At 61.0% G+C, this 57,671-nt stretch carries 51 protein-coding genes and 1 pseudogene (1 of these 52 running past the window's edge); 27 read left to right on the top strand and 25 right to left on the bottom strand.

Translation table 11 applies throughout. The features are described from left to right. The 3 genes in view from hslU to EOE18_RS15895 are tightly spaced (at most 58 nt apart) and all read right to left on the bottom strand, a layout consistent with a single transcriptional unit that may run on beyond the window. A protein-coding gene (hslU, locus tag EOE18_RS15905) for an ATP-dependent protease ATPase subunit HslU (protein WP_127711317.1) crosses the window boundary here: on the bottom strand, positions 1-832 show its 5' portion. It extends 467 nt beyond the left edge of the window; the window shows 832 of its 1,299 coding nt (coding positions 1-832); the start codon lies at positions 830-832; its stop codon lies off the left edge, out of view. Positions 833-838: 6 nt separating this feature from the next. Next, positions 839-1,399: an ATP-dependent protease subunit HslV gene (gene hslV / locus EOE18_RS15900; protein ID WP_127711315.1), complete on the bottom strand. Its 561-nt coding sequence runs from the start codon at positions 1,397-1,399 to the stop codon at positions 839-841. A 58-nt stretch (positions 1,400-1,457) separates the two neighbouring features. Beyond that, positions 1,458-2,009, bottom strand: coding sequence for an outer membrane protein assembly factor BamE (locus EOE18_RS15895; RefSeq protein ID WP_425464304.1), 552 nt, complete (start codon positions 2,007-2,009; stop codon positions 1,458-1,460). A 198-nt stretch (positions 2,010-2,207) separates the two neighbouring features. On the opposite strand from EOE18_RS15895, the gene EOE18_RS15890 reads away from it, so the two are divergent. The 7 genes from EOE18_RS15890 (at position 2,208) to EOE18_RS15860 (ending at position 8,930) form a co-directional block, all read left to right on the top strand. Beyond that, a complete protein-coding gene (locus tag EOE18_RS15890; RefSeq protein ID WP_127711313.1) occupies positions 2,208-2,753 on the top strand; it encodes a ubiquinol-cytochrome C chaperone family protein in 546 nt (181 codons plus the stop codon). Beyond that, entirely contained in the window at positions 2,750-3,274 is a 525-nt protein-coding gene (locus EOE18_RS15885) for a YceD family protein (protein ID WP_246027487.1), read from the top strand. Before EOE18_RS15890 ends, EOE18_RS15885 begins: the two co-directional genes overlap by 4 nt. Before the next feature lie 132 nt (positions 3,275-3,406). After that, a complete protein-coding gene (locus EOE18_RS15880) occupies positions 3,407-4,015 on the top strand; it encodes an energy transducer TonB (protein WP_127711311.1) in 609 nt (202 codons plus the stop codon). Between the two features lie 38 nt (positions 4,016-4,053). Next, positions 4,054-5,439: an MATE family efflux transporter gene (locus EOE18_RS15875; RefSeq protein WP_127711309.1), complete on the top strand. Its 1,386-nt coding sequence runs from the start codon at positions 4,054-4,056 to the stop codon at positions 5,437-5,439. 169 nt (positions 5,440-5,608) lie between these two features. Continuing rightward, positions 5,609-5,896, top strand: a complete 288-nt coding sequence (locus EOE18_RS15870; RefSeq protein ID WP_127711307.1) for a co-chaperone GroES — start codon at positions 5,609-5,611, stop codon at positions 5,894-5,896. Between the two features lie 51 nt (positions 5,897-5,947). Then, positions 5,948-7,585, top strand: a complete 1,638-nt coding sequence (gene groL, locus EOE18_RS15865) for a chaperonin GroEL (protein ID WP_127711305.1) — start codon at positions 5,948-5,950, stop codon at positions 7,583-7,585. Between the two features lie 217 nt (positions 7,586-7,802). Then, positions 7,803-8,930, top strand: a complete 1,128-nt coding sequence (locus EOE18_RS15860; RefSeq protein ID WP_246027486.1) for a serine hydrolase — start codon at positions 7,803-7,805, stop codon at positions 8,928-8,930. Positions 8,931-9,108: 178 nt separating this feature from the next. On the opposite strand, the gene EOE18_RS15855 is transcribed toward EOE18_RS15860, so the two are convergent. Next, positions 9,109-9,297 carry a hypothetical protein gene (locus EOE18_RS15855; protein WP_127711303.1) on the bottom strand — a complete coding sequence of 63 codons (189 nt, stop codon included), beginning with the start codon at positions 9,295-9,297 and terminating at the stop codon, positions 9,109-9,111. Positions 9,298-9,578: 281 nt separating this feature from the next. Here EOE18_RS15855 and polA point away from each other — a divergent pair, with 281 nt between their 5' ends. From polA to EOE18_RS15840, 3 genes are all read left to right on the top strand, one after another. Beyond that, positions 9,579-12,431, top strand: coding sequence for a DNA polymerase I (polA, locus tag EOE18_RS15850; protein ID WP_127711301.1), 2,853 nt, complete (start codon positions 9,579-9,581; stop codon positions 12,429-12,431). Beyond that, complete coding sequence (locus tag EOE18_RS15845; protein ID WP_127711299.1) at positions 12,428-13,534, top strand: mechanosensitive ion channel family protein; 1,107 nt, start codon at positions 12,428-12,430, stop codon at positions 13,532-13,534. Before polA ends, EOE18_RS15845 begins: the two co-directional genes overlap by 4 nt. A gap of 302 nt (positions 13,535-13,836) precedes the next feature. Continuing rightward, on the top strand, positions 13,837-14,106 hold the full coding sequence (locus tag EOE18_RS15840) for a hypothetical protein (RefSeq protein WP_127711297.1): 270 nt from the start codon (positions 13,837-13,839) through the stop codon (positions 14,104-14,106). On the opposite strand, the gene EOE18_RS15835 is transcribed toward EOE18_RS15840, so the two are convergent. The 7 genes from EOE18_RS15835 to hisS all read right to left on the bottom strand — a co-directional run bounded on the left by EOE18_RS15835 (position 14,089) and on the right by hisS (position 22,460). Continuing rightward, the gene (locus EOE18_RS15835; RefSeq protein WP_127711295.1) at positions 14,089-14,874 is read right to left on the bottom strand and encodes a universal stress protein; all 786 of its coding nucleotides are present in this window, start codon (positions 14,872-14,874) and stop codon (positions 14,089-14,091) included. The genes EOE18_RS15840 and EOE18_RS15835 overlap by 18 nt on opposite strands. Before the next feature lie 169 nt (positions 14,875-15,043). Then, positions 15,044-16,270 carry a methionine adenosyltransferase gene (gene metK / locus EOE18_RS15830; RefSeq protein ID WP_127711293.1) on the bottom strand — a complete coding sequence of 409 codons (1,227 nt, stop codon included), beginning with the start codon at positions 16,268-16,270 and terminating at the stop codon, positions 15,044-15,046. A 38-nt stretch (positions 16,271-16,308) separates the two neighbouring features. Beyond that, positions 16,309-17,937 carry an apolipoprotein N-acyltransferase gene (gene lnt / locus EOE18_RS15825; protein WP_127711291.1) on the bottom strand — a complete coding sequence of 543 codons (1,629 nt, stop codon included), beginning with the start codon at positions 17,935-17,937 and terminating at the stop codon, positions 16,309-16,311. Between the two features lie 45 nt (positions 17,938-17,982). Then, a complete protein-coding gene (locus tag EOE18_RS15820; RefSeq protein ID WP_127711289.1) occupies positions 17,983-19,023 on the bottom strand; it encodes a DUF4167 domain-containing protein in 1,041 nt (346 codons plus the stop codon). Positions 19,024-19,292: 269 nt separating this feature from the next. Further along, positions 19,293-20,141, bottom strand: a complete 849-nt coding sequence (gene prmC, locus EOE18_RS15815) for a peptide chain release factor N(5)-glutamine methyltransferase (RefSeq protein WP_127711287.1) — start codon at positions 20,139-20,141, stop codon at positions 19,293-19,295. Beyond that, on the bottom strand, positions 20,134-21,198 hold the full coding sequence (prfA, locus tag EOE18_RS15810; RefSeq protein WP_127711285.1) for a peptide chain release factor 1: 1,065 nt from the start codon (positions 21,196-21,198) through the stop codon (positions 20,134-20,136). The genes prmC and prfA overlap by 8 nt, the downstream gene beginning before the upstream one ends. Further along, a complete protein-coding gene (gene hisS, locus EOE18_RS15805; protein WP_127711284.1) occupies positions 21,195-22,460 on the bottom strand; it encodes a histidine--tRNA ligase in 1,266 nt (421 codons plus the stop codon). Before hisS ends, prfA begins: the two co-directional genes overlap by 4 nt. A gap of 138 nt (positions 22,461-22,598) precedes the next feature. Between hisS and EOE18_RS15800 the strand changes: the two genes are divergently transcribed. The 3 genes from EOE18_RS15800 (at position 22,599) to ppa (ending at position 25,931) form a co-directional block, all read left to right on the top strand. Continuing rightward, positions 22,599-24,584 carry a M61 family metallopeptidase gene (locus EOE18_RS15800; RefSeq protein WP_246027485.1) on the top strand — a complete coding sequence of 662 codons (1,986 nt, stop codon included), beginning with the start codon at positions 22,599-22,601 and terminating at the stop codon, positions 24,582-24,584. A 6-nt stretch (positions 24,585-24,590) separates the two neighbouring features. Beyond that, positions 24,591-25,259 carry a DUF1345 domain-containing protein gene (locus EOE18_RS15795; protein WP_246027484.1) on the top strand — a complete coding sequence of 223 codons (669 nt, stop codon included), beginning with the start codon at positions 24,591-24,593 and terminating at the stop codon, positions 25,257-25,259. A gap of 138 nt (positions 25,260-25,397) precedes the next feature. Beyond that, on the top strand, positions 25,398-25,931 hold the full coding sequence (gene ppa, locus EOE18_RS15790; protein WP_127711283.1) for an inorganic diphosphatase: 534 nt from the start codon (positions 25,398-25,400) through the stop codon (positions 25,929-25,931). Between the two features lie 801 nt (positions 25,932-26,732). Here ppa and EOE18_RS15785 read toward each other — a convergent pair. Beyond that, positions 26,733-28,079 (bottom strand): TldD/PmbA family protein, encoded by a 1,347-nt coding sequence (locus EOE18_RS15785; protein WP_127711282.1) that lies wholly within the window; start codon positions 28,077-28,079, stop codon positions 26,733-26,735. Positions 28,080-28,195: 116 nt separating this feature from the next. Continuing rightward, on the bottom strand, positions 28,196-28,648 hold the full coding sequence (locus EOE18_RS15780; RefSeq protein WP_246027483.1) for a hypothetical protein: 453 nt from the start codon (positions 28,646-28,648) through the stop codon (positions 28,196-28,198). Between the two features lie 208 nt (positions 28,649-28,856). On the opposite strand from EOE18_RS15780, the gene lptB reads away from it, so the two are divergent. Together lptB and rpoN are read left to right on the top strand one after the other, a co-directional pair. Next, complete coding sequence (lptB, locus tag EOE18_RS15775; protein WP_127711281.1) at positions 28,857-29,633, top strand: LPS export ABC transporter ATP-binding protein; 777 nt, start codon at positions 28,857-28,859, stop codon at positions 29,631-29,633. 29 nt (positions 29,634-29,662) lie between these two features. Continuing rightward, the gene (gene rpoN / locus EOE18_RS15770; protein ID WP_127711280.1) at positions 29,663-31,210 is read left to right on the top strand and encodes an RNA polymerase factor sigma-54; all 1,548 of its coding nucleotides are present in this window, start codon (positions 29,663-29,665) and stop codon (positions 31,208-31,210) included. 1 nt (position 31,211) lies between these two features. Here rpoN and EOE18_RS15765 read toward each other — a convergent pair whose 3' ends face one another. Both EOE18_RS15765 and EOE18_RS15760 read right to left on the bottom strand, forming a co-directional pair. Next, positions 31,212-31,865, bottom strand: a complete 654-nt coding sequence (locus EOE18_RS15765) for an MOSC domain-containing protein (RefSeq protein WP_127711279.1) — start codon at positions 31,863-31,865, stop codon at positions 31,212-31,214. Further along, complete coding sequence (locus EOE18_RS15760) at positions 31,862-32,488, bottom strand: HNH endonuclease (protein ID WP_127711278.1); 627 nt, start codon at positions 32,486-32,488, stop codon at positions 31,862-31,864. The genes EOE18_RS15765 and EOE18_RS15760 overlap by 4 nt, the downstream gene beginning before the upstream one ends. Positions 32,489-32,607: 119 nt before the next feature. Here EOE18_RS15760 and gluQRS point away from each other — a divergent pair, with 119 nt between their 5' ends. The 4 genes from gluQRS to EOE18_RS15740 are packed head-to-tail and all read left to right on the top strand — an operon-like array spanning position 32,608 to position 35,196. After that, entirely contained in the window at positions 32,608-33,444 is an 837-nt protein-coding gene (gluQRS, locus tag EOE18_RS15755; RefSeq protein WP_127711277.1) for a tRNA glutamyl-Q(34) synthetase GluQRS, read from the top strand. Between the two features lie 30 nt (positions 33,445-33,474). Further along, positions 33,475-33,708, top strand: a complete 234-nt coding sequence (locus EOE18_RS15750; RefSeq protein ID WP_127711275.1) for an HIG1 domain-containing protein — start codon at positions 33,475-33,477, stop codon at positions 33,706-33,708. Positions 33,709-33,717: 9 nt separating this feature from the next. Next, positions 33,718-34,302 (top strand): cob(I)yrinic acid a,c-diamide adenosyltransferase, encoded by a 585-nt coding sequence (locus EOE18_RS15745; protein WP_127711273.1) that lies wholly within the window; start codon positions 33,718-33,720, stop codon positions 34,300-34,302. A 24-nt stretch (positions 34,303-34,326) separates the two neighbouring features. Beyond that, positions 34,327-35,196 (top strand): 3-hydroxybutyryl-CoA dehydrogenase, encoded by an 870-nt coding sequence (locus EOE18_RS15740; RefSeq protein WP_127711271.1) that lies wholly within the window; start codon positions 34,327-34,329, stop codon positions 35,194-35,196. Here EOE18_RS15740 and EOE18_RS18540 read toward each other — a convergent pair whose 3' ends face one another. Together EOE18_RS18540 and mutS are read right to left on the bottom strand one after the other, a co-directional pair. Beyond that, entirely contained in the window at positions 35,197-35,370 is a 174-nt protein-coding gene (locus tag EOE18_RS18540; RefSeq protein ID WP_164852787.1) for a hypothetical protein, read from the bottom strand. Beyond that, positions 35,367-37,961, bottom strand: a complete 2,595-nt coding sequence (mutS, locus tag EOE18_RS15735) for a DNA mismatch repair protein MutS (protein ID WP_181953064.1) — start codon at positions 37,959-37,961, stop codon at positions 35,367-35,369. Before mutS ends, EOE18_RS18540 begins: the two co-directional genes overlap by 4 nt. A 187-nt stretch (positions 37,962-38,148) precedes the next feature. Between mutS and EOE18_RS15730 the strand changes: the two genes are divergently transcribed. Beyond that, a complete protein-coding gene (locus tag EOE18_RS15730) occupies positions 38,149-40,353 on the top strand; it encodes an NADP-dependent malic enzyme (RefSeq protein ID WP_246027490.1) in 2,205 nt (734 codons plus the stop codon). Positions 40,354-40,425: 72 nt separating this feature from the next. Here EOE18_RS15730 and EOE18_RS15725 read toward each other — a convergent pair whose 3' ends face one another. Beyond that, entirely contained in the window at positions 40,426-40,800 is a 375-nt protein-coding gene (locus EOE18_RS15725; RefSeq protein ID WP_246027482.1) for a PepSY domain-containing protein, read from the bottom strand. A 746-nt stretch (positions 40,801-41,546) separates the two neighbouring features. On the opposite strand from EOE18_RS15725, the gene EOE18_RS19015 reads away from it, so the two are divergent. Then, entirely contained in the window at positions 41,547-41,828 is a 282-nt protein-coding gene (locus EOE18_RS19015; RefSeq protein ID WP_425464303.1) for a transposase, read from the top strand. A gap of 107 nt (positions 41,829-41,935) precedes the next feature. Here the strand turns inward: EOE18_RS19015 and EOE18_RS15715 are convergent, their stop codons facing one another. After that, the gene (locus EOE18_RS15715; RefSeq protein ID WP_127711265.1) at positions 41,936-42,193 is read right to left on the bottom strand and encodes a hypothetical protein; all 258 of its coding nucleotides are present in this window, start codon (positions 42,191-42,193) and stop codon (positions 41,936-41,938) included. Between the two features lie 321 nt (positions 42,194-42,514). Here EOE18_RS15715 and EOE18_RS15710 point away from each other — a divergent pair, with 321 nt between their 5' ends. From EOE18_RS15710 to EOE18_RS15690, 5 genes are all read left to right on the top strand, one after another. Then, entirely contained in the window at positions 42,515-44,056 is a 1,542-nt protein-coding gene (locus EOE18_RS15710) for a type I restriction-modification system subunit M (RefSeq protein ID WP_127711263.1), read from the top strand. Continuing rightward, complete coding sequence (locus EOE18_RS15705) at positions 44,053-45,171, top strand: restriction endonuclease subunit S (protein WP_127711261.1); 1,119 nt, start codon at positions 44,053-44,055, stop codon at positions 45,169-45,171. The genes EOE18_RS15710 and EOE18_RS15705 overlap by 4 nt, the downstream gene beginning before the upstream one ends. 3 nt (positions 45,172-45,174) lie before the next feature. Next, on the top strand, positions 45,175-48,579 hold the full coding sequence (locus tag EOE18_RS15700; protein ID WP_127711259.1) for a DEAD/DEAH box helicase family protein: 3,405 nt from the start codon (positions 45,175-45,177) through the stop codon (positions 48,577-48,579). A 286-nt stretch (positions 48,580-48,865) separates the two neighbouring features. Then, positions 48,866-49,996 (top strand): hypothetical protein, encoded by a 1,131-nt coding sequence (locus tag EOE18_RS15695; RefSeq protein ID WP_220446027.1) that lies wholly within the window; start codon positions 48,866-48,868, stop codon positions 49,994-49,996. A gap of 233 nt (positions 49,997-50,229) precedes the next feature. Next, positions 50,230-52,527 (top strand): P-loop ATPase, Sll1717 family, encoded by a 2,298-nt coding sequence (locus EOE18_RS15690; protein WP_127711257.1) that lies wholly within the window; start codon positions 50,230-50,232, stop codon positions 52,525-52,527. 160 nt (positions 52,528-52,687) lie between these two features. On the opposite strand, the gene EOE18_RS15685 is transcribed toward EOE18_RS15690, so the two are convergent. Beyond that, positions 52,688-53,557 carry a DUF4231 domain-containing protein gene (locus EOE18_RS15685; RefSeq protein ID WP_220446026.1) on the bottom strand — a complete coding sequence of 290 codons (870 nt, stop codon included), beginning with the start codon at positions 53,555-53,557 and terminating at the stop codon, positions 52,688-52,690. Positions 53,558-53,560: 3 nt separating this feature from the next. Beyond that, a complete protein-coding gene (locus tag EOE18_RS15680; RefSeq protein WP_127711255.1) occupies positions 53,561-53,971 on the bottom strand; it encodes a TIR domain-containing protein in 411 nt (136 codons plus the stop codon). 319 nt (positions 53,972-54,290) lie between these two features. Here EOE18_RS15680 and EOE18_RS15675 point away from each other — a divergent pair. Next, positions 54,291-54,622: pseudogene (locus tag EOE18_RS15675) on the top strand (transposase); the annotation flags it as partial. Positions 54,623-54,650: 28 nt separating this feature from the next. On the opposite strand, the gene EOE18_RS15670 reads toward EOE18_RS15675, so the two are convergent. From EOE18_RS15670 to EOE18_RS15655, 4 genes are all read right to left on the bottom strand, one after another. After that, positions 54,651-55,244 carry a plasmid pRiA4b ORF-3 family protein gene (locus tag EOE18_RS15670; RefSeq protein WP_246027481.1) on the bottom strand — a complete coding sequence of 198 codons (594 nt, stop codon included), beginning with the start codon at positions 55,242-55,244 and terminating at the stop codon, positions 54,651-54,653. After that, the gene (gene tnpC / locus EOE18_RS15665) at positions 55,241-56,830 is read right to left on the bottom strand and encodes an IS66 family transposase (RefSeq protein WP_127711253.1); all 1,590 of its coding nucleotides are present in this window, start codon (positions 56,828-56,830) and stop codon (positions 55,241-55,243) included. The genes EOE18_RS15670 and tnpC overlap by 4 nt, the downstream gene beginning before the upstream one ends. Before the next feature lie 66 nt (positions 56,831-56,896). Further along, positions 56,897-57,256 carry an IS66 family insertion sequence element accessory protein TnpB gene (tnpB, locus tag EOE18_RS15660; protein ID WP_342772672.1) on the bottom strand — a complete coding sequence of 120 codons (360 nt, stop codon included), beginning with the start codon at positions 57,254-57,256 and terminating at the stop codon, positions 56,897-56,899. After that, positions 57,253-57,591 (bottom strand): transposase, encoded by a 339-nt coding sequence (locus tag EOE18_RS15655; RefSeq protein ID WP_127711251.1) that lies wholly within the window; start codon positions 57,589-57,591, stop codon positions 57,253-57,255. Before EOE18_RS15655 ends, tnpB begins: the two co-directional genes overlap by 4 nt. Positions 57,592-57,671 lie beyond the last annotated feature (80 nt).

The raw sequence follows: 57,671 nt of genomic DNA, 5'->3' as shown, positions 1-57,671 counted from the left end.
TGGTGCCCTCGATCAAGGGCAGCAGATCGCGCTGCACGCCTTCACGGCTGACCGAGCCGCCGCGCACATCGGACACGGCAATCTTGTCGATCTCGTCGATGAACACGATGCCATTGGCTTCCGCATTGGCCAGAGCGACGCGGGCGACGTCCTCCTGATCCATGCGCTTTTCCGATTCCTCGTCCACCAGCCGGTCCCAGGCATCGGCTACGCGCAGCTTGCGGCGCTTCAAGGGCTTGCCGCCCATCGCCTTGCCCAGCATGTCGGACAGGTTGATCATGCCGATGCCGCCGCCCATGCCGGGCACTTCCATCGGGGCGGGGGCTTCCTCCAGCTCGATCTCGACCTCGACATCATTCATCGCGCCTTCGTTAAGACGCATGCGGAAGCTTTCGCGGGTCGCCTCGCTGGCGCCCTCACCCACCAAGGCTTTGAGCAGCCGGTCCATCGCCGCCTTGCTGGCCGCATCGCGCACCGCCTCGCGGCGGCGGGCCTTTTCCAGCCGGATCGCTTCCTCGGCCAGATCGCGGCCAATCTGCTCCACATCGCGGCCGACATAGCCGACCTCGGTGAATTTGGTGGCCTCCACCTTCACAAAGGGCGCATCGGCGAGCTTTGCCAGACGGCGGCTGATCTCGGTCTTGCCGCAGCCAGTGGGGCCGATCATCAGGATGTTCTTGGGGCTCACCTCGTCGCGCAGATCCGCGCCAAGGCGTTGCCGCCGCCAACGGTTGCGCAGGGCCACGGCCACGGCGCGCTTGGCCTCGGCCTGCCCGATGATATGTTCGTCCAGCGCGCGGACGATGGCTTTGGGGGTCAATGTCTCGTTCATAGGGGGTCAGCCAATGCTCTCAACCGTCACGCGGTCATTGGTGAAAACGCAGATTTCCGCCGCCACAGCCATGGCCTTGCGGGCGATCTTTTCCGCATCATCCTCGTAATCGGAAACGGCGCGGGCGGCGGCCAGCGCGTAATTGCCGCCAGAGCCAATCGCGGTGATCCCGCCTTCAGGCTCCAGCACATCGCCATTGCCGGTCAGCACCAGCATGGTCTCGGCATCCGCCACGATCATCAAGGCTTCAAGGTTTCGCAAATATTTGTCGGTGCGCCAATCCTTGGCCAGTTCCACCGCCGCGCGCAGCAATTGGCCACGATGGGCTTCCAGCTTGCGCTCCAGCCTTTCGAACAGGGTGAAAGCATCCGCCGTGGCGCCTGCGAAACCGGCCACCACCTTGCCATCACCGATGCGGCGGACCTTGCGCGCATTGGGCTTCATCACCGTGTTGCCCATCGACACCTGACCATCGCCCGCGATCACGGTCTTGCCGTTTTTCTTCACGCCGACAATGGTGGTGCCATGCCACTGGATCAGCCCGTGGCCAGCTTTGCTATTATCCATGACCAGCATATGGGGCGCGCCGGAGATTTGTCCAGAAGCGCGCGCCAACAGGCTGAAATTAGCTGCCGTTGGGGCCACCGCCCTGACCGCCGCCGCCCTGGCCGGAACCGCCCATGCCGCCCGCGCCCACCGTGCCGATATTGCCGAACAGATCTTCAAGCAGCGTGCGCTTTTTGCCCAGAGTGGGGGTCAGATCCTTGTCCGGATCCAGCCGCGCCACGCGTTCCATACCCGCCTTGTCCACCGCGATCACATTGCCCTTGGCGTCAAAACGCACGCGCAAAATGGTCTGCTGGTTGGTTTGCGGGCGGCGGAAAGCGACCTGCTTGGTGTCGGTGGAAATATAATACCACGCCTGATCGCCAAACTGGCTGGCCAAAGTGGGGCGGCCCAGAGTGCGTTCGACCGAAATCTTGTTATCCACCCCGGGCAGCACCGAATCGACCAAAGCCTGATCGACAAGGAAACCGCGATGGTCGCGGATCGTGCTGCAGCCCGACAGCGCAACCGCCGCCACCAGCATCGAGAGCGAAGCTGCTTTTTTGCCCGAACCGGCCAGCTTGCCTGCCTTAAACCGCATCACTTTCATCGCTCCAAAATCGCCTTGCATGGTCGCGTCTTGAACAGGTTGCCCCGCCGCCACGCATTGCCAAGCGCTGTTTCCTTGCTTACCGCTGTCCAAGCCTTACGGCCCCTTGCGCGCAATCGCAACTCTCGTTGGGACAGGACGCTTGATTGTGGTGTCCGGCGCATGGGGGGCGGTGATTTAATCCTTGCTGAACGAAAGGGCGATGCGCGCATCAAGCCTATGACCCAAACCACTTCTGACCAGAACAAACCCTCCCTGTTGCGCCGCCTTTTCGGCAGCAGCGTGGATGATCACGCCGCCGTGCGCCCCTTCTGGCACCGCGTGGTGGAACTGGCCCGCGCCAAGGCGTGGTATCTGGAAGGCGGCGTGGCCGACACGCTGGCTGGGCGGTTTGATGTGATCACGCTGGTGCTCTCGCTGGCTTTGCTGCGGATGGAAAATGTCGAAAGCCTGAAACGCCCTAGCGTGTTGCTGACCGAATTGTTTGTCACCGACATGGACGGCCAACTGCGCGAATCCGGCGTGGGTGATATGGTGGTGGGCAAACATATCGGCCGTTTGATGAGCGTGCTGGGCGGGCGTCTGGGCGCCTATCGCGAGGCGCTGGCGCAGGATGAGGCCGCCTTGATGCAGGCGTTGGAGCGCAATATGTCCTTTAACGAAGGGGTCAGCGCGCAAGCTGCCGCTGCCCTTGCCCGCCAATTGGCCGATACGCTGGCCGCCATCCCCGACGATGCCCTGTTAAACGCCGAGATTGCCGCATGACCGACCTGCCCGAGAGCGAATTTTCCCGCATCATCGATATCCGCCATATCGAGGACAAGCCCCTTGTGCTGGAGCCGACGCCGGAGGAAGCCGCCGCGCTGGCCAGGCGTTTCGGAATCGTGTCGATCAGCCTTTTGCAGGCCACGCTGACCCTGTCGCGCGAAGGCGCAAACGTGGTGGCCAAGGGGCGGATGAAGGCGGCTTTCGTGCAAAGCTGCGCCATTTCCGCCGAAGACCTGCCGCAAAAGGTCGACGAGGCGCTGTTGCTGCGCTTTGTCCCCGACAGCCAACAAGAGATCAAGCCTGACGAGGAAATCGAGCTGTCCGACGCCGATTGCGACGACATCCCCTATAGCGGCGAACGTTTCGATCTGGGCGAGGCGGTGGCGCAGAGCTTTGCCCTGTCGATCGATCCCTTTGCCGAAGGGCCGATGGCCGCACAGGTGCGCGCATCGGGCCTGCTGGGCGCGGAAAACAACAGCCCCTTTGCTGCTTTGGCCGCGCTCAAGCCCAAGGAATAAAACAGCTTCCCTTCGCTGCCCTTCAACCCCATAGTGTCACACAACAAGGATAGAGGCTGCTGCTTCCCTGCGCGAAACACCGTTTTGGCGCAGGTAGGCAACAAACAGCCCCGTGTGCGTGTGGAGTGAGATATGGCGATCCTGTCCCTGTTGGTTTTGGCCTCCGCCGCGATGAGCCTGCCTACTTTGGGCAAGTCGATCACGCCCGATGACTATCCCGAATGGGCACTCAAAGAAGCAACCTCGGCCATGGCCGAGGTCAATGCGCTGATCGCGCCCGATGGCCATGTGGTGCGGGTGGAGGTGCTGCGGGTGGTCGGCAACGAGCGTCTGGCCGCTGACCTCGTCAATGTGGTGAAGGCCCGCAAGCATAACCCGCCCACCGCGCCCGATGGTGCGCCTGCTTTCGGTCTGGTCCATGGGCCGGTGTCCATCTTCATCCCCGAAACCGCGCTGGGGCAGAGCATTCTGGCCCAGCGCCAGTTCAAGGCCGATTTCCTGCTGCCCGCCAAACGCCTGCCCGATGGTCAGGCCGAGGAGGATATCAAGCTGTTGCTGGCAGTGGACAAGGATGGCCGCGTCACCGATTGCACGCGCGACCCCAAGGAGATCGATGTCGATCTGGCCAAGACCGCCTGCGAAGCCAAGGCCGCCATGCGCCGCCCTGTCGTGTTGGGCGAGGATGGCGCGCCTTTGGCCTATATCACCGGCGTGAAGGTCAAGATGATCCTGAGCAAATAGGCCTTTCCCCACCTGCCCCCAAGCCCTATGCCGACAATATGAACGGGGCCGATGATCACAGCGCTTGGCGCAAGGAAGCTTTTGACACATTGCGGATGGCGGCGCCTTTGGCCGCCTCCAATGTGCTACAAATGGCGGTTTACGCGATTGACGTGATCTTTGTCGCGCGCCTTGGCGAGGCCAGCCTTGCCGCCGCCTCGCTCTCGGTCAGCCTGATGGGCGTGATGATGTGGAGCATGTTCGCCATGACCGGCGCGGTATCCCCCTTGATCGCGGCCGATCGCGGACGGGGGCGGCATGTGCTGCATGAGGTGCGGCGCTCGGCGCGGATGTCGCTGTGGTTGGCACTGGCCTGCGCCATGGTGGTGATCGGCATATGTTCGCAGGGGGAAAGCATCCTGCTGATGACCGGCCAGAAGCCCGATGTGGCGCGCATGGCGGGTGGCTTTCTCGCCATTGCCAAATGGTCAGTGCTGCCGATGATGCTGGATAACACGCTGCGCTCGATCATCTCGGCGCTGGGGCGGCCCTTTTATGCCACGGCGGTCACGGTCTTTGCGATAGGCGTGAATGCGGCGGGCAATTATGCGCTGGTGTTCGGCCATTGGGGCGCGCCTGCGCTGGGCTTGCAGGGTTCGGCGCTGGCCAATGTGATCACCGCCACGGCGGCGATGCTGGCCTATCTGGTGCTGATCCAGTTTGACCGCAAATTGCGCCGCCATGCCCTGTTCGGACGGTTGTGGCGGCCCGATTGGGCACGTCTTGTGCGTATCGCCAAACTGGGCCTGCCGATTGCCCTGCATGTCGCCGCCGAGGCGGGCCTGTTCAGCGCCGCCGCCTTTGTGATGGGCCGCATTGGCGAGGCCGAACTGGCCGCCCATGCGCTGGCCATCCAGATCGCCTCCTTTGCCTTCATGCTGCCCATGGGCATCGGGCAAGCGGCCACCATCCGCGTCGGCTATTTCTATGGCGCGGGCGACAGGGCGGGCATGGGGCGAGCGGGCTGGTGCGCGCTGGCGATTGGCCTTGGCATTGGTATGATCACCTCCAGCATCATGGTGCTGGCGCCGCGTCTGGTTTTGTCGGCCTATGTCGATGTGACGGCGGCGGACAAGGCGATGATGGTGGCACTGGCCTCGCGCTATTTGCTGGTGGCTGCCGCCTTCCAATTGGCCGATGCGGCGCAGTGCATTCTCGCGGGCGCCTTGCGCGGGCTACAGGATACGCGCGTGCCCATGACCATCGCGCTGGCGGGCTATTGGCCGATCGGGTTTGGCGTGGCGGTCCTGCTGGGCCTGACCACGCCCCTGCGCGGGTTTGGCGTGTGGATCGGGCTGGCCATGGGGCTGGCGGTGGTGTCGGTCTGCCTGCTCTGGCGCTGGGCTCGGCGCGACAGGCTGGGGCTTTTGGCGGTTAAGCCCTAGCTTTCCGGCGCAAAATGGATGGCCCCTGATGTTTTTCGCATCGGGGGCCAAATTTTTTGCCAAAGCCGCCCTTGACGCCCCCCTGCCCCCCACCCATATCCGCCCTCGCTGGCACTCTCCCCGTGTGAGTGCCAAGAACCATTCAACCCGTAAGAGAGGTAAAACTCCTATGTCGTTCCGTCCTCTGCACGACCGCGTGCTGGTCCGCCGCGTCGAAGCTGAAGAAAAGACCGCTGGCGGCATCATCATCCCCGACAGCGCCAAGGAAAAGCCCGCTGAAGGCATCGTGGTTTCGGTTGGCACCGGCTCGCGCAGCGAAGCTGGCGTGGTGACCCCGCTGGAAGTCAAGGCTGGCGATCGCGTGCTGTTCGGCAAATGGTCGGGCACCGAAGTCAAGGTCGCGGGCGAAGACCTGCTGATCATGAAGGAAAGCGATATCCTGGGCATCATCGGCTGATCAGCCGGATCCGGATTTCCCCTTTTAACGACATTTTACAAGGAATAGATCATGGCCGCCAAGGACGTGAAATTTGGTCGCGACGTACGCGAACGCATTCTTAAGGGCGTGGACACGCTCGCCGACGCCGTGAAGGTGACGCTGGGCCCCAAGGGCCGCAACGTGGTTATCGAAAAGAGCTTCGGCGCCCCCCGCATTACCAAGGACGGCGTGTCGGTTGCCAAGGAAATCGAACTGAAGGACAAGTTCGAAAACCTGGGCGCGCAGATGCTGCGTGAAGTGGCTTCTAAGTCGAACGACAAGGCTGGCGACGGCACCACCACCGCCACCGTGCTGGCTCAGGCCATTGTGCGCGAAGGCCTGAAGGCTGTTGCCGCTGGCATCAACCCGATGGACCTGAAGCGCGGCATCGACACCGCCGCTGCTGCTGTGGCCGCCGATCTGGCTGCCCGTTCCAAGCCGGTTGCTGACTCGGCCCAGATCGCCCAGGTTGGCATCATCTCGGCCAATGGCGACAAGGAAGTCGGCGAAAAGATCGCCGAAGCCATGGAAAAGGTCGGCAAGGAAGGCGTGATCACCGTCGAGGAAGCCAAGGGCCTCGAATTCGAACTCGATGTCGTCGAAGGCATGCAGTTCGACCGTGGTTACCTGTCGCCCTATTTCGTGACCAACCCCGAAAAGATGACCGTGGAACTGGATAACCCCTATATCCTGATCCATGAAAAGAAGCTGTCGAGCCTGCAGTCGCTGCTGCCGATCCTCGAAGCTGTGGTTCAGTCGGGCCGTCCCCTGCTGATCATCGCCGAAGACATCGAAGGCGAAGCGCTGGCTACCCTCGTGGTCAACAAGCTGCGCGGCGGTCTGAAGATCGCTGCGGTCAAGGCTCCTGGTTTCGGCGACCGCCGCAAGGCCATGCTGGGCGATATCGCCACGCTGACCGCCGGCGAAATGATTTCCGAAGATCTGGGCATCAAGCTGGAAACTGTTACCCTTGGCATGCTGGGTCAGGCCAAAAAGGTCACCATCGACAAGGACAACACCACCATCGTTGATGGTCTGGGTTCGGCCGAAGACATCAAGGGCCGCGTCGAGCAGATCAAGGCCCAGATCGAAATCACCACCAGCGACTATGACCGCGAAAAGCTGCAGGAACGTCTGGCGAAGCTCGCTGGCGGCGTGGCCGTGATCAAGGTTGGCGGTTCGACCGAAGTCGAAGTGAAGGAACGCAAGGATCGCGTTGACGATGCCCTGCACGCCACCCGCGCTGCGGTTGAAGAAGGCATCGTCCCCGGCGGCGGCACGGCTCTGCTCTATGCCACCAAGGCTCTGGACGGCCTGAAGGGCGCCAATGACGACCAGACCCGCGGTATCGACATCGTGCGCAAGGCGATCACCGCCCCCATCAAGCAGATCGCCGAAAACGCCGGTTTCGACGGCGTGCTGGTGGCTGGCAAGCTGCTCGACCAGTCGGACGAGACGCTGGGCTTCAACGCTGCGACCGATGTGTATGAAAACCTGCTGGCCGCTGGCGTGATCGACCCGACCAAGGTTGTGCGCACCGCCCTGCAGAACGCTTCGTCGGTGGCTGGCCTGCTGATCACCACCGAAGCCGGTATCGTGGAACGCGCCGAAGACAAGCCTGCCATGCCCGCGATGCCGGGCGGCGGCATGGGCGGCATGGACTTCTAAGTCCGGCCAACCGTCTTTGCACAAAAAGACCCGGGGAGAGCAATCTCCTCGGGTTTTTTCTTAGGTAATTCAGGCAGAAACGGCCCATTCTTCAATTTTGCCGCAAGCGCGGGGCGCTTCATCGGTTCGCACTGGTTTCTGCCGGAGCGGCGGGGTAACAGAAAATACAGGTTAACCCTTTACTCACACAGGCATGATGCTCCGGATTACACCATCCTTGGTTAGCGCTCTGGCGCTGTTGACGGCTGTGACGGCAGCGCCCGCTTTGGCGGGTGGCTCGCATGGTGTGGACAATGTGGAACAGGCCTTTGACCGCCTGTTCGGCAATCCCGTCGCTCCTGCAGGGGTGAAACGGGCCAAGCGCGTGGAAGCACCGGCAGAGCCCAAACAGGCCGCGCCACGTTTTGCCCAATCCGAACCGATTTCCGCCTTGCCGCCGCAATCGGCCGTGCCCTATTCGGCTCCCATCGCGCCCCAGCCCGCGCCGCGCATGGTGCAGGGCGGGTTTGAAACGCGTCTGGCCCATCTGGCCGATGCCTCCAATGGCCGTATCGGCGTGGCTGCGGTCGATCTGGGCAGCGGTCAGGGCGTGTCTGTTATGGGTGATCAACCCTTCCCGCTGGCCAGCACGGGCAAGATCGCGATTGTTGCCGCTTTCCTCGAAGGTGTGGATCAGGGCCGCTATCGCCTGAATGACCGCTATCCGCTGATGGTGCCGGTGCCCTCGCGCCGCCTGTCCACCGCTGTGGCGCCGGTGCGCCCCGGCGCGATGATGAGCGCGGAGCAATTGATCGAGCTGGCCATCACCCGCAGCGACAACCATGCTACCGACGCGCTGCTGGCCGCGATGGGCGGGCCGCAGGTGGTAACGCGCTGGCTGCGCCGTGTAGGCGTATCAGGCATCCGTCTGGACCGCGATATTGCCACGATGGTGCGCGATGATGGCGTGGTGGACCCTGCCCGCAGTATCGACCTGCGCGACAGCACCACGCCGCAGGCGATGGCTGTGTTGCTGGCTGGCCTCTATCAAGGCCAGTGGCTCAGCGCACAGAGCCGCGAAGTCCTGCTAGGCGCGATGCGCCGCTGCGTGACCGGTATTCACCGTATGAAGGCGCTGCTGCCCGATGATGCGTTGATCGGGCACAAGACGGGCACTTTGTCCAACACCTCCAGCGATGTGGGCCTGATCCGCACATCGGACGGGCGCACTTTGGCGGTGGCGATTTATGTGACCGGTCAGGGCGGCAAGCCGGGCCGCGAACAGCGGATCGCGGCGATTGCCCGCGCCTTGTATGAAAATTACCCCAATGGGGCCAAGGGTTTGGCGCTGAATACGGCCCGTTAAACCCGGGCCAAAATTCCCGCAAATCCCTGATTCGCATAGAAAAAGCGCCGGAGCGATTCGGCGCTTTTTCTATATCCGCCTTTCGCGCGCCTGCGTGCCGCGCACAAAAGGAAAGGCGCGCAGGAACTCGAAGTTCCCGCGCGCCTCGACCTAGATCTTTGCGCTTACGCGCGAAAGATTAGTTCGACGAAGCAGCCGAAGCAGCTTCGGTAGCAGCCGAATCGGCAACCGAAGCAGCCGAGTCAGCAGCCGAAGCGACTTCCGAAGCAGCCGAATCAACCGACGAAGCAGCTTCTTCGGTCTTCGAGCAGGCAGCCAGGCTCAGAGCGGCGCCAGCAACGGCAGCGGCGAAAATGATCTTGCGCATGTGTGTATCCTTGAACAGCGAGTGGACCACGCGCGACACATTCCACATGCGTGGCGCGCCGTGCGGAAAGCCTACCGCAGGAGTAGACTTCACCGCTCAAATAAACGGCTTGTTCACCCGATGCAAGTCCTAGCTGCATTTACCTGCACATCCTGTCGCATTTGCTTTGCCTTTCCGGCGATTGGCGGGGGCAAATTGCCCGCAACGCCCCGTTCAAGGCGGGGCATAAGTGCCCAAACCACGGCTTTTCCCGCAGGGCATATGCGCCTATGGAGGCCTTTATGGAAAAAAGGTCCCATCTCTATCTGGTCGATGGTTCGGCCTATATCTTTCGCGCCTATCACCGGCTGCCCCCCCTCACCAACCCGCAAGGCGTGCCGGTTGGCGCGGTTTTCGGCTATACCACCATGCTGTGGAAACTGGCCGAAGACCTGCACAAGGCCGATGGGCCGACCCATCTGGCGGTGATTCTCGACAAGGCGGGCAAATCGTTCCGCAACGATATTTATCCCGAATATAAAGCCAATCGCCCGCCCGCCCCTGAAGATCTCGTTCCGCAATTCCCCCTGATTCGCGATGCCACCCGCGCCTTTTCGCTGCCCGTGATCGAGGAAGGGGGGCTGGAAGCCGATGACCTGATCGCCTCCTATGCCCGCGCAGCCCAAGCGCAGGGCTGGGATGTCACCATCGTGTCCTCGGACAAGGATCTGATGCAGTTGATCGGCGTGGCCCAGAATGGCGCGCGGGTCGATATGCTGGACACGATGAAGAACGCCCGCATCTTCATTCCCGAAGTGGCCGATAAATTCGGCGTCACGCCCGACCGCGTGGGCGATGTGCTGGCCCTGATGGGCGATGCGGTGGATAATGTGCCCGGCATTCGCGGCATCGGCCCCAAAACCGCTACCAAGCTGATTGTCGAACATGGCGATCTGGAAAGCGCTCTGGCCGCCGCCCCCGCCATGAAGGCGGGCAAATTGCGCGAAAGCCTGATCGAACAGGCCGAGATGGCGCGGTTGAGCCGCGTGCTGGTGGCGCTGAAGGAAGATGCGCCCTTGCCGCTGCCGCTCGAAGCCTTTGCGCTGGGCGAGATCCCCAAGGAGCCTCTGGCCGATTTCCTGAGCGAACATGGCTTCACCAGCCTGTTGAAGCGGCTTGATGCGGGCCGTGGCAGCCCCGAGCGCCCGACCCAGCTGCATCCCGCCAAACCGGTGAATGCCAGCGCCCCCGCCGCGACAACCGGCTCGATCACCCCGCTCGCCCCCATGCCCCCCATCGACCATGGCGCCTATGCCTGCGTGCAAACGCTGGAAGCCTTGGACGCATGGATCGCCCGCGCCTTTGCCGCCCGCGTGGTAGCCTTTGACACCGAAACCAGCGCGCTGGACGCGATTGGCGCGGATCTGGTGGGGGTCAGTCTGGCGGTGGGGCCGAATCAGGCCTGCTATATCCCGCTGGGCCATCATGGCTCGGACATGTTTGACGAGGCGCCGCAGCAAATCGACCGCGCGGAAGCTCTCGCCCGTTTGAAGCCTTTGCTCGAATCGGATGCCGTTCTGAAAATTGGCCAGAATGCCAAATATGACCTCAACGTGCTGGCCCGCGCCTATAAGGATTTCGGGGGAATAGCCGTCAGCCCCATCGACGATACGATGGTGATGAGCTTTGACCTTGACGCTGGCCGCGGCGACGAAGGCATTGGGGGCGGTCATGGCATGGACGAGTTGGCCCAGCGCCACCTTGGCCACGCCTGCATCCCGTTCAAGGAGGTTTGCGGCACCGGCAAGAAAGCGATTAGTTTCGCCCAAGTGCCTTTGGACCGCGCCACGGCCTATGCCGCCGAAGATGCCGATGTCACCTGGCGCCTGCACCGCCTGTTCAAGCTGCGCCTGCCGCAAGAAGGCGCGACCCGCATCTATGAGCGCGTCGACCGCCCGCTGGTGGCCTGTGTGGCGCAAATGGAGCGCCACGGCATCAAGGTGGACCGTGAACGTCTGGCCGGCCTCTCCGCGCAATTTGCCGAAGCGATTGCCTCGCTGGAGGGCGAAATCCATGCTCTGGCAGGCGAGCCCTTCACCATCGGCAGCCCCAAGCAATTGGGCGAGGTGCTGTTTGACAAAATGGGCCTGAAGGGCGGCAAGAAGGGCAAGAGCGGCCAATATTCCACCGATGTCTCCGTGCTGGAAAAGCTGGAGGCCGAAGGCGTGCCCATCGCCCGCAAAGTGCTGGAATGGCGCCAGCTGGCCAAATTGCGCAGCACCTATACCGAGGCCTTGCAGGCCGCGATCAGCCCGATCACCGGGCGCGTTCATACCAGCTACAGTCTGGTAGGGGCACAAACGGGGCGTCTGTCATCGACGGAGCCCAATTTGCAGAACATCCCCATCCGCACCCCCATCGGGCGCCAGATCCGCGATTGTTTTGTGGCCGAGGAAGGCCATGTGCTGCTGGCCGCCGACTATAGCCAGATCGAGCTGCGCCTTGCCGCGCATATGGCCGATGTTCCCGCGCTGAGGGCCGCCTTTGCTGCGGGCGAGGATATTCACGCCGCCACCGCGCAGGAATTGTTCGGCGAGGTCAACCGCGAGACGCGCGGGCGGGCCAAGACGATCAATTTCGCCATCCTCTATGGCATCAGCCGCTGGGGCCTCGCCCCGCGTCTGGGCGTGACGGCGGAGGAAGCGCAGGCGATGATCGACACCTATTTCGCCCGCTTCCCCGGTATCCAGCGCTATATTCACGAAACGCTCGATGGCGTGCGGGAAAAGAGCTATTCTGAAACGCTGTTCGGCCGCAAATGCTGGTTCCCGCGCATCAATTCCAAAACGCAGGCCGAAAGGCAGGGCAGCGAGCGCGCCGCGATCAATGCCCCGATTCAGGGCACCTGCGCCGATATTATCAAGCGCGCCATGGTGCGCATGATGCCCGCGCTGCAGGCCGCTGGCCTTGGCCATGTGCGCATGTTGCTGCAGGTGCATGACGAATTGGTGTTCGAACTGCCCGAAGGTGACGTAGAGGCCGCGCGCAAGGTGATTGGCGAGGTGATGGCGCAGGCAGCTATGCCACTGGCGGACATCTCGGTGCCTCTGGGCGTGGAAATCGGCGTGGGCGCCAGCTGGGGGGCCGCGCATTGATCTCGCTGGATGCGGCGCGTCTGGGCAGCAAAATGCTGCGCAATTTCCAGAATGAAACGCTCGATGGTGACGCGCTGCCCAGCTTTGACGAGGTGATGCACTGGTCTGGCCGCGTCAGCCACGCCGCCATGGCGGCGGGTATTGGCATTGGCGTGGCTTTGCTGATCCATGGCGTAGCCTTCGCGCTGCTCAAACGCGTGGGACGCCGCAACCATAACCAGGCCGAATCGGTGGCCGCGCCCCAGCTTTACCACTCGGCCCGCTGGGCCATGGTGGCGGCGGGCGTCGCGGTGGCCGATTCGACCGATCGCCTGCTGGCCAAGCTATGGGGCGGGGTGCAGGGCTTTATCGTCCCTGCACTAACCGGCTGGGTGATTTATGCGCTGGTCAAAACCGGCGCCGAACTGCTCAGCCGCCGCGCCGAAACCTCCGGCGACGAAATGACCGCCCGCAGCCGCCGCACGCGAATCACCGTGCTGTCGCGCTCGATCGGCTTTGTGATCGTGTTCATCACGCTGGCGCTGATGCTGCTGGGCATACCGGCGGTGCGCCATGTGGGGGCGACGCTGATCGCATCGGCGGGCTTGATGGGCTTGGCGGTGGGTGCGGCGGCCCAACCTGCGCTCAAATCCTTGATCGCGGGGCTGCAAATCGCCCTGACCGAACCGATTCGCATGGGCGATGTGGTGGTGGTGGATGGCGAACAGGGGCGGGTGGAGGACATCCGCCTGTCCTATGTCGTGATCCGCACCGCCGACGAGCGGCGCCTGATCGTGCCCACGGTCAAATTCCTCGATTCCACCTTCCAGAACTGGACCCGCGTGGGCGGGATCGCTGGCCCCGTGGTGGTGCCGATCCGCCCCGGCTTTGCCATCGCCCCCCTGCGGGAGGCTTTTCACGCGGCTCTGGCCGCCTCGGCCCATTGGGATGGGCGTGTGGGCGAATTGGTGATGTCCGAGGCACGTGTCGGTTCGGTAGAGCTCAAAATGACCGTCAGCGCGGCCGACCCTTCCGTGCTGGGCACATTGCGGGCGGAGATTCGCGAGGCGATGCTGGAATGGCTGCGTGTAAACCAGCCTGATGCGCTTTGCATGGAACCCTAAGGCGCTTCACGCGTTCAACAGGCAAAAGAAAAGCCCGGCCGGAGCCGAGCTTTGGAAAGTTTGGGAGAGGATGCCTAAAAGGCCTCTTCCCTATGGGTAAGTTTGCTGCCGCGCGCAAGAGGATTTGAGCGCTTTTGATTGCAAATTGCGCGTTTTGACATGCAGAAACCGCAAGTGCAGAAGTTTTTGGCGCAACACCTAACCCATTTGGCTCCACACCAAAACAAGACAAAAAAAGGCCCAGTCGAGATCGACCGGGCCGTGGAAGTTTTGGGAGAGGATGCCTAAAAGGCCCGTCCTCTATGCGGATCGGACGCAACATGCGCAAATGCGGAAAAGGCATGGTAAGTTGCAAAAAGCGCACTGACGGCCGGGATTTAAATAAAACACTGGCTTTTCCGATGTTTAAACAAAACCCTCAGAAACATGCTTACCAATTTGATACGTATGCGAATACAAACGGCGCCGGTGAAAAATCACCAGCGCCGCCATCCTATCAGCGAATCGCAAGGCTCAATCGCCATATTGGCGATATAGCGCCAATTCACGAACCATTAATGCGCAAACAGTAGCGCAGGCCCGTCTTCCAATTCCAGAAAATAGCGCGTCACCCCGCCCATCAGGAATTCGCGCAAGCGGCTATGGCCAAAAGCGCCCATCACCAACAGGCTGGCCCGCACACGTGCCACACCTGCCGCCAAGGATTCCTCCACCGAACCCACGCGGGCAATAGTCTGCACCTCGGCCTTCACCCCATGGCGCGACAGATAGGTAACCGCATCCAAGGGCGGCAGCACACCGCTCTTGTCCTCCACCACCAGCACATGCACCTCTCCCGCCTGCTTCAACAGCGGCACCGATCCACGCAGAGCCGCCGCTGCCTCGTCAGAGCCATCCCAAGCCACCGCCACGCAATCGATGGGGAATTGCAACACCCGCCCACGCGGGGCCAGCAGGATCGGCGGCGTGCCCGCCACCGCCAGTTCCGACGCCAGTTCCGCCCCATGCGAGAGCACGACCAGATCGGCCAGACGCGAGGCCTCGACCAAGGCGTCGATCGGGTCCTCCTCGCCGCGCAGCACGTCGAAAGGCACATCCTCGCGGCGCATCTGCTCGGCCAGTTCGTCGGCATAGGCATCATCGCGGCTCACCGCCTCGCGCACGGCTTCGGCGGCCAGATAGCCCCCGCCGCCCATCGCATCCATGGCCAGAAAATTGGCCACCGGCGTGTCGACCAACAGGCTGACATGGCCTTCGACCGCGCGGGCAAGGCCCAAGGCGGTTTGCAGGCGGTTCTCCATTTCCTCTGAGCGATCGGCGTAAACCAGTATAGAGCGCATGGGTCGTCTCCCTGCTCGTGGTTGATCCAAAATCCGTCCGGACTCTGTTTACTCCCGCAGGGCGCATACTATCATGATCGAGGTCAAACCACACCGAAAAAGCCCATACGAAAAGGGCGGCAGCGCTGCCTGCGCCACCGCCCTTCGCGAATGAGACTTTCAGCCTTTATCAGGCCAGAGCCGCTTTCAACGCATCCACCAGATCGGTGCGTTCCCAAGGGAAGAACTCGCCTTCCGCCTTGCGGCCGAAATGGCCATAGGCGGCGCTGGGCTGATAGATCGGCTTGTTGAGGCCCAGACCCAGACGGATGCCCTTGGGCGTCAGGCCGCCCAGCTTTTCCTCGGCCACCTTGGCCACGGCTGCTTCCAGCGCGGCATCGTCCACCGTGCCTGTGCCTGCCGTATCGACATAGAGCGAGAGCGGGCGGGCCACGCCAATCGCATAGGACAGCTGGATCGTGCAGCGCGAGGCAAGGCCAGCGGCCACCACATTCTTGGCCAGATAGCGCGAGACATAGGCTGCGCTGCGGTCGACCTTGGTCGGGTCCTTGCCGCTGAAGGCGCCACCGCCATGGGGGGCCGCGCCGCCGTAAGTGTCCACAATGATCTTGCGGCCGGTCAGGCCAGCGTCACCATCGGGGCCACCGATTTCAAAGCTGCCGGTGGGGTTGATGTGCCATGCCGTAGCGTCCGACAGGAAGCCCTCGGGCAGGATTTCATCCACCACGCGCTTCACATAGGCGTGCAGTTCGGCCTCGCCCGCGCCCGTGTCATAGCCCGCCTTGTGCTGGGTGGAAACGACGATGGCGGTGGCCGCCACCGGCTTGCCATCCACATAGCGCAAGGTCACCTGGCTCTTGGCATCAGGCTCCAGGAAAGGCGCTGCGCCCGAATGGCGGTCGGCGGCCAGACGTTCCAGAATCTTGTGGCTGTAATAGAGCGTGGCGGGCATCAGATCGGGGGTTTCATCGGTGGCAAAACCAAACATGATGCCCTGATCGCCTGCGCCCTCGTCCTTGTTGTCGCCCGCATCCACGCCTTGGGCGATATGCTGCGACTGGCCATGCAGGTTGTTTTCAAAGCGGAAGCTTTCCCAATGGAATCCATCCTGCTCATAACCGATCCGCTTGACCGTGGCGCGCACCACGGCCTCGATCTCTTCCTTGGCGCCTGCGGCCCAAGCGCCATTTTCATACACGCCCTTGCAGCGGATTTCGCCTGCCAGCACCACCAATTGCGTGGTGGTCAGCGTTTCGCAGGCGATGCGCGCCTCGGGATCTTTGGACAGGAACAGGTCAACAATGGCATCGGAGATCTGGTCCGCCACCTTGTCGGGATGGCCTTCCGAAACGCTTTCAGAGGTGAAAAGATAGTCACTGCGCCTAAAGTCGGACATCGTTGCCTGCCATATAAAGGTTTCTTTATGTGGGCAGCTCAATAGCCTTCGCGGCGGCGCAAAGCAAGCGCGGCGAGGGCAAGAAGAAAAACAGCCACCCCAAGCGGAAGTATGTTGCCCGCCCGCGCAAACAGGGTGGGCGGCAGGGCGGCGGGCACCAGCCCGTCAAAGCGCGCCGCCGTATCGCGCGGAGCGGCTTGGCGCACAATGCCATGGGCATCGACCACCGCGCTGACCCCGTTGGTGGTGGAGCGCAGCACCGGCAGGCCTTCCTCGATCGCGCGCAAACGCGCCTGCGCCAGATGCTGCGGCGGGCCCCAAGCGCCAAACCAGCCATCATTGGAAGGGTTGACGATATAATCGGCGCGCAAGCTGCGGTCGGTCACCTCGCCGGAAAAGACGATTTCATAGCAAATCTGCATCCCCGCCTTGCCCAGCGGGCCAAGATCCACGGTGCGCGGGCCTTTGCCAGCGCGGAAATCGAAATCGCCCGGAATGACGCGTTCCAACCCCAAGGGTTTCAGGAAAGACCGCCCCGGCAAATATTCGCCAAAGGGCACCAGATGTGCCTTGGCATAGGAATCGAGCACCCGCCCCTTGCTATCCAGCGCCATGATCACATTGCGCCCGCCCACGGCATTGGTGCCCTGAAAATCCAGCTCCACCGTGCCCGACAGCAGCAAGCCGCCATCGCCAATCGCCCGCGCCAATCGCCAGCGGGCCATGGATGGATCGCCCGCAAACGTGTCCTGATAATACCACCAAGGGTAACCATCGCGCACATAGTCCGGCACGCCGCTTTCGGGCCACAGAACCAGACGGGGCTGCCCCAAACGGTAACTGGCCGAAGCCATCGGGCGGGATAGTTGGGCCGAGGCCTGATATTGCGCGTTATAATGCGCGGGATCATCCAGATCCTGCTGGGCAATATTGGGCTGGATCAGCGTATAGGGAATGGCGCTGGGAACTTCCGCCGGTGCAGGCCAAGCCATGCCCCCCGCTATCAGAGCGCAAGGGGCCAAGACCAACGCCGCGCCCTGCCCACGCCGCTGCGGCCACAGAGCAACCCCCTCCTGCGCCGCCGCCGCCAACCCCGCCATCAGGCCCGACAGACCATAGGTGCCCAGCCAAGGCGCCAAAGCCGCCAGCCCCGCATGACCATCATCACCCAGCAGCGCCACGCCCAAAGGGTTCCATGGAAAGCCGGTGAAGACAAAGCCCCGCGCCATTTCCGCCAAGGTCCATGCACCGGCAAAACCCAGAATCCGCGACGGGCCGCGCCCCCGCAGGAACCACAAGCCCAGAGCTGCCAAAGCCGGATAAATCGCCAGATACAGCGCCAGCAGGAACACGCCCACCCCGCCCAGCCATGCCGGCATCTTGGCCTGATAGGTAAAGGCCGTGGCGATCCATGCATTGCCCGCCACAAAATGGCCAACACCCCACAGCCAGCCTGCGGCCAACCCCAAGCGCCAACTCGGTGCCCGCACCACGATGCCGACCAGCGCGCCCACGCCCAGCAAGCTGGCCCACCACCAGCCCAAAGGCGCAAAGCCCAAAGCCGCCAGCGCGCCACAAACGACAAGCGCCGCTGCGTGCCACCGCCATGTTTTGACAAACAGGGCGACATGGCGCGCGCGGCGCTTGGTGTTTTCAATCAGAGCCATGGCAGGCTCTTAGCGGGCAACAGCCAAGCCGTCACCCATAAGACTTCAGCCTTCGCTGGCCTCGCCCGCTTCCACCGCAGGCTTGGCCGTGCGGCGGGTGCGGCGCTTGGGCGCGGGGGCGGCTTCTGCCTCCACCGCGACCGGCGCGGCTTCTACCACCGGTGCGGGCGATACGACCGCCTCGGGTTCGGCCGGACGGCTGATCCCGATGGCGGGCGGCAGCGCTGCTTCAAGCCCCGAACCATCGGCCATGGGGGCAGCACGCGGTGCGCGCGGAGCACGGGGTTCGCGGCGGGGACGACGTTCCTCACGCGGCGCGGCCTCCTCGCGAGGGGCCACATCCTCACGCGGGGCGGCATATTCGCCCGAAGCGCGTTCCTCACGGGGAGCGCGTTCCTCACGCGGCATACGCTCTTCACGCGGCATACGGGGCGCACGATCATCACGCGATTCGCGGCGGGGGCGCATACCGCGCGGGCCACGGCTTTCACGCAGGAAAGGATTTTCGGGCGGCTCGTAAGGGTTGGGCGCCTCGGCTGCTACGCCTTCACCTTCGACAGCGGCTTCCTCACGCAGTGGGGCTTCCTCACGGCGGCGGTTATCCTGACGATAATCCCCCCGATTGTCACGAGGTGCGCGATCTTCACGCTGCGGACGATCTTCACGCTGCGGACGATCTTCACGCTGCGGGCGATCTTCGCGTTCGCGGCGGGTATAGACCGGCGGCGCATCGAACGAGGGGAAATCGCTTTCCACGGTGAAATCACCGCTATCATCGCTTTCCTCACGCGGGCCATCACCATTTTCCTGCCAGCGTTCATCACGGCGGGCACGGGCCTCTTCCTGACGCAGGCGCTGGTCGGCGATCACGCGGAAATAATGGTCGGCAAATTGCAGATAATATTCGGCCTGCACGCGGTCGCCATTCAAATGGGCATCCTGCGCCAGCTTGCGATATTTCTCCAGCATTTGCGGAGCATTGCCACGGGCGCGGCTATCGATCCGGTTGACTTGCTGTCCGCCGTTCTGGGGCCGGCCGGTATTGCCGCGGCCGCGACGACGGTTATTCCCACGATTGTTATTCAAGGGTGAGTATTCCTTAACCCCGGATCGCCGCTCGACACCCTGTCGGCAGACGGACCACTCTTACCTTCCCGCAGCGGCCCTGTTGCACCAGAGCCGTCGACCCCACTTTTGCCCAAAACCACTTTGCAGTGTCGGGGGCGACTTGCATCGACCACCGGGCAAGAATGCTGGAGGAAACCGACCAGAGGGGAAGTTGGGCATCCCTCGGCGGTCCTGAAAATCAATTACGGGGCATAACGGCAAAAGCCAAGAGAAATATTAAGCCGTCCTTACGGAAACTGGGGAAATTGGCGGCGAGAAAGCAACAAAGCGCGCGCCCGTCCGGCCAAATCACGGAAAAGTTGCGCATCCATGCCCGCTTGTCCGGCAATTTGCGCGACAGGCCCGGCCTGTTGATGGCCGATTTCCACCACCGCTACGCCCGCAGGCGTCAACAAATCGAGCAATTGCGGCAACAGACAAGCGTAATCATCCAGCCCTTGGCGTCCGGCAAACAGCGCGCTGGCCGGTTCATAATCGCGCACGCTGGGGGATAGATCGGCATCTTCCTCCACATAGGGCGGGTTGGACAGGATGAGATCAAACCGCCCCAGCCCATCGGCCCAGCCAGCCTGCGTCCAGTCGCCCGCCTGCATCGTAGCCCGCCCATCCAGTCCCAACGCCGCCGCATTCTCCCGCGCCACCGCCAGTGCGCCCGCGCTGCGTTCGATACCGATGCCCTGCGCTTGGGGCCGCTCATGCAGCACCGCCAGCAACAGCGCGCCGGTGCCCGTGCCACAGTCCAGCACGCGTGCGGGCGCGGGACAGGCATCGAGCGCGGCTTCCACAATCGTTTCGCTATCCCCGCGCGGGATCAGCGTGTCGGGCGTCACCTTGAAGGGCAGGCCCCAGAATTCCTGAACGCCGGTAACATAGGCCACCGGTTCCTGCGCGGCGCGACGCTCGACCATGGCGGCGAAACCTTCGGGAACGGCGTCCCCCATGCGCGAGAGGAGCAGGCTGCTGCGGCTGCAACCCAGCGCATGGGCCATCAACACTTCAGCATCCAAACGGGCCGTGTCGCTGGTGGGGGCAAGGCGCTGCGTGGCCGCCACCAGCGCCTGCGCGACCTTACTCACCTAAGGCCGCCAGCCTTTTGGCCTGATCCTCGGCGATCAGCGCATCGACCAATTCGCCAAGGCCCGGCCCCGCCAGCACTTCGGGCAGGCGGTGCAGGGTCAGATTGATGCGGTGGTCGGTCACGCGGCCCTGCGGGAAATTATAGGTGCGGATGCGTTCGGACCGGTCCCCGCTGCCCACCATGGCGCGGCGGGCCTCGGCCTCCGCCCCCTGAGCCTCATCGCGCATTTTTTCATAGAGGCGCGCGCGCAAGACCTGCATCGCCTTGGCCTTGTTCTTGTGCTGGCTGCGCTCGTCTTGGCAAATCACCACCAGACCGGTAGGCAAATGGGTGATACGCACCGCCGAATCGGTGGTGTTCACATGCTGCCCGCCCGCGCCGCTGGCGCGATAGATGTCGATCTTGAGGTCATTAGCCTCGATCTGCACATCCACCTCGTCCGGCTCGGGCAGCACCGCCACCGTGGCCGCGCTGGTATGGATGCGCCCGCCGCTTTCGGTCACGGGCACGCGCTGCACGCGATGCACCCCGCTTTCAAATTTCAGTTTGGCGAAAACCCCCTGCCCCGCGACATTGGCCACCACTTCTTTAAAGCCGCCCACTTCGCTGGCATTGGCGCTGACCATTTCCACCCGCCAGCCCTGTTCGGCGGCAAAGCGTTCATACATGCGATAGAGGTCTGCGGCGAAAAGCGCGGCCTCGTCCCCGCCGGTGCCCGCGCGGATTTCCAGCATGGCGGGGCGGCTGTCCGCCGTGTCACGCGGCAGCATGGCGATGGAGAGCGCCCGCTCGGCCTCGGGCAAGGCCAGTTTCAGCCGCGCCAGTTCCTCCTCGGCCAGTTCGCGCATGTCCGGATCATCCAGCTCCAGCAGCTCGGCCTGTTCGCGGCGCATGGAGACGACCTGCGCGGCGATACGGGCGACCGGCTCCAGCTCGGCATAATCGCGGCTGGCGGCCACAAAATCGGCACCCTCCAGCGTGCCGGAGGCAAGGCGCGCCTCCAACTCGGCAAAGCGGTGGGTGATCTGCCCCAGACGGGCATCGGTCATGGTCATGCTTTTATGAAGTGATCCAAAATGGCCTGCACCTCCGCCATTTTGGGGTATAGCGCTTCATCACATTTAAAGCCGTTTACATATTGCTGGTCGCGAAAATCTAACGAAACAATAGTGTGCGGCTGCGTCTTCTGGGCCTTGTCATAGCGTTTGCGAGGGCTACCGGTTACAAAAGCTTCAGCCGAAAAGCCGGCTCGGCGATAGGCTGCTACCAGAACGCTGGCGTCAACCTCACGCTCTCGGCTTTCAGCAACCACCGCGACATCCGATCGGTCATACGGTAGTTCACCCACCAACATCGCCAGTCGCTCAATCCCCGCAGCCCAGCCCACGGCGGGGGTGGCAGGGCCGCCCAGCGACTCCATCAGGCCATCATAGCGCCCGCCGCCCAGCACGGTGCCCTGCGCGCCCAGACGGGTGGTGACAAATTCAAAGGCGGTGTGGCGGTAATAATCAAGGCCGCGCACCAGCGCACCATTGCGTTCCCATGCTACGCCCGCCGCATCCAGCCCGCTGGTGACGGCGGCAAAGAAGTCCTGCGCCTCTGCGTTCAGGAAATCGTCGATGCGCGGGGCATCGGCCACAAAAACCTTGTCGCGCGGGTCCTTGCTGTCCAAAATCCGCAAAGGGTTCTTTTCCAGCCGCTCCTGCGAATCTTCCGAAAGATCAGCCTTCACCGCGCGGAAATATTCAATCAGCGCCGCGCGCCATGCCTCACGGCTTTCCGCATCGCCCAGCGTATTGAGCGTCAGCGTCACCCCATCGGCAATGCCCAGTTCCTTCAACAACTGGTCGGCCATCACCAGCAATTCGACATCCACCGTGGGCTCGGCCGCACCGATAATCTCGGCGTCAATCTGGTGGAACTGGCGATAGCGGCCCTTTTGCGGGCGCTCGTAACGGAACAAAGGCCCATGCGTAGCCAGCTTCACCGGCGCATATTGGCGCCAGCCATTGGTGATATAGGCCCGCGCCAGCCCTGCGGTAAATTCGGGGCGCAGGGTCAGCGATTCCCCGCCGCGATCCTCGAAAGAATACATTTCCTTCGACACCACATCGGTCGTCTCGCCAAGGCTGCGGCTGAACACGGCGGTTTTTTCAAACACCGGCATTTCCACGCGGCGGAAACGGTACAGACGGCGCACGCGCTCGAAAGTTTCCACCACATGGGCAAAGGCATCGGCATCGGGGCCAAAGATGTCCTGTGTGCCGCGAATGGCCTGCGGAGTCTCGATACGGGTGGTGTTTTCGCTCTTGCTCATGGCGCGCCTGTTAGCCGCCGCCCCCATTGGCTGCAAGAGGCCAGTGGAGCGCGGCAAAAGCGCCCTACTGACAATAGCGTCAATAACGTATGTCCGACATATTGCAGAGCGCCCCGCTTCGCGTCATGAAGTGTGCCCATGAACAAAATCATGCTGAAAACCTCGCTCCGCAGCACGGCCGCTCTGGCGCTGGCCGCCCTGTCCCTTTCCACCGCTCATGCTGAACGCTCGATGCCGATGGCCCAGCCTGTGCCGCACAATGTGCCCGATGCGCAGGACAAGCCCTATCCGGGCGTGATCACGCTGGATATTGACGCCAGCGATACCGCGCGCGGCGTCTATCGCGTGGTCGAAACCGTGCCGGTGGCGGCGGGGGCCACGCGGCTGACTTTGCAGCTGCCCCAATGGATTCCGGGCCATCACAGCCCCAGCGGCACGATCGACCAGTTGAACGACGTCCGCTTCTTCATCGATGGCAAGCCGGTGAAATGGTGGCGCGATCCGGTGGAAATCTTTGCCTTCCACATCGATCTGCCCGCAGGCACCAAGGAAGTGGTGGCCAAATTCGTCCACACCTCGCCCGTGGCAGGCGGCGAAGGGCGCATTTCGATGACGCAGGAAATGCTCAACCTGCAATGGGACCGCATGAGCCTTTATCCCGCAGGCCATTACACCCGCCAGATCAAGTTCAAGCCCACCGTCACTTTCCCCAAGGGCTGGGAAGTGGCCACGGCCCTGGATGGCAAGAAGGTGGACGGGCAGAAGGTGACGTGGGACGTCATCGATTATGAGGCTTTGGTCGATTCGCCGATCTTTGCCGGCGCTTATTTCAAGCGGTTCGACCTTGGGCGTGGCGTGGCAATGAATGCCGTGGCCGACAAGGCGGAATTGCTGGCAATCAAGCCCGAACATCTCGACAGCTACAAGGCGCTGGTCGAAGAGGCTTGGGCCACTTTCGGCGCCCAGCATTTCGACCATTACGACTTCCTGCTGGCGCTGACCGACCGCATGGGCGGCATCGGGCTGGAGCATCACCGCTCCAGCGAAAACGCGATGATGCCCAAAAGCTGGACCGAGTGGAAAGAGCATGACTTTGCCCGCAATGTGATCAGCCACGAATATAGCCACAGTTGGGACGGCAAGTTCCGCCGCTCGGCGCAATTGTGGACGCCCGATTTCCGCGAACCGATGCGCGACAATCTGCTGTGGGTCTATGAAGGCCAGACCCAGTTCTGGGGCTATGTGCTGGCCGCGCGTTCGGGCATCCAGAGCAAGGAAGCCATTCTGGGCGCCTTTGCCAGCAATGCGGGCATGTTCACCCAATGGCCGGGCCGCGAATGGCGCAGCGTGGAGGACACCACCTTTGACCCGATCATCTCGGGCCGCCGCCCCAAGCCCTATGCCAGCATCAACCGCAATGAAGACTATTATGTCGAAGGCGCGCTGATGTGGCTGGAGGTGGACCAGATCATCCGCGAAGGCACCAAGGGCGCCAAAGGTCTGGACGATTTCGCCAAGGCCTTCTTTGGCATCAAGAATGGCGATTGGGGCGAGGTGACTTATGACTTTGCCGAAGTGGCCAAGACGCTCAACGGCATTTACGCCTATGACTGGGCCACTTTCCTGGACACCCATATGAACCAGCCCGGTCAGCCGGTGCCGCTGGGCGGGATTGAAAAGGGCGGTTACAAGCTGGTGTGGAAAGACACGCCCAACCCCTATGACAAGGGCCGCTTTGCCGCGGGCAAGTCGCTGGTGCTGACCCATTCGCTGGGCGTGACTATCGACCGTGAGGGCAAGGTCACCTCCACCCGTTGGGACAGCCCCGCTTTCAACGCTGCCCTTGTGACGGGGGTAAAGATCCTGTCGGTCAATGGCAGCGCCTATGGCGAGGATGCGATGAAGGCCGCGATCACCGCCGCCAAGGGCAATGACAAGCCGATCACCCTGATCACCCAGCGCGGCGACAAGGTGAGCACGATCAACATCGATTATCACGATGGTCTGCGCTATCCTTGGCTGGAAAAGCAGGGCGATGCGAAAAGCGTGGCCGGTCTGGACCTGTTGCTGGCGCCCAAAAGGCTGGCGGCCAATGCAGGCGGGGCCAAAGCCAAGGGTAAATAACCGGACGTGAACAATCATCGCCAAGCGGATCGGCAGCAAAGCTGGATCCTGCCCACCCGTTTTGCCTTGTTTCTACTGGCGGGCGGCTTGGCGATGGCCTGTTTCGGTTTGGGGGGCCTGCGCTGGGGCCAAGCGGTGCTGGTCGGTTTCGATCTGGCGGCGCTGGGTTTTCTCGCCTCGCTGGCCCCCTTTGCCCGCGACAGCAGCGCCGCACAGGTGCGCCGCCATGCGCGGGAGAATGATACCAACCGGCTTGCCGTGCTGATCATCACCAGCGTGGTCATGCTGGTGATTGTTACCGCGCTGCTGGTCGATCTGCCCTTCGCCCGCGCGGCGCAAGGGGTGGAGCGCAAGCTGCAGCTGGCATTGGTTCTGGGCAGCCTGTTGGTCGCATGGGGCTTTACCACCGCGATCTACACGCTGCATTACGCCCATCTCTGTTACCGCGAAAACTCCACTGGCGGCCTAGTCTTTCCCGCCGAGGCCGAGAGTGGCGCGCCCGATTTCTGGGATTTCGCCTATTTCGCCGCCACGGTCAGCATGGCCTTTGCCACTTCCGACATTGCCATCACCAGCCGCGCCATCCGCCGCACTTGCATGGTGCATGGGGTGGCGGCCTTCTTTTACAATCTGATCGTGCTGGCTTTCACCATCAATGTCACCGCTGGCGGTTGATTGGCAGGCTAGTGCCGCTGAAAAGCTTACGACTTTGGCCCGGTTGCAATCATCCCTAGGCGCGGCTAGGGCCTGATCCGCAGATTCTGCGCGGCATTGGCAATGGGCTGTGCCGCACTCACAAATAAAGACGGTGCCATGGACATCAGCAAAATTTCTGTCGGCAAGAACCCGCCCGAGAGCCTGAACGTCATTATCGAAGTGGCTGCCGGCGGCGAGCCGGTGAAGTATGAATTCGACAAGGATGCCGGCGCGCTGTTCGTGGACCGCATCCTGCACACGCCGATGCGCTATCCCGCCAACTATGGCTTTGTGCCCCACACGCTCTCGCCCGATGGCGACCCGCTGGACGCGCTGGTCATCTCGCTCTGGCCGTTTGTGCCCGGTTCGGTGGTGCGCGCCCGCCCCATCGCCGTGCTCAATCTGGAAGACGAAGCCGGCGGCGATGAAAAGCTGCTCTGCGTGCCCGACGACAAGACCTTCCCCTATTATTCCAACGTGAAGGAAAAGGAAGATCTGCCCGCGATCATCGCCCAGCAGGTCGAACATTTCTTCACCCACTATAAGGATCTGGAAAAGACCAAGTGGGTGCGCGTGGGCGAATGGGGCAATGCCGAAGCCGCCCGCACCATCGTGCTGGAAGCCATCGAGCGCTATCAGGCTGGCGAATAAGCCTTTTGCTTTTTGAGCTAGGAAAAGGGCGGGGAGTTTCTCTCCGCCCTTTTTTGTTTGTGGGCGGTTGGTGTTTTTGCCTCCGGCGGGCGTTTTATGCCTCCGGCGGGCAAAGGGACTCGTCCCTTTGCAATCCCGATAATGGACTGCGCTATGGGCTTGGCGTTGTGTTTGGCTGTGGCGTAGAGACAGGTAAACCGCTTCGCGGGAAGAAAAGAGACGTTCTGGATGCTGTGCCAAAATAGCCGTCGCCGGTATGGCAGCAAGCGCTCCTTCACGGACATCGACAGGATAACCCAAACTCTCTAATGCTGATATGGTCGTATTTCAGGGAACTTGAGAATGCGCCTGTTACGTTGGATTTGGAACGCGCAGATTTCGACGAAAGCAAGAGCGCTGGTAGCGGCACTTGCTTTAGGCGCATCCATCGGCTTGTTGATTACCGGACCTTTACTGGTCGACCATGCGGACGACGAATCCTTATTCGTCCAATTCACGGCGACGATAGGAATAGTCGGCATCGTCGCGGGCGTTAGTGCTATCTCTAAGTGGATGCGCGACCGAGGAATTATACGATAGCAGGGAAGCACTTGCAGCATGGCCATTTTGCGGGTGGATGTCCACGTCCCAACCCTTTCCGACCATCCCCCGCCGCGCAGCGGCCTTAAAATTCAGCCACAGCGCCACCTACCGAACCCAGCGCCACCCATTAAAGGGATTGCAAAGGGCCCCCGCCCTTTGCCCGCCGGAGGCATAAAACGCCCGCCGGAGGCAAAACGCACCGGAACCCAAAACCCCCGCTCAATCCCCCGCAATCATCAACCCGTCCACGCGAATGGTGGGCACATTGATCGAACGGTGCCATTCCAGATCGTCGGCCGGCACCATCGCCTTGAACATATCCAGCAGATTGCCCGCCACGGTGAACTCGGCCACGGGACCGGTGATCTCGCCGCCCTGAATGCGAAAGCCGGAGGCGCCTCGGCTGTAATCGCCGGTCACGCCGTTGACGCCATGGCCAATCAATTCGGTGACATAGACGCCATCGGCAATATCGCCGATCAGATCGGCTACCGAGACGCTACCCGCCGCCAGATGCAGGTTGCTGGGCGCCACGCCCGGCGCGCCGCTGCCCCCGCGCGAGGCATGGCCGGTGGGCGTCAGCCCCAATTGGCGGGCCGAGGCGCTTTCCACCAGCCAGCCAGTCAGCTTGCCATCCTGCACCAGCGCGCGCGAGGCGGTGGGCAGGCCCTCGCCATCAAACGGGCGCGAACGCAGGCCGCGCAGGCGGTGGGGTTCGTCCATGATCAGGATGCTGCTGTCGAAAAGCTGCGCGTCCAGCTTGCCCAGCAGGAAGCTGGCCTTGCGCGCGATCCCTGCGCCCGACATCGCCCCCAGCAAATGCCCAAGCAGCGACCCGCCCACACGCGGATCGAACACCACCGGCATGGAGCCGCTTTTCAGCTTGGCCGGATTGACCCGCGCCACCGCGCGTTCACCCGCCTGTTGGCCGATGAAGGCGCTGGAGGGCAGGTCCGCCCCGTGGCGCGCGGTGCGATAGGCATAGTCGCGCTGCATCAGGCCGCCCTCGCCCGCCACCACGCTGGCGCTGACCGAACGGCTCGTGCCTTGGTATCCGCCGGAAAAGCCGTGACTGGTGGCCAGAGCCATCACCACCGCGCCGCTGGCCGCGCCCGCACCCTCGCTGTTGGTCACGCCAGCCACGGCACGGGCGGCGTCCTCGGCCTCCTCGGCCATGGCGCGCAGGGCCTGCGGGCTGGGCTCTTCCGCGTCAAACAGGTCCAGATCGGGCACCGGCCCTTTGAACAGCATCTCTTCGGGCGCCAGACCAGCATAGGGATCTTCGGGCGCCTGCCCCGCCATATCCAGCGCGCGGGCCGCCAACTCGCTCAAAGCCGCATCCGACAGATCCGACGATCCGATCGAGGCCGAACGCCGCCCGACAAACACCCGCAGCCCGATATGCTCGCTTTCGGAACGCTCCACATCCTCCAGCTTGCCCAGACGCACCGACACGCTTTCCGAAGCATCGGCAATGTAAACAGCGTCCGCAGCATCCGCGCCAGCCTTGCGGGCGCGTGCGATCAGGGCCTCGGCCCGCTCCTGAGCCTGGGCAGATGTCAGCATGGCGAGAGCAACACTCCTTTGCGTGACCGCCGGTGCAACACGAACCGGCGGCGATAATGGAGCGTAGCTCTAGCCCCCTGATCTTGCGAGAGCAACCGGCACGGCGGCCTTTGCTCTCAACCGAACACCATCGCCAAAACGCGGAACAGGCCCGACAGGGCAAAGGGCATGCCAATCGCCGCCATCCACACCATCATCCGGTCGCGCCGATAGGCCATCTCGCGCGCGGGATCGCGGGCCTCGATCTCGCTCAGGCAGGTCCAGCGGCGTTCCACCATGCGGCAGGCCGGAATAATCGCCCCCACCAGAATCACCAGCGCCAGATAGGGCAGCAAGGACGTGCTTTCCTGACGCAGCGCCGCGATGGTCAAGAAAATCTGCAAGCCGGTGTAAACCAGCAGGCCATAGGCGATATGGTCGCTGATCTGCTTGCGCCAATCCCGCAGATTCGAGTCCGGCACCTTGCCCTTATGATGCTCCAAGCCCCCAAGCTCCCGATCCCATCGGGCATAGGGCTGCATATCCCCTATGTCGGGGTCGGCATAAAAATCATGCCATGCCTTGGCCATTGGCCCACTCCCATTTTTGGGCCCCGATTGTCGGGAGCCCGTTTATTATGGACCAAAGTAGAACACCGAAGCCGCCCGCAGGCAAGCGGATTTGCGAGAGGTGCGAAAGGCGCGCCCGTCGATTTGTCATGCAGGAAACCTGCCAAATTTGCCTCGATCTTGAGCCAAGCCTTGCCCATCGCCGCGCAGGCTCCTAAAATATCCAAGCATGACAAATTCCACCCTCTCCAGCGAAGCCACGCTCGCCCCCGCAAATACCGCCTTTAGCGGGCTTCAGGTCGTCTCCATCGCCAAAAGCTATGACAAGCGCGCGGTGCTGACCGACATCTCGCTGGAGGTGGCCAAGGGCGAGGTGATGGGCCTTTTGGGCCCCAATGGCGCGGGCAAGACCACCTGTTTCTACTCCATCATGGGTCTGGTCCGCCCCGATTCGGGCCGCATCCTGCTGGACGGCATCGATATCACCCATCTGCCCATGTATCGCCGCGCGATTCTGGGCTTGGGCTACCTGCCGCAGGAAACCTCGATCTTCCGTGGGCTATCGGTGGAACAGAATATTTCTACCGTGCTCGAACTGGTCGAACCCGATCCCGCCACGCGCGAGGCAGAGCTGGAAAAGCTGCTGGAGGAATTCGGGCTTACCCGCCTGCGTTCCAGCCCTTCGATGGCGCTGTCAGGCGGGGAGCGCCGCCGTGCGGAAATCGCCCGCGCGCTGGCGGCCAAGCCGTCGATCATGCTGCTGGATGAGCCTTTCGCCGGTATCGATCCTTTGTCCATCGCCGACATCCGCCATCTGGTGCATGATCTGAAACAGCGCGGGATCGGCGTGTTGATCACCGACCATAATGTGCGCGAAACGCTGGAAATCTGCGACCGTGGCTGCATCATCTATGGCGGGCAAGTATTGTTTGCCGGTAGCCCCGAAGCGCTGGTGGCCGATGAGAATGTGCGCCGCCTCTATCTGGGCGAAGGCTTCACGCTTTGATCCGCAGCGCCGGACATAAGGGATAGCGCATGGCAATGGGGCCGCGCCTAGACCTGCGCCAGGCACAAAGTCTGGTGATGACGCCGCAATTGCAGCAGGCGATCAAGCTACTGGCCCTGTCCAATCTGGAAATCGAAACCTTTATCGGCGAGGCGCTGGACGCCAACCCCTTGCTGGATCTGGCCGAGGCGGGGCCACCCGAAGCCCCCGCCCTGCCGGAAGAAGCGCGCCGCACCACGCTGGAAACCTCCCCCGTCGATCAATTGATCGGTGAAGGCCGCGCGGCGGAGGATCGCCCGCTGGATGTGGACGCCAGCGCGCTGGATATCGACCGCGACACCGGCGATAGCACCGGACAGGCCGCCGAACCGGCCTATGAAGGCCCCTATGATGGCGGGGACAATTTGGGCGGGGATGCCCCCGTTTCCGGCGGCGGCGAGGCGCCGGGCATTGACGAGCATGGCACCGGCGAAAGCACTTTGGCCGAGCATCTCCATGCCCAGATCGGCGCGGTGGCCCGCGATGCCAAACTGGGCTTCATCGCCCGCTTCCTGATCGACCAGCTGGACGAGGCGGGCTATCTGCCCATCGCGCTGGAGGAATTGGCCAGCGACCTGCAAGTACCTTTGGCCGAGATGGAGGCCGCGCTGGCCTTGGTGCAAAGTCTGGACCCGACCGGCGTGGGCGCGCGCAACCTGTCGGAATGTATCGCGCTACAGGCCAAGGAAGCCGACCGCTATGACCCCGCCATGGCCCGCATGATCGCCAATCTGGACATGATCGCGCGCGGCGAATTGCCCCGCCTGCGCAAAATGTGTGGCGTGGACGAGGAAGACTTTGCCGATATGCTGCGCGAATTGCGGCAGTACGATCCCAAGCCGGGCCTGCGCTTTGGCGGCGGCGTGGCGGAAGCCGTGGTGCCCGATATTCTGATCACCGCCAGCGCCGATGGAGGCTGGAATGTGGTGCTCAATCAGGCAACCTTGCCGCGCCTGATCGTCAACCGCAGCTATTATGTGGAAATGCGGGGCGTTTGCGGCGGCAAATCCGGCCAAGGGAAACAGGATCGCGGTTGGCTGTCGGAAAAGCTGGCCGATGCCAATTGGCTGATCAAGGCGCTGGACCAGCGGGCCAAGACCATCCTGAAAGTGGCCAGCGAATTGGTGAAGCAGCAGGACGGCTTTTTCCGCCACGGGGTTTCGCATTTAAAACCGCTGACCCTGCGCGCGGTGGCCGAGGCGGTGGGCCTGCATGAATCGACCGTCAGCCGCGTCACCTCGAACAAATTCCTGCTCTGCGCGCGCGGCACGTTTGAGCTGAAATATTTCTTCACGTCCGGCGTGGCCTCCTCCGATGGCGAGGGCGCGGTGTCGGCCGAGGCGGTGAAGGCCGCGATCAAGCAATTGATCGACAATGAGGACCCCAAGAAGATCCTGTCCGACGATACGCTGGTCGATCTGCTCAAAGAGCGCGGCTATGATCTGGCGCGCCGCACCGTGGCCAAATATCGCGAGGCGATTGGGCTTGGCTCCTCGGTGCAGCGCCGCAGACAGAAAGCGATTGCGGGCAAGCGCTAGATCAGCGCTGCAACTCCGCCGCCCGCACCCGCCATGTTTCCGCCAGCAAGGGCTGTGCGGCCAATTCGGGCAAGACGCTGCGGTCCGCCTTATGTCCGCCGCCGATAATCACATGGAACAGGCGCGACACCGGCCAAGCCTCCAGCCCGCGCTCGACCAGTTCCAGCCGGTCGCCCGCCTGCACCACGCCTTCTTCCAGCACGCGGTAATACCAGCCCGAGCGCAAATTCTGCACGATCTTTGCCGCCAAAGGCGCATAGCCGAAACGATGCCCCAGTTTCCAGCAAGGCTGGCGCCCGTGGCTCACCTCGATCAGCGCCGTGCCCAGCCGGAACCTGTCGCCCAACAGCACCTGATCCTCGGTCAGGCCCAAAGTGCTGATATTCTCGCCAAAGCCGCCGGGCGCAGCCAGCAACGGATGATCGCCCAGATGTTCAGCCCAGCCCGCGTAATGGTCAAAAGCGTAATGGTGCAGCGCCTTGTCCGGCCCGCCATGATGTTTGCGGTCGGCCTGCTCATCACCCTCCAGCCCCAGAAAGCCCACGCGCACCGGCCCTTGCACCGGTTGCTTGGCAATGGCGCTCGGCTCGTCTTCGTTGCGGAAAGGGGCGACTTGGCCGGTCATCACGGCCAGAATTTCGGGGTGAAGGCTCATGCCTCCAGCTCAATATCCCAATAAAGCCAATCGCGCCATGTTTCATGCAGATGGTTGGGCGGAAAGGCGCGGCCCCTTTCCTGCAATTGCCAACTGGTGGGGCGGATCGGCGGGGTAAGCAAAGGCATATTGGCCTGTTTGGGGGTGCGCCCGCCTTTTTCGAAATTGCAGGGCGAGCAGGCCGCGACGATATTTTCCCAAGAGGTGCGCCCGCCCAATCGGCGCGGCAAGACATGGTCAAAGGTCAAGTTATGCGGGCTGCCGCAATATTGGCAGGCGAATTTGTCGCGCAGGAAAACATTGAAACGGGTGAAAGCGGGAAATTCATTGGGTTTGACATATTGCCGCAACGCGATGACCGAGGGCAGCGGCATGGACCAAGCCTGCGAGCGCACCTCCCGCTCGTAACTGGCGATAATGTCCACCCTTTCCAGAAACACCGCCTTGATCGCGGTTTGCCATGGCCAAAGGCTGAGCGGATAATAGGAGAGCGGCGTATAATCCGCGTTCAAAACCAGCGCGGGACAATCTTGCAAATGGCGGGAAACGCCCAAAGGGCGGGAGGGGTCATCCCCTGCGCTGCGGTAATGAGCCGCGCGCTCGATCAGCTCCGCCTTGAGCATGGCTCCTGATACCAACAGCGCGTGACGGTTTGGCGACAAGTCATGGGCATGAGTGAACAACGGGAATGGCTTCAGGTCAAGCCTTGCCTTGGGGCAAAATCCACAGGATGAGGCATAGCATGATCCGCACCCGTTTCGCCCCCAGCCCCAATGGTTCGCTGCATCTGGGCCATGCCCTGTCCGCCATCACCGCGCATGATCTGGCGCGGGCGGGCGGAGGCGAATTCCTGCTGCGGATCGAGGATATTGACGGCACCCGTAGCCGCCCCGAACTGGTCGAGGAAGCGCTGCAGGATCTGGTATGGCTGGGGCTGACATGGGACGGGCCGGTGGTGTTCCAGTCGCAAAGGCTCGCCAGCTATGGCGCGGCGGCGGAGCGGCTCAAAGCTATGGGGCTTCTCTACCCCTGCCAATGCACCCGCGCGCAGATCGCAGCGGCGGCGACACTGCAGGGGCCTGACGGGCTGGTCTATCCCGGCACCTGTCGCGGGCAGGATGTGCCGCCGGACGGGGCAGCATGGCGTCTGGATATGCAAGCCGCCGTCGCGCTGGCCGGACCGTTGGTGTGGGAAGATGCACTGGCCGGACCGCAAACCGCCAATCCCGCCCCCTTTGGCGATGTGGTTTTGCTGCGCAAGGAGGCCCCCGCCTCCTATCATCTGGCCGCCACGTTGGATGATGCCGCCGATGGCATCACCTTGGTAACCCGCGGGGCCGATCTGTTCCATGCCAGCCATGTTCACCGCCTGTTGCAAGCCTTGCTGGGCCTGCCGGTGCCGCGCTGGCATCACCATGCGCTGCTGGTGGAGCCGGACGGGCGCAAGCTGGCCAAGAGGCGCGGCTCGCCTTCCTTGGCCGACCGGCGGCGCGCGGGCGAGGATGGCAGGGCCTTGGCCGCTGCCCTGCGGGACAGGCGCTTGCCCGCTGGCCTTTGTCTGTCGATGGGCGTAGGCTGATGCCCACAAGAAAAGAGAAGGAGCCGGGAGATGAGCAAATTTGTTCTGGTGCCGATCATCGTCATCGCGATGGTTTACGTGGTGATCAGTCTGGTCAAAGGCATCGCCGCCTTTCTGCAATCCACGCGGGCCGAGCTGGATGATGATCCCGCCGCAGGCCCCAGCGTGATGCAATTGCGCCAGAACGAGATGATGTTCTCCCGCATCAAATTTCAGGCGCTGGCGGTGATCGTGGTGGCGGTACTGCTGGCGGCAAGTCGATAGGATGGTCTTTTGGTCAAGTTGAACAAGATTTACACCCGCACGGGCGATTCCGGCACGACGGGGCTGGTGGATGGATCGCGGGTGGGTAAGCAAGACGCCCGCATGGAAGCGATCGGCAGCGTAGACGAGGCCAATTGCGCGATAGGTCTGGCAGTGCTGGCCTTGGAAGGCGGGCATCGCGCCAGCCTGTTGCGGGTGCAGAATGACCTGTTCGATCTGGGCGCGGATCTGGCAACGCCCCTAGGCACATTGGGGGAAGATTTTACGCCATCCCCCATGACCCTGCGCATCATTCCCGAACAGGTCGCATGGCTGGAACAGGCGATTGACGCGATCAACGAAAACCTCGCCCCGCTTACCAGCTTTATCCTGCCCGGTGGCACAGAAGCGGGCGCCCGCGTCCATATCGCCCGCGCCAGCGTGCGCCGTGCCGAAAGGGCCTGTGTCGCTCTGGCAGCAGAGGTTCCGGTCAATCCGCAAGCTCTGGCCTATATCAACCGCTTGTCGGATTATCTCTTCGTTCTGGGGCGGGCTGTGAATGACGATGGTGCCGCCGATGTGCTATGGGTGCCGGGCGCCAGCAGGCAGGGCTAATTTTCCAGACGGAGAGACAGGTTTATGGCAAAGATCGGGGTGATTGGCGCGGGCCAGATGGGTAGCGGCATCGCGCAAGTGGCCGCCGCCAAGGGGCATGACGTGCTGCTGGCCGATGTCAGCGTGGAACTGGCGCAAAAGGCGATTGCCAGGATCGGCAAGGGGCTGGAACGCCTGATCGCCAAGGAGAAGATTTCGGCGCAGGATGCCGCCGCTCTGGTCGCCCGCATCACCCCCACCGCCGATTATGCGCCGATGGGCGAGGCGGGTTTCATCATCGAGGCCGCCACCGAGCGCGAGGATATCAAGGCCCGCATTTTTGAAAGCGCGGGCAAGGTGCTGGGCGCGGATGCCATTCTGGCCAGCAACACCTCCTCCATCCCCATCACCCGCATGGCGCGGCAAACACCCGATCCGGGGCGTTTCATCGGGTTGCATTTCTTCAACCCCGTGCCGGTGATGGCCTTGATCGAAATGATCCCCGGCCTTGCCACCAGCGAGGCCACGATTGCCGCCACCCGCGCCTTTGCCGAAGGGCTGGGCAAGCAAGTGGTGATGAGTCAGGACGAGGCGGGCTTTGTGGTCAACCGCATCCTGCTGCCCATGCTGAACGAGGCGGTGTTTGTGCTGGGCGCGGGTACGGCCAATGTGGCTGATATTGACAAGGGCATGAAGCTGGGCTGCGCCCATCCCATGGGCCCGCTGGAACTGGCCGACTTCATCGGGCTGGACACCTGCCTTGAAATCATGCGCGTGTTGCAGGCCAGCACCGGCGACAGCAAATATCGCCCCGCGCCGCTATTGGTCAAATATGTCGAGGCAGGCTGGCTGGGCCGCAAGAGCGGGCGCGGGTTTTACGACTATTCCGGCGCGGAGCCTATTCCCACACGCTGATTATTTCCCCCAAGGGTTCCCGCTGGCCGAGGAAGCCGCCGCGCTGCTGGCGGCTTCGCTCTGGTCCTTATCGGGAATGGTGCAATAGGCGGTGAGCATGACGCCCGCCGCCCAGAGCAAAGCCTTCCAGCGACTGGCAAACACCTGCCCCATGCGCGGGCCAAAGGGGATCATGCCTGCGCCGCCTTTTTGAGCGCATAGAGCATATCCAAAGCCTCTCGCGGGGATAGCGCGTCAATATCCAGCGCCTCAAGCCGTTCCCGCAGGGGATCGCCCTTGGGCTCCTCCTCCGCCACATTGGCAAACAGGGGCAGATCGCCCAGCCCTGCGGCAATGCCGCCGGTTTCCGCACGCTGCTTTTCCAGCTTGCCCAGCACCGCCTTGGCCCGCGCCACCACCGGCGCCGGCACACCGGCCAGACGCGCCACCGCCAGACCATAGGAACTTTCCGCCGCGCCCTGTGCCAATTCGTGCAACAGCACCAACTCGCCCTTCCATTCGCGGGCGCGGACGTGGTGCAGGCTCAAGGCCTCGCAACTATCGGCCAGACGTGCCATTTCATGGTAATGGGTGGCAAACAGGCATCGGCATTGGTTCACCCCATGCACCGCCTCGGCCACCGCCCATGCCAGCGCCAAGCCATCATAGGTGCTGGTGCCGCGCCCCACCTCGTCCAGAATGACAAAGCTGCGATTGGTAGCCTGTTGCAGGATGGCGGCGGTTTCCACCATTTCCACCATGAAGGTCGACCGCCCGCGCGCCAGATTGTCCGATGCGCCCACGCGGCTAAACAGGCGATCCACCAGCCCGATCCGCGCCTCTTGCGCAGGCACAAAGCCCCCCGCCTGCGCCAGCAGCACGATCAGCGCATTCTGCCGCAGGAAGGTCGATTTACCGCCCATATTGGGGCCGCCCACCAGCCATAGCCGGTCAAACATGGTGAGATGGCAATCATTGGCGACAAAGCGTTCGCCCTTGGCCGCCAGCGCGGCTTCCACCACCGGATGGCGCCCACCCTTGATCGCCAGTTCCTGCTTTTGGGTGATGGTCGGGCGGGTCCAGCCCCCTTCCGCCGCACGCTCGGCCTGCCCCGCCGCCACATCCATCCGCGCCAGAGCCGCAGCCGTGGCGGCAATCGCATTGCGCGCGGCAACAGCGGTGGCGATCAATTCCTCGAAATGGGCTTCCTCGGCCACCAGAGCGCGCCCACCCGCTTCGGCAATGCGGGCGGCTTCCTCATGCAGGGCCAACGCGTTGAAACGCATCGCGCCTGCCATCGTCTGCCGATGGGTAAAGCCGCTGTCGGGTGCCATCAGCGCATCGGCACGGCCTACGGGCACTTCGATGAAATAGCCCAGCACGCCATTATGCTTGATTTTCAGCGCGGGAATGCCGGTCTGCTCGCGATATTGCGCCTCCAGCGCGGCAATGGCCACGCGGGCATCCTTGGAAATGGTCCGCAGATAATCCAGATCCGCGTCATAGCCCTCGGCAATATAGCCGCCCTGCCCGCGTTCGGTCGGCGGCGCGGACACCAGCGCGCGGGTAAACAGGTCGATCAGGCCTTGATGGCCCACCAATTCGGGCAGCAGTGCTTCGAGCAGGGCGGGGCGATCGGCCGCCCGCTCCAGCCGCGCTGCCAGCCTTGCAGCACCGGTCAGACCATCGCGCAATTGGCCAAGGTCGCGCGGGCTGCCGCGCCCCGCCACCACACGGCCCAAAGCGCGGCCCACATCGGGCATGGCTTTCAACTCGCTGCGCATATCCTCGCGCAAAAGGGCATCCTGATGCAGCCATGCCACCAGTTCCAGCCGCGCCTCGATGGCCTGCTGGTCCAGCAAGGGGGCGGACAGGTCCTCGGCCAATTGGCGCGCACCCGCGCCGGTGACGCAGCGGTCCACCGCCTCGATCAGGCTGCCCTTGCGCCCGCCTTGCGCGCTGGCCAGAATTTCCAGACTTTGCCGCGTGGCTTCATCCATCGCCAGATGCGCTTGCGCCTGTCGCGCCACGGGGGGCAGCAGCAGCGGCAGCCGCCCCCGCCCCACATGGTCGAGATAAGCGATCAGCCCGCAAGCCGCCGCCAGCATGGCGCGGGTAAAGCTGCCGAAACCATCCAGCGTGGCCACGCCATGAATGCCGCAAAGCCGTTCCTGCCCGCCCTCGCTGGAAAATTCATGCCCCCCGCGCGGGATCGCCTGCAAAGGCGCCAGTTCCCAGCCATCGGGCGCCACCAATTCGCTGGCGCCCAGACGGGCCAGAGAGGCCTCCATCCTTTCGGGCGGGCATTCCTCCAGCTCCATCCGGCCGGTAGAAATGTCCACCGCCGCAATGCCCACCACGCCCCGCACATCACACAAGGCCGCCAGAATATTGGCGCGGCGCGGCTCCAGCAGGGCTTCCTCGGTCAGCGTACCGGCGGTAACGAAGCGCACGATGTCACGGCTGACCAAAGCCTTGGACCCGCCGCGCTTTTTGGCCTGTTCGGGCGTTTCGGTCTGTTCGGCAATCGCCACGCGGCAACCGGCCTTGATCAGCCGCGCCAGATAGGCCTCTGCCGCGTGGCATGGCACGCCGCACATCGGGATCGGCGCCCCGCCATGTTCGCCTCTGCTGGTCAGCGCGATATCGAGCACCTGCGAGGCGGTTTTCGCATCCTCGAAGAACAGCTCGAAAAAATCGCCCATGCGATAGAACAACAGGCAGTCGCCCGCCTTGGCTTTCAGCGCCAGATATTGCGCCATCATCGGGGTCACATTTTCGCTCATCGCTTTATGGGTTAGCCCCAGAATCGATGACATGGAATGGCTCCATCCCAAGCTTTCCCCTATCAAAACATATTTTTTCTGGTTACGAATGCGGAGCAAGAAGGAGAAATTTTCGGTGTCCGAGGAAAGCCCCGAGCAGGCAAACGTTCGTTTTACCGAGCGTGAAGCCCTGTTTTACCACAATACCATGCGCCCCGGTAAAATCGAGATCATCGCATCCAAGCCGATGGCGACCCAGCGCGACCTGAGCCTGGCCTATTCGCCTGGCGTGGCCGTTCCGGTCGAAGCCATCGCCAAGGATCCGGCCACGGCCTATGATTACACCGCCAAGGGCAATCTGGTGGCGGTTATTTCCAACGGCACCGCGATTCTGGGTCTGGGCAATCTGGGCGCGCTGGCTTCCAAGCCGGTGATGGAAGGCAAGGCGGTGCTGTTCAAGCGCTTTGCCGATGTGGACTCCATCGACATCGAGTTGAATTCCGAAGACCCCGAAGCGCTGATCGAAGCCATCGCGCTGATGGAACCCAGCTTTGGCGGCATCAACCTTGAAGATATCAAGGCGCCCGAATGTTTCGTGATCGAGCAGGCCCTGCGCGAACGCATGAACATTCCGGTGATGCATGACGACCAGCACGGCACGGCAATCATTTCGGCGGCCGGTCTGATCAACGCCTGTATGCTGACCAACCGCAAGCTGGAAGACATCAAGGTGGTGGTCAATGGCGCGGGCGCGGCAGCGCTGGCCTGTACCTCGCTGATCAAATCCATGGGCGTGCGCCACGAAAACGTGATCGTGTGCGACCGCGACGGCCCCATCTATCGCGGCCGTGAAAAGCCGATGAACCAGTGGCAGAGCGCTCATGCGGTCGACACGCCTGCCCGCTCGCTCGAAGCGGCGCTGGTGGGGGCCGATGTGTTCCTCGGCCTGTCGGCTGCCGGTGCCTTGCCGGCCGAATATGTGAAGAAGATGGCCGATGAGCCGATCATCTTTGCCATGGCCAACCCCGTGCCCGAAATCACCCCGCCCGAGGCCAAGGCCGCCCGCCCCGATTGCATCATTGCCACCGGCCGCTCGGATTATCCCAATCAGGTCAACAATGTGCTGGGCTTCCCCTTCATCTTCCGCGGGGCGCTGGACGTGCGCGCCACGGCGATCAATGAAGAGATGAAGATTGCCGCCGCCAATGCGATTGCCGAACTGGCGCGCGAACAGGTGCCCGAGGAAGTGGCGCTGGCCTATGGCAAGAACCATAGCTTTGGCCGTGATTACATCATCCCTGCCCCGTTTGACCCGCGTCTGATGGAAGTGGTGTCGATGGCCGTGGCCAAGGCCGCGATGGAATCGGGCGTCGCGCAAAAGCCGATCGAGGATTTCGACGCCTATCGCCACCAACTCAAGAGCCGCCTCAACCCCACCACTTCGGTGCTGACGCAGGTGTATGAGCAGGTGAAGGCCAACCCCAAGCGGGTGATCTTTGCCGAGGGCGAAAACGAAGTGGTGCTGCGCGCCGCGATCCAGTTCCGCGACTTTGGCTATGGCACCCCCGTTCTGGTGGGCCGCACGCAGGCCGTGCGCGACAAGCTGGTCGAGCTGGGCGTATCCAAGCCGGAAAGCTTTGAAATCCACAATGCCGCCGATAGCGAGCATGTGGAGGCCATGGGCCAGATGCTGTATGAGCGCCTGCAACGCCGTGGCTATCTGGAGCGCGATATCAAGCGCATGGTCAATCAGGACCGCAACGGCTTTGCCTCGGCCCTGTTGAAGATGGGTGTGGGCGATGCGCTGGTCACTGGCGCCACCCGTCCCTTTGCCCAGACCATGCGCGAAGTGCGCCATGTGCTGGACCCCAAGGAAGGCCGTCTGCCCTTTGGCATCCATGTGATGGTGGGCAAGAACAAGACCACTTTCCTGGCCGACACCACCTGCCACGAACGTCCCTCGGCCGAAGAACTGGCGGTGATCGCCAAGGAAACCGCCGCTGTGGCCCGCCGTCTGGGCCATGAGCCGCGCGTGGCTTTCCTGTCCTTCTCCACTTTCGGCAACCCCACCGGCAAGTGGCTGGAACCGATCCGCGGCGCGATTTCCATTCTGGACGCCGAACCGCAGAACTTTGAATATGAAGGCGAAATGACGCCGGATGCCGCGCTCAATCCGGCGGTGATGAAGCATTATCCCTTCAGCCGCCTGACGGCTCCGGCCAATGTGCTGATCTTCCCCGGCCTGCAATCGGCCAATATCGCGGCCAAGCTGCTGCGCGAGCTGGGCGGCAATACCGCGATTGGCCCGATCCAGATCGGCATGGAAAAGCCGGTGCAGATCGTGCCGATGACCGCGATTGCGCCGGATGTGCTGACGCTGGCCGTGCTGGCGGCGGCGGGCATCACCGGCTGATCGAACGCTTCTTTGCTGAAAACGAAAGAGGGGGCCGCCAAGCCCCCTCTTTTTTGTGCCTGATAGGCTAGCTTACTTCCACAGCCAGCGCGGCGACAGGTTGCGCTTCTTGCGGTTGGCCCACATTTGCACATAGAGCCAGATGCCCGACACGCTGAAGAAAATCAGCGCAAAGCCGGTCAGCGTCGAGATCACCACGCCAACGGGGCCAAAAGTCTCGCCCGAATGCAGGTGATGCAACAGGCCGACAATGCTCTGCCCGCCCTTTTGCTTGGGGCGGCACATCACATCCTCGGGGCAGACGAAATCGGGTTGCAGCTTGGAAATCGAGGCGGGCTTTCCTGCTTCCTGCGGCGGCTTGCCCCCGCCCTGCGTCAAAGGCACGATCTGGCTAAGCACGCCGGTGACCGCCATCCACAGCATGAACACACCAAAAAACAAACTCAACCAACGGTGCCATTTACGCATTGCAGTCAAACTCCTCCGATCCAGTGGGCATCACCATGCCAGCGCAAGACCATATCTGGCCAGCGCTTTTGCGTGATAATCTGTCGCGGGATGTCGCGCCCTGACGCAGCGCACAGAAAAGGGGCGGGAAGTTGCCCTCCCGCCCCTTGGTAGGGAACTCTAAGGCCTCACTGACAGGCCCTTACTGGCATTATAGGACAATGAATCGGAAACTTTTCCTTAAATCATTAAATATCATACATAAAAGAAAATTCAATTTCAATTTTTTGGAAAAACGTAAACTCTTAGACCTAGTCTCCATGCTTGCTCGCCAGAAAAGTTCACGAAACATTTCTGGCAGATGGGTTAGAGCGTGTTTACAATTCATAAAGCGCTACTGCACTTTATGAATTGTAAACACGCAACTGCCAAAGGCAGAAATTAGCTAAAAACCCCGGAAAACCTGTAGCGGTTGGACTGCGAAGCTGATCCATTGATGGGGACGCTCACTCAGGCCAGTTATGCGCCCAAGTCCTTGTTAAGCTTGAGCGATCAGCTTGGAGACTTGAGCAAGGATGGAGATCTGCTTTAGGTTTTACAGCGGGCGGTTGGTTTTGAATATTTTCGAATCTGACTGAGAGGCTGGGATATGGCGATGGGTCAGAGATGGCCGCTCGCCTTTTGGCCCAAAGATGATGTTTAGGGCCCTGTTTCTGTAGGCGCAACACAACCTGTCCGATGCGCGCATGGAGTTCATGATCCGGGATCGACTGAGTTGGCTGCGGTTTCTGGGGCTCGCGCTTTGGGACCGGATGCCGGATGAGAACACAATCCGGCATTTTCGCAATCGCCTGACCGAAAATGCGAAGCTCGCGAGAAGAGCCCGCTTGCGACAGTTGTCGGTTATCTCAGTATCATTCCGCTTTCGCCGCGCCGAACTATTAGCGTCCGGCCTCCCTCAAAGAATACCAAAGCCTCGGATTCGCCACAGTATAGGGGGCGAAACAATTCGGCGAGCGTCTGAGTGACGATACAGCACAAAGGCCGAATAGTTTGACAGGAAGCATGAGGATCGACATTGCCGGCATATTACTATCAAACGAAATTATGAATATTTTGCAAATTTTTAAATATTTCATTTCAATATAGGCCTCAAACACGACACCTCCCTGTCTAAATCGACGACAACGGGCTCTTCCACTATGATGCTATCAATTTCCTTTTTAGTGACGGGATCTCGCAGCAAGAACATGCTTTTACCTTGATAGGGCTGGCAATATATTGTCACCTTACCAAGGCCATCAACGCCACAAATTTCAAGATCAAGCAGCATTATTCTCATTGCTCGCTCAAATTCATCAAGCGTATACTGACTGCTGAAATTGATTTTCATTGTCCCTAACCTCACTGCGTCGAAGCCGGGCCTTGGTAACATCCGTGACTGAGTCCGAACGCGCTGCCGTCTTTAGGCAGGCCTTGGACATGCACGACAGCGACCCGGCCAGAAGCACTGGCCAGTTCTCAGTCATCAGTCAGGGTTACCAAGCCCCACGCCGCTCTGTCTGCGGCATCTCCCCCTTTATTGCAGCGCCGGTGCCGATTGTCACCACCCGTTAATTGGCGATCACGGCGAATTACGCGCAGCCGCGCCATTGCCGACCATGCGTTCCAAAGCTAACAATCCGGCCAACTATTCGGAATCTGAAAGGCCAACATGCTCACAGGCGAAATCCGCAACCAAGTTGACCAGATCTGGAATGCCTTCTGGTCGGGCGGCGTTTCCAATCCCTTGTCGGTGATCGAGCAGATCACCTACCTGCTTTTCATCAAGCGCCTCGATGATCTGCACACGCTGGAGGAGAACAAGGCCGCCAACCTTGGCATCGCCATGGAGCGCCGGATCTTCCCCGATGGCCATGACGATCAGGGCCGCCCATGGTCCGACCTGCGCTGGTCGCGGTTTCGCAATTTTGAAGCGCGCGAGATGATGGATGTGGTGGCCGAGCGCGTCTTCCCCTTCCTGCGCACGTTGGGCGAGCAAGGCTCCAGCTATGGCACCCATATGAAGGACGCCCGCCTCGGCTTTAGCCAGCCCGCCTTGCTGGCCAAGACGGTCGACATGCTCGACAAGATTCCCATGGACGACCGCGACACCAAGGGCGATCTCTACGAATATATGCTGGGCAAGATCGCCAGCGCAGGCACCAATGGCCAGTTCCGCACGCCCCGCCACATCATCAACCTGCTGGTCGAGATGATGCGCCCCACGCCCGATGATGTGATCTGCGACCCAGCGGCGGGCACCTGCGGCTTTCTGGTGGCGGCGGGCGAATATCTGCGGGCCAACCATCCGCGCCTGTTCCGCGACGAGAAGCAGCGCCAGCATTTCCACAACGGCCTGTTCCACGGCTTTGACTTTGACCCCACCATGCTGCGCATCGGCGCCATGAACATGACGCTGCACGGCGTGGACAATCCCGATGTCAGCTATCGCGACAGTCTGGCGCAGGAGCATGATGGCGATGCCGGGCGCTATTCGTTGATTCTGGCCAATCCGCCCTTTGCCGGATCGCTGGACTATGAGCAGACCGCCAAGGATTTGCAGCAGATCGTCAAGACCAAGAAGACCGAGCTGCTGTTCCTCGCCCTTTTCCTGCGCTTGATGAAAACCGGCGGGCGGGCGGCGGTGATTGTGCCCGATGGCGTGCTGTTTGGCTCGTCCAAGGCGCATCAGCAATTGCGCAAGCTCTTGGTGGAAACCCACAAGCTCGACGGCGTGCTAAAACTGCCCTCTGGCGTGTTCCGGCCCTATGCGGGCGTGTCGACCGCCGTGCTGCTGTTCACCAAGACGGGCGTGGGCGGCACCGACAAGGTGTGGTTCTATGATTGTCAGGCCGATGGCTATTCGCTGGACGACAAGCGTACCGCCTTGTTGCCCGACGAGAAGCAGGGCGCGCTGCCCAAGCAGGCGCTGAGCACCGAGGAGCACGCCAAGAACAACCTGCCCGATGCTCTGGCGCGCTGGTTGCGGCGTGAAGAGGGCGAGGCCGACAACCCGCGCACCGCGCAAAGCTTTTGCGTGCCCCGCGCCGAGATTGCCGCCACCGGCACCTATGACCTCTCGCTCAACCGCTACAAAGAAGTTGAGCATGAGGAAGTGACCCACGAAAGCCCCGCCGCGATCATCGCCGATCTGCGCGCGCTGGAGGCCGAAATCAGCGAGGGCCTCGCCAAGCTGGAGGCGATGCTGGCATGAAAGTGGTAAAACTTGGTGAGTTGGTATCGGTTCAGACGGGAAAGCTGGATGCAAACGCTTCCTCGCTAGATGGAGAGTACCCGTTTTTCACCTGCGCTCGTGAACCACTCAGAATATCCGACTGGAAGTATGATCTCGACGCAATCCTTGTAGCAGGCAATGGCGACCTAAACGTCAAGCATTACAACGGAAGATTCGACGCATATCAGCGCACCTACATTTTGTCGTCCAAAGACCAAGGCCTAGTAGATACGAGATATCTGTATCATTTTATGGATACATATCTGGAGACTCTGCGCGCCCAAAGCATCGGCGGGATAATCAAATACATTAAGCTTGGAATGCTAACTGACGCGCCAATCCCGCTCCCCCCGCTTGCCGAGCAGAAGCGGATTGCGGCGATTTTGGATCAGGCGGACGGTTTGCGCCGCAAACGCCAACACAGCCTCGACCGCCTCTCCGCCCTCGGCCAAGCCATCTTCCACGAGATGTTCGGGGATCCCACAAGCAATGAAATGCGGTGGCCGAAAATTGGGATTAAAGACACTGGCATCAAAATTGCTGATGGTAACTATTCATCAAAATACCCGACAAAAGATGACTTTGTCGAACAAGGGGTGCCGTTCATCAGGGCCAACAACATGAAGGCCGGAGAAATTTCAGACGAAGACATGCGCTACATATCGCCCCAAAAGCACGCCGAATTAAAGAAGGGCCATTTGTGCGAAGGGGACATTCTTTTAACGACACGAGGGCAAATTGGAAATGTCTCGCTGGTCCCAAGGCGACATCAAAATTCAAACATCAATGCACAGATAGTCCTGCTTCGGCCTGACAAAAAATCTATCACTTCAGAATACTTATTTGGGCTTTTTTCGACGCAGTCAATGAAGAGTGCGCTAGAGGGTCTTCAGACCGGTGTTGCCCTTCAGCAGCTTCCGGTTGGGAAATTGAAGGAAGTCGAAATAATAGTCCCGCCAATGTATAGCCAGCAGCAATATGCTGACAAAGCCCGATCTTTGACTGAGATGCGAATTCAATCGTACACAGCCATGGTGAGTGCTGAGCAACTCTTCCAATCCCTCCAGCACCGCGCCTTTCGGGGAGAGCTTTAAGCCATGTCGCAATTCGCCTTCCTGAAGCCAGAGTTTGCCGATCTCTTCGTGCTGGCGCAGAAGGCGGAAATTGCGGCGCTGGCCGATCCGCGCAGCGCGTGCTTCCACGCCCGCCTCGCGCTGGAAAGCGCGGTCAAGTGGATGTATGCCAACGACCGCGCCCTGCGATCCCCCTATGATGAAAACCTCTCGGCGCTGATCCACGAGGGCACATTCCGCACGCTTGTCGGCAACACGCTGGTGGCCAAGGCGCGGATCATCAAGGATTTCGGCAATCTGGCCGTGCATGAAACCCGCCCCGTGCCGGTGGCCCATGGCGTCACCAGCGTGCGCGAGCTGTTCCATGTCTGCTATTGGCTGGTGCGCACCTATGCGCGCGGGGAAAAACCAGCGGCGGGCATTGCCTTCAACCCTGACGCCCTGCCCCGCGCCGTGCAGGTGGAGGCCACTGGCCTTGCCAAATTGCAGGAGATTGCCAAGCAGGGCCAAGCCGCCGCCAAGGCTCTGGCCGAGGAACAGGCCGCCCGCTTGCGCAGCGAGGAGGAAGTGGCCGCCCGCGATGCGCAGATCAAACAACTGCAGGACGAGATCGCGGCAGTAAAGGCCGCCAACCAGAAGACCCAAGACACCCACGATTATAACGAGGCGCAAACCCGCGACGCCTTCATCGACAAGCTGTTGCATGAGGCGGGCTGGCTGCTGGATCAGCCAAGGGACCGCGAATATCCGGTAAAGGGCATGCCCAGCACTTCGGGCGATGGCTTTGCCGATTATGTGCTGTGGGGCGATGATGGCAAGCCGCTGGCCGTGATCGAGGCCAAGCGCACCAAGCGCGAGCCGCTGGTGGGGCAGCAGCAGGCCAAGCTTTATGCCGATTGCCTTCAGGCGGAGTTTGGCGTGCGTCCGCTGATCTTCTGCACCAATGGCTATGAGCATTGGCAGTGGGATGATGAGCGCTACCCGCCCCGGCAGGTGCATGGGTTTCTGAAGAAGGACGAGCTGGAGCTGTGGCTGCAGCGCAAGACCTCGCGCCGCACGCTGGCCAGCACGGTGATCGACCGCGATATCGTCGAACGCTATTACCAGACCCGCGCCATCAAGCGCGTGGGCGAGGTGTTTGAAAAGGACAAACAGCGCAAGGCTCTGCTGGTGATGGCCACAGGTTCGGGCAAAACCCGCACGGTGATCGCGCTGGTGGACCAGATGATGCGCGCCAATTGGGCCAAGCGCGTGCTGTTTCTGGCGGACCGCGTGGCGCTGGTGAAACAGGCACATAACAATTTCAAAAAGCACCTGCCCAGCGCGCCCAGTGCCAATCTGATCGAAAAGCACGATTCGAAGAAGAACGACCATAACGGTGCCCGTGTCTGTGTGGCGACGTACCCGACGATGATGAACCTCATCGACGAGATCCAGAATGGGCAGCGCAAATATGGGCCTGGCCATTTCGACCTGATCGTGATCGATGAGGCGCACCGCTCGGTTTACCGGAAATATCGGGCGATTTTCGATTATTTCGATTGCCTGCTGGTGGGGCTGACGGCCACCCCGCGCGATGAGATTGACCGCGACACCTATTCGCTGTTCGAGCTGGAACGCGGCGTGCCCACCGATGCCTATGATCTGGATGAGGCGGTAGCGGACAAATATCTGGTGCCGCCCACAGCCATGTCAGTGCCGCTGAAATTCGTGCGCGAGGGCATCAAATACGAGGAATTGTCCGAAGAGGACAAAGAGAAGTGGGACATGCTGGAGTGGGAGGATAAGCTCCCCGACCGCGATATCGACCCCGCCGAGGTGAACAAGACGCTGTTCAACGAAGATACGGTCGACAAGGTGCTGGAGCATCTGATGACCCACGGCCTCACGGTGGCCGAGGGGGATAGGCTGGGCAAGACGATCATCTTTGCCAAGAACCACGACCATGCCGTGTTCATCGAGCAGCGTTTCAACGCCAATTATCCGCATCTGGCGGGGCATTTTGCGCGCATCATCGATTTCAAGACGGAATATGCCCAATCGCTGATCGATGATTTCTCGATTGCGGAGAAGGCCCCGCATATCGCCATCTCGGTCGACATGCTGGATACCGGCATCGACGTGCCTGAGGTGGTCAATCTGGTATTTTTCAAGATCGTCCGATCCAAGACCAAGTTCTGGCAGATGATTGGGCGCGGCACTCGCCTGTGCGATGATCTGTTTGGGCCGGGGCGAAACAAGGACACGTTCCGGATTTTCGACTTCTGTCAGAATTTCGAGTTTTTCAACCAGAACCCCAAGATGACGGATGGGGCTACCGGCCAATCGCTTAGCGAACGCCTGTTTATCAAGCGGGTAGAGATTGCGGCGACGCTGCAAGAGGTCGCTGGTGATGCGGAAGTGAGCGATCTGGCCAGTCTGAATGCCGATATGCGCAGCAGATTGTTCGAGGAAGTTAGCGGGATGAGCCTCGACAATTTCCTCGTGCGCGCCAAGCGCCGCAGCGTTGAGCATTTCCAGCAGAAGGACGCATGGGCCAGCTTCAGCACCGAGGATCGGGAAAAGCTGGTCAATGACATTGCCGGGCTGCCCAGCGCGCTCAAGGACGATGATATTGCGGCCAAGCAGTTCGACTACATCGTTTTGAGCGGTGAACTGGATCTCTTGCGCAGCCTCGCCACTTTCAGCGCCTGTCAGGAAAAAGTGATGGCGCTGGCCGCCAAACTTGAAACCCTGAGCAATGTGCCGCTGGTGCGCGCGGAAATGGCGCTGATCCTTGAGGTGCAAACGGACGAATATTGGCAGGATATCGACGCCTGGACGCTGGAGCAGATGCGCCGCCGCCTGCGTTCACTGATCAAGCTGATCGAGCCTGATCAGCGCCAGATAGTATACACCACCTTTGAGGATGAGATTGGCCAAGGGGCAGAAATTGCCCTGCCTGACGTGGCCGTTGGCACCGATAAGGCTCGTTTCCAGATGAAGGCTCGCCATTTCCTGAAATCCCACGAGGATCACATCGCCATCTACAAGCTGCGCCACAATGAGCAGCTTACCCCCCAGGATTTGGCGGAATTGGAGCGTATTTGGATTGAGGAAGGTGGGGCCAGCGAGGCTGATCTGGCTGACGCCAAGGCTGAAGGTGGCCTCGGACTGTTTGTTCGATCACTGGTCGGCCTTGATCGTGATGCTGCCAAGGAAGCCTTCGGGGAATTCATGGCGGGCAAGAGCCTAAACGCCAACCAGATCGAATTTGTCACCCTGATCATCGACCATCTGACGGAGCAGGGCGCGATGGATCCCAGGCGCTTATATGAAAGCCCCTTCACCGATTTTGATGACCAGGGCATCAGCGGCGTGTTCCCCCAGGCCCAAGTTCAGAAAATCGTGCAGATTTTGGCGGATGTGCGTAGAAGGGCTGCGGCTTAGGGGGACAGTCCGGAAAGGCAGGTTACGACCAGATCACGCCGTTCCGATGCAATGCCGGGAACGTCGGTGTACGCCGAATCCGGTCATTCCAACCGCCTCATCCCATCAATCACTGCCGCCCCAAATGCTGCCGTTGGACTGCCAGATTTAGCGCTTAAATAGCCGCCGGTCGTTCACTTCCAGATCGCCTCTCTGACAACTAAACGGAGGATTAGTTGTCAGGCAGTCTAAATGGCTTTGCTTGGCAGCACGGAGCAGTTACGCGACTGTGCGATAGGAAGACACCATGTCGAAAAAACGGGACGATTTCAGCGCGCAGACCAAGCGCGATATGGCATTGCGCGCAAGCTACCATTGCTCGCTCTGCAAGCGTTCGACTGTCGGGCCGGGCGAAGAAGGGCCCAGCGCCATCACCCTGATCGGTGTAGCTGCCCATATCAGCGCTGCTGCCTCCGGCCCAGGGGCCCGCCGCTACGATCCGACGATTACATCGGAACAACGATCTCACATAGACAACGGGATATGGCTGTGTGCATCGTGCGCCACCCTCGTCGATCGCGACCAAATTCGTTTTACAGCGGATGACCTGCGCAAGGCCAAGCGGGACCACGAAAGTTCTCGGCGGATCGGGGTGCCAAGCGCGACAGACGAAGGCGATATTATCGCGATTGGTCCTGACATCATCGTCCTGGGCTGCGTCATCCGATCATCCCCCGAAGCCACGCGCATCCGTGTTTCTCATTTCGTCAACGGCTCAATACGCGATCTCTGGTCGCTCACCCGCATCTTTGAAACTTGGCCGGCGGAGCGACGCTATGTGCTGCTGAACGAACTGGGATATGGCGCTTTGCTAGCCGAACCGCCCGTTATCGAGCGCGTCGATCATGCCTGCGAGGTTGAGTTCAAACTGCTTGAACAGACCGAACGCCAGCAGGCCACTACGGAGATCGCCGCGATGTGCCGTGAGACCGGCAAACTCATCAAGGGTCTTGCGGCTCACATCCAAAACTTTGAATGTATCCTGGGCATGGCGCAAGGCACCTTCTTCGCCGATCTGACTAGCGGCAGCGATCTCTCCGATCTCTACTGGCGTTACAAGGAATCGCCCTGGTTCGCACGTTTGGCTAAGATGGAGATGATCCGGCTCTCATCTATAGCCCCGGCCAAGAGGAGACGAGGCAGTGATCGAGCGCCCTTTTGCATTGTTAATCAAGTCAATCGGGTTGATGTGCCAAACTTTGACCTGACAGACCAAAAACTAAAAATAGACGTTGAGTTCGAATTGGAAGGCCTGGGTGCTTGGAAGCACACACTTGTGGTCTTTGTTTCGACACCCGAACAACTTATCGAATGTCGTGAGAATGCACTGAAACACAACAAGCGTATCAAAGGCATTCAAAATCAAAGCATTCTATGATCAGTATCGTCGCCATACCGGTCGTTCCGTGTCACTGGTCGGCGGCGCCAAAATTCATTCTAGCTTTGAGGCGGCGAAATGCCGAGGCTTGGAAAATTCCTGTCGGTCCCAAAGCTTTCGTCAAATGGCAAGTCGCTTGTCAGTATTCGGTTCAGGCAGAGTGGGGAAATGATATTGCTGGGGATTGTTAGGCGATGACTGCCTGATTAAGCTAGCCTTCAAAGGAGAGCATAGTGACATCTGTGTTTATTGCCTACGCATCGGGCAACGCCTACCATAATCAGATCATTGAAGGAGCGGCCAAGGCGGCTTCCTCGACTACGCGTACCGTAACCGCATGGTCGCAAAAGGATATTTCGGGCTCGCCGATCGCGCAATCAGTCGAGGGATGGATCGAGAATGCCGACGCGTTCGTCGCTGACATCTCGCAGGTAAATCCAAATGTGACCTATGAACTCGGTTATGCGATCGGCTTGGGCAAACCAGTGCGGCTGATACGCTCTTCGTATAGCTCCTTTCAGGACGTAAAGAATGTCGGACTGCTTGATACGCTCGGCCATGATGCCTACGACCAACAGCCGGCTCTGACGAAGATTTTGATGCGTAAGGACGAGACAACGACTTGGTCGCAGGTTGTGCGTAACAAGGAGCAACCTCTGTTTATCTTGCAGCGCCCCGGTTCCGGCGATGTAAATGGCCGTGTGGTCAGTGCGATCAAAAAAATCGCTCGAGTTCGGTTTCGTAATTTCAATCCAAGCGAGATCAGCCGCCTTAACGCCAGTGAGGCATATCAACATGCAGCGTGTTCCTTCGGGGTGGTGGCGTTTTGGATGGACGGAACCGACGAACAGGCGGTGCGAAATAATCAGCGAGCAGCATTCATCTACGGCGTCGCCCGTGGACGCAATATCCCCGCGTTGCTGATCGCGCACGAGTCAATGGAGTTGCCGCTTGATCTCCAAGATCAGGCAGACCGTTTCTTCAAACTTTCTGAGCTCGACAAGATGATTGGTGAGTTCCGGAACCATGTGGCCGATGCCCAAAACGACTTTGTGGTCGTCAAACCCCAGAACGAGCGCTTGCTTGAGCAGCTTACGTGTGGAGATCCGGTGGCCGAGAACGAAGCCGCAACGCTGAGCGACCATTTCCTCCAAACGGATGGCTATCGACGGACGCTGGAAGGCGCAGCCAACTTGCTGGTGGGCCGCAAAGGGAGCGGCAAGACTGCGATCTTTCTGCAGGCGAGGGATCGCACCCGAGCCAACAAGGATAATATCGTAATCGATTTGACGCCCGATGGGCACCAACTGATCAAGATGAAAGAATTCATCCTCGACAGACTAAGTTTTGGAACTCGCAAGGAGGTTGTGGCGGCATTCTGGGAGTATGTGCTTTGGCTTGAAATCGCCTATAAGCTCTTGGAAAAGGACGAGCAGCGTTCACTGCGTGACGATCGTCTGCTACCCGGTTACCGAGCCCTGAAAGCGCTGTTTGAGGCACGCGTCGATACTGGAACAGGCGATTTCTCCGAGCGACTGCGTCGTCTCTCCGAGAATATCGTCGATCGCTTCAAAGCCAGCAGTCTCGGCGAAGGCGAGATCGGTCAACTTGCGTCTTCTAAAGTGCTTGAGGCTATTTACGGGCATGACCTGCGTCAGCTCCGTGACGGGGTCATGGACTATCTGCGTTTGAAAGGCTTCGTATTTTTCCTTTTCGACAATCTCGATAGATTTTGGACGCCAGGCGGCTTCACCGACGATGATGCACTGATTGTCATTGGGTTGGCCGAGTCCATGCAGGAGATCGCCCGCAAGTTCCGGAGGAAAAACCTGGATTTTCGTTGGGCCATTTTTGTTCGTTCAGATGTCTACGAATTTCTTATCCGTGGTATGGCCGACTACGGCAAGCTTGCGGTTCAAAGCCTCGAATGGGGCGATCGGGCACTCCTCAAGGTTCTATTCGAACAGCGTCTACAGGCCAGCGCGCCGCGCCTAGAGGAGTCTTGGTCAAAGACTTGGGCGCGGGCCTCAGTGGATACCGTCGATGGGGTCCCTATCATGGACTTCTTAATCGACGGGAGCATGATGCGGCCGCGTTATCTGATCCGGCTGTTTGAAACCGCCCGGCGTCGGGCCGTTACGTTCAACCGTCAGCAAATCGATGCGGAGGACTACCGAGTGGCTTTGCGTGAACTGGGCTGGCAAGTGCTCGAAGATCTTGACCGCGAGATTTCCGATCTAGTGAAGGACGGAGCCGACTTGCTGTTCGAGATTTTGCAGGCGCGCCAGGATCTGACTATCGCTAAGTTGCGCTACATTGCGGCAAAGAGGGTGCCGGACCAAGATGATTTAGCCAAGCTGATCGATGTGATGTTATGGAACGGTAGCATTGGGGTGCTGGATGGCAACGTGCCTAAATACATCTTTGACACCGGCTACAAGCGGCAATACCTCGCGGCGATTATTAACGCCGATCAAAATACCGGTTTAGCCCTCCATCCTACTCTCGTCGCGGCGGTAGCCGGCCCATAGTGCCCCCTTGGGCAAGCTGTTCCAATAACAGGTTTCGGTGTAAGCAGGCATACTACAATGGCCACATAATGGCATGAACTCGAGCGCCTTGCTCCCTAGCCACTGGTGTGATGCGACCAAACCTGCAGTTCTTTCCATTCAAAGCCGCCCGGGCACCGCATTACTGCGCTTGCTGACGCGCGACCCACTGTGTGTGCTCTCGCGAGAAGGCCTGCTCAGCATCGTTCACGAATTCGGAGAAATCCTCCTCATTATCTATTTCCCCAATACGATTTTGAATGATCCCGATTTCGTGCGCGGTAAGGGTGTAGGATGAGGCTAGTTCATTGAATTTCTTGATTTGCGTCCAACCAACGAAGGAGGATGCCAGAACAATCACTGGCTCGATGGGCCAGAGTTCCCAATCCGGGTATTCAATTCTGAAAAGCGCGAGCACAATGGCGACCGCGTAGGCTGCGACGCCCGCCAACATCCAGTACCTGCTCGCCCGCTTGTTGGCACCCGCTTTCGCCGCATACCAAATTCGCTGATCCTTGATCCGATGTTCTGAATAAAACGTTTTTCGCTGTTCAAGGTCCCGCGCCCGCACTTCTTCCATGGTTGCTGGAATTTGCTGTTTGGCAGCGCTGTCAGTCGGCATCTTATCCCCAATGAAGCGATTGGCCTTCAAGATAGCAAGTAAGTGCTCCCGAAACTCACTGCGCGGTATGGTGATGGAGGCTGCGTCTACAAATGGGCTAGACCTCATCACAAAACGCCATGAAGAGGTCTTAATCGACTCCGCAAGAGCTCTCCCTCGATACCAATCCTGCTCTGGCTTCATCCAACTCCGGCAAATGAGGATCGCCAACGAAGCGAGCAGTACAATCGCATAGACGATGAAAAAGGTCGGTTCCTTGCTCCAGTTCATCGAAAAAACGGCAGCTAGAAACAGCAGAGCGTATTCGGCTCGAATGAGCCACAGATAAGCAGACTGCGACTTGGCAGACATGTCGCCCGCAGTTTCATACAGCGCTGGATATTCGAACACGATCTAGGGCACCAAACGGCGGATTGCTGCCACAATAGAGGCAGAGTTCCACGCCACCATCTCATCCGCGCAGTCAACTACTGACTGAGGACTGCGTTGCTCACCCCAGCGCTTGATACCTAGGATCGGCTTGCCAATCTGCTTTGCAAAATCCATTTCGTATTGGATCCAGTCGCTGTGGTTCACGTACATGCCGGAGACGATCACCACGCACTGACATGGCCGAATTTGACGCTTCATCTGCTCGCCCAATTCTTCAGATGTCATGCCGTTGAAGGCTTTGTCCTCGGGAACAGAGTAGTTGGACCACTTGAAGTTGTTTGCGGCATTCAGGAACTCAACAGCCCTCTTGTAGCGGTCGCTGTATTTCCAAGCGTGGCTGATGAAGAGTTTGTGGTCGTGTAGGTAAGGCATGACGATCTCCCTATCATGTTACTCTAGGTCGTTATTCCTGATGGTCCAAGTGGGGGGGCGTGGCTTGAACTGAGATAATTGGTGGATAAACTATCCGACCTCAGATGAGCTTGCGCTCAAGTGATCAATGAACGGCCGCTCTCCAGAAGTATATTCCCCTTATCCAGTGCTTCTTCTGGAGCGCATGGCCGGTTTGGGAAGGACAACCAGAGCCGCTGATCGGCGGCTCTGGCGGTGCCCCGTCAAAGTAGGCTGGTGACCTGCCCCCCGAAAGATCCCTCATTCTGATGTAGAGTCTGCCACTGGAAGGAGCAGACGTATGAGGAAGAGCCGTTTCACCGAGGCGCAGATTATCGGGATGATCAAGGAACAGGAGGCGGGGCTGCCGACTGTTGAGATTTGCCGCAAACATGGGCTGAGCACGGCCACGTTCTACAAGATGAAGGCCAAATATGGCGGGCTGGAAGTGTCTGACGCCCGTCGGCTGCGCCAGCTTGAGGACGAGAACGGCAAGTTGAAGCGCTTGCTGGCCGACAGCATGCTCGACAACGCGATCCTGAAGGACCTGCTGGGAAAAGTCTGACGACACCGGGCCAGCGGCGGGACGCGGTGCTGCGGGTGTTGAGGGATTATGAGATCTCCCAACGTAAGCGCCGACGGAATGCGGCGTTGACGCGGCCTATTTGACCTTTCGTGTGCGCGGCGCCCATTTCTTTGCCAGTGCGGCAAAGCTGGCGTGGATCATATCGATGTTGGGTGGGGCATGGGGATCATGGTCGTCGCCCAGAGCATCGAGAGCCTCTTCGTGATACTCGTGGGCCGGATCGGCGAGCGCTTCCAGCTTCTCGGCGTAACCCCAGGGGCCGCCAGAATCCTCTGGTGGCCGCATGCCGGTGGCGTCGACCAGGCGTGGATAGCTGCCGTGGGGATCGGCAGGGCCGATGCCCTGGATCTTGACGCTGTGTTCCCACGCATCGCCAAAGTCATAGAGGTAACGGAAGGTCTTGCCCCGCATGCCCTCGAGTGCCTGAGCCAAGGTTGTCTTGCGGGCATCAAGCGGGCCATCAAAGCCGCACGAGGGATCGGGGATGCCGAAGCCCGTGTGGCCGAAGGTCAATTCCCACAGGTGACTGTCCGTCCACGCCAGCGCTGCCTGGAAGGTGCTGTGCAGCCTGTCGAGGCGAATACCCAGCGGCACTTCGATGACGCGGCTGACCACCGGCGTCACATCATCCAGCGTGATCGTCATCCTTGCGACGAAGGCATTGCTCAAGCGGCCTGCTCCAGATTCTGGATCTCTTTCGCTGCCTGCCAGTTCCAGGGGAGCAATTCGTCGATCCGGTTGATGGGATGATTGCCGATACGCGCGATGACGTCGGTGAACCAGGCCTCAGGCTCCACACCGTTAAGGCGACAGGTCTCCACGAGTGAATAGAACAGCGCCGAGGCATCTCCGCCCTTGGTCGAGCCGACAAACATCCAGTTGCGGCGGCCAAGAGCAACACCGCGCAGGGCATTCTCGACAAGGTTGTTGCTGATCTCGAGCAGGCCATTGTCACAATAGCGGGCCATCGCCGTCCAGCGATTGAGCGGATAACGGCATGCCTTGGCCAGCGCGCTGTCCGAAGACAGCCCGCGCATCTGGTCTTCGAGCCATGATCGCAAGGCAGCCAGCTTCGGGGTGGCCAGTTGCTGGCGAACGCGCCGCCGTTCATCGGGTGGTGCACCCTTGATGTCGCGTTCGATCGCGAACAACTCGCCGATCCTCACAACCGCTTCCGCTGCGACCGGCGACGGGTTCTTGGCCAGAATGTCGGTAAATTTGCGCCGCGCATGCGCCCAGCAGCCAACCTCGGTCACGCGGCGCGGGGCTTTGGTTTTGGGGTTGCGGTACAAGACGTTGTAGCCGCCATAGCCATCGGCCTGAAGGAAACCCTCATATCCGGCAAGATGAGCAGCGGGATGTTCGCCGCCCCGCCCGGTCGCAAAGCGGAACGCCACGGCAGGCGGGCTCATGTCGCCGCTGGAACGGCCATCGCGCAAATAGACCCAGAAATAGGCGGTGTGGCTGCCATCTTCGCCCATCAGCAAGGTGACCGGCGTCTCGTCGCCATGGATCTTGGGGGCCTTGAGAATGTGGGCCAGCAGGCGCTCGCCAAGTGGGGCCATCAACCAGGCCAGCTTGCGGGCCCAGCGGCCCATCACATCACGATCAATGTTCACGCCCTGCCGCCGCAGGATCACGGATTGGCGGTGCCACGGCTGATGGTCAACGAAGCGGCTGACCACCAAATGCGCCAGCAGCGCGCTGCTGGCCATGACTTTGGGCAAAGGCAGATCGACGGCGGGCGCCTGTCGGATCGTCTCACACGACCGGCAAGCGATACGGGGCCGAACATGGCGCAGGACGCGGAAGCGGGCTGGCACATAATCCAGCACCTCGGTGACATCTTCACAGATGACGGTCTCCACCCCGCCGCAGTTGCACGGTTCCGGGCGATGCTCGGCGGTCAGGCGCGGTATATGCGCCGGAATTGACGCGCGGGTGCCGGCCTTGCGCACCGGTTCCGGTTTTAGCGCTGCGGCATCATCATTGGCAGGCTCGGGGACGGCCTCGACGTCTTCGAACATCATGCGCAGTTGCGCGCTGTCCATCTTCTCGGAACTGCGCCCGAACTGGACGCGCAACAGCCGTGCAAGACGGTGTTCCAGCTTTTCTATGGCCAGGCACTGGGCTTTGACGGTCTGCTTCGTCACCTTCAGTTCATCCCGATCCACCTCCATAGCCTCCGCCATCTCCCGCAGCATTTTCTGCAGGAGAACAGGGTCTGTAGGAAGGCGATCAAGGTCGAACCGCATGCCTGCCCCTATAGGACAGGAGACCTGAAAATGCTACAAGAAGTGCCGGTTTTCTGCGATTTCCTCTCACGCAATTGTCGGTGTGGCCACCTTCTCATGGACAATGGCCTGCCGCCAATCCAGCCCCTCGATCAGCATCGCCAACTGCGCGCCAGAGAGCCGGGCGGCAACGCCATCCCGGGCGCGTGGCCAAACGAACTTTCCACGTTCAAGCCGTTTTGCATAAAGGCAAAGCCCTGACCCGTCCCACACCAAAGCCTTCAATCTGTCACCTCTTTTGCCCCGGAACAGGAATACCGCACCCGAGAAAGGATCAAGTTGCAGTATATTGCGGACCTGGGCCGACAGTCCGTCAAACCCCTTGCGCATATCGCATGGCGCCAGCGACAGATAGATGTTCGCCGAGGGCGGTAATGTCAGGCTCAACCTTCAAGCTCCCCGACAATCTCGAGAACCAGTCGCAGGGCCTGGCGGTCAACCAGCCTGTCCACCGAGACCGTGAAACCACCACCACGCCGAATGTCGATCCGGCCAGTGTCCACCATTTTGCCCGCAGGCTCTGGCTGCACCAGTTCAACCGGCACAAAGCCTGCCATGGCGCCGCGCAGCAATTGCTTGCGCCACGTGTAGAGCTGACCCGTCCCAATCCCATGCCGACGGGCAACCGCTGCCACAATCACGCCGGGCTGGGTCGTCTCCTTCAGAATCGCCAGCTGGACACCTCGAAAAACTCTGGCTTTTGAGTGGCAGATTTGATTCATATCGCTGACGATGCGGTGGAGGCGACGATGGCAGGACAGCCCAGTTTCTTTGACCTATCTGACCGGTACGAGGCGCTGAG

This window comes from Novosphingobium umbonatum, assembly GCF_004005905.1.
In the GTDB taxonomy this organism is placed as follows: Bacteria; Pseudomonadota; Alphaproteobacteria; order Sphingomonadales; family Sphingomonadaceae; genus Novosphingobium; species Novosphingobium umbonatum.
The sequence above is the reverse complement of the archived record's forward strand: the minus strand, read 5'-3'. Positions and strand labels throughout refer to the sequence as shown.

Coding starts and splice junctions, on each gene's coding strand:
- lptB (WP_127711281.1), top strand. CDS start 28,857: ATGACAAATTCCACCCTCTCCAGCGAAGCCACGCTCGCCCCCGCAAAT.
- EOE18_RS15835 (WP_127711295.1), bottom strand. CDS start 14,874: ATGCGCTCTATACTGGTTTACGCCGATCGCTCAGAGGAAATGGAGAAC.
- lnt (WP_127711291.1), bottom strand. CDS start 17,937: ATGGCTCTGATTGAAAACACCAAGCGCCGCGCGCGCCATGTCGCCCTG.
- EOE18_RS15870 (WP_127711307.1), top strand. CDS start 5,609: ATGTCGTTCCGTCCTCTGCACGACCGCGTGCTGGTCCGCCGCGTCGAA.
- polA (WP_127711301.1), top strand. CDS start 9,579: ATGGAAAAAAGGTCCCATCTCTATCTGGTCGATGGTTCGGCCTATATC.
- EOE18_RS15855 (WP_127711303.1), bottom strand. CDS start 9,297: ATGCGCAAGATCATTTTCGCCGCTGCCGTTGCTGGCGCCGCTCTGAGC.
- EOE18_RS15705 (WP_127711261.1), top strand. CDS start 44,053: ATGAAAGTGGTAAAACTTGGTGAGTTGGTATCGGTTCAGACGGGAAAG.
- mutS (WP_181953064.1), bottom strand. CDS start 37,961: ATGAGCGAAAATGTGACCCCGATGATGGCGCAATATCTGGCGCTGAAA.
- EOE18_RS15880 (WP_127711311.1), top strand. CDS start 3,407: ATGGCGATCCTGTCCCTGTTGGTTTTGGCCTCCGCCGCGATGAGCCTG.
- EOE18_RS15700 (WP_127711259.1), top strand. CDS start 45,175: ATGTCGCAATTCGCCTTCCTGAAGCCAGAGTTTGCCGATCTCTTCGTG.
- EOE18_RS15655 (WP_127711251.1), bottom strand. CDS start 57,591: ATGAATCAAATCTGCCACTCAAAAGCCAGAGTTTTTCGAGGTGTCCAG.
- EOE18_RS15680 (WP_127711255.1), bottom strand. CDS start 53,971: ATGCCTTACCTACACGACCACAAACTCTTCATCAGCCACGCTTGGAAA.
- ppa (WP_127711283.1), top strand. CDS start 25,398: ATGGACATCAGCAAAATTTCTGTCGGCAAGAACCCGCCCGAGAGCCTG.
- EOE18_RS15695 (WP_220446027.1), top strand. CDS start 48,866: ATGTCGAAAAAACGGGACGATTTCAGCGCGCAGACCAAGCGCGATATG.
- metK (WP_127711293.1), bottom strand. CDS start 16,270: ATGTCCGACTTTAGGCGCAGTGACTATCTTTTCACCTCTGAAAGCGTT.
- rpoN (WP_127711280.1), top strand. CDS start 29,663: ATGGCAATGGGGCCGCGCCTAGACCTGCGCCAGGCACAAAGTCTGGTG.
- EOE18_RS15875 (WP_127711309.1), top strand. CDS start 4,054: ATGAACGGGGCCGATGATCACAGCGCTTGGCGCAAGGAAGCTTTTGAC.
- EOE18_RS19015 (WP_425464303.1), top strand. CDS start 41,547: ATGGAGTTCATGATCCGGGATCGACTGAGTTGGCTGCGGTTTCTGGGG.
- EOE18_RS15840 (WP_127711297.1), top strand. CDS start 13,837: ATGCGGATCGGACGCAACATGCGCAAATGCGGAAAAGGCATGGTAAGT.
- EOE18_RS15710 (WP_127711263.1), top strand. CDS start 42,515: ATGCTCACAGGCGAAATCCGCAACCAAGTTGACCAGATCTGGAATGCC.
- EOE18_RS15890 (WP_127711313.1), top strand. CDS start 2,208: ATGACCCAAACCACTTCTGACCAGAACAAACCCTCCCTGTTGCGCCGC.
- groL (WP_127711305.1), top strand. CDS start 5,948: ATGGCCGCCAAGGACGTGAAATTTGGTCGCGACGTACGCGAACGCATT.
- EOE18_RS15780 (WP_246027483.1), bottom strand. CDS start 28,648: ATGGCCAAGGCATGGCATGATTTTTATGCCGACCCCGACATAGGGGAT.
- hisS (WP_127711284.1), bottom strand. CDS start 22,460: ATGAGCAAGAGCGAAAACACCACCCGTATCGAGACTCCGCAGGCCATT.
- EOE18_RS15750 (WP_127711275.1), top strand. CDS start 33,475: ATGAGCAAATTTGTTCTGGTGCCGATCATCGTCATCGCGATGGTTTAC.
- EOE18_RS15740 (WP_127711271.1), top strand. CDS start 34,327: ATGGCAAAGATCGGGGTGATTGGCGCGGGCCAGATGGGTAGCGGCATC.
- hslV (WP_127711315.1), bottom strand. CDS start 1,399: ATGGATAATAGCAAAGCTGGCCACGGGCTGATCCAGTGGCATGGCACC.
- gluQRS (WP_127711277.1), top strand. CDS start 32,608: ATGATCCGCACCCGTTTCGCCCCCAGCCCCAATGGTTCGCTGCATCTG.
- EOE18_RS15760 (WP_127711278.1), bottom strand. CDS start 32,488: ATGCTCAAGGCGGAGCTGATCGAGCGCGCGGCTCATTACCGCAGCGCA.
- prfA (WP_127711285.1), bottom strand. CDS start 21,198: ATGACCATGACCGATGCCCGTCTGGGGCAGATCACCCACCGCTTTGCC.
- tnpC (WP_127711253.1), bottom strand. CDS start 56,830: ATGCGGTTCGACCTTGATCGCCTTCCTACAGACCCTGTTCTCCTGCAG.
- EOE18_RS18540 (WP_164852787.1), bottom strand. CDS start 35,370: ATGATCCCCTTTGGCCCGCGCATGGGGCAGGTGTTTGCCAGTCGCTGG.
- EOE18_RS15715 (WP_127711265.1), bottom strand. CDS start 42,193: ATGAAAATCAATTTCAGCAGTCAGTATACGCTTGATGAATTTGAGCGA.
- EOE18_RS15895 (WP_425464304.1), bottom strand. CDS start 2,009: ATGCAAGGCGATTTTGGAGCGATGAAAGTGATGCGGTTTAAGGCAGGC.
- EOE18_RS15785 (WP_127711282.1), bottom strand. CDS start 28,079: ATGCTGACATCTGCCCAGGCTCAGGAGCGGGCCGAGGCCCTGATCGCA.
- EOE18_RS15730 (WP_246027490.1), top strand. CDS start 38,149: ATGCGCCCCGGTAAAATCGAGATCATCGCATCCAAGCCGATGGCGACC.
- EOE18_RS15800 (WP_246027485.1), top strand. CDS start 22,599: ATGAACAAAATCATGCTGAAAACCTCGCTCCGCAGCACGGCCGCTCTG.
- EOE18_RS15765 (WP_127711279.1), bottom strand. CDS start 31,865: ATGAGCCTTCACCCCGAAATTCTGGCCGTGATGACCGGCCAAGTCGCC.
- EOE18_RS15885 (WP_246027487.1), top strand. CDS start 2,750: ATGACCGACCTGCCCGAGAGCGAATTTTCCCGCATCATCGATATCCGC.